At 72.3% G+C, this 49258-nt stretch carries 47 protein-coding genes and 1 riboswitch; of the genes, 14 read left to right on the top strand and 33 right to left on the bottom strand.

All coding sequences use genetic code 11. The features are described from left to right. Positions 1-1224, bottom strand: a 1224-nt coding sequence (locus JKV81_RS30265) for a glycosyltransferase (RefSeq protein WP_202078857.1), incomplete at its 3' end; no start/stop codon positions are given. A 166-nt stretch (positions 1225-1390) separates the two neighbouring features. On the opposite strand from JKV81_RS30265, the gene JKV81_RS30260 reads away from it, so the two are divergent. Beyond that, positions 1391-1840, top strand: coding sequence for an FAD synthase family protein (locus JKV81_RS30260; protein WP_099176651.1), 450 nt, complete (start codon positions 1391-1393; stop codon positions 1838-1840). On the opposite strand, the gene JKV81_RS30255 is transcribed toward JKV81_RS30260, so the two are convergent. The 7 genes from JKV81_RS30255 to JKV81_RS30225 form a co-directional block, all read right to left on the bottom strand. Beyond that, complete coding sequence (locus tag JKV81_RS30255; RefSeq protein WP_202078855.1) at positions 1809-2540, bottom strand: CDP-alcohol phosphatidyltransferase family protein; 732 nt, start codon at positions 2538-2540, stop codon at positions 1809-1811. The genes JKV81_RS30260 and JKV81_RS30255 overlap by 32 nt on opposite strands. An 82-nt stretch (positions 2541-2622) precedes the next feature. Next, positions 2623-3036, bottom strand: coding sequence for a monovalent cation/H(+) antiporter subunit G (gene mnhG, locus JKV81_RS30250; protein WP_129266056.1), 414 nt, complete (start codon positions 3034-3036; stop codon positions 2623-2625). Further along, positions 3033-3356 carry an MrpF/PhaF family protein gene (locus tag JKV81_RS30245; protein ID WP_129266055.1) on the bottom strand — a complete coding sequence of 108 codons (324 nt, stop codon included), beginning with the start codon at positions 3354-3356 and terminating at the stop codon, positions 3033-3035. Before JKV81_RS30245 ends, mnhG begins: the two co-directional genes overlap by 4 nt. Then, complete coding sequence (locus JKV81_RS30240; protein WP_129266054.1) at positions 3353-4033, bottom strand: Na+/H+ antiporter subunit E; 681 nt, start codon at positions 4031-4033, stop codon at positions 3353-3355. Before JKV81_RS30240 ends, JKV81_RS30245 begins: the two co-directional genes overlap by 4 nt. Further along, the gene (locus JKV81_RS30235) at positions 4030-5679 is read right to left on the bottom strand and encodes a Na+/H+ antiporter subunit D (protein ID WP_202078853.1); all 1650 of its coding nucleotides are present in this window, start codon (positions 5677-5679) and stop codon (positions 4030-4032) included. The genes JKV81_RS30240 and JKV81_RS30235 overlap by 4 nt, the downstream gene beginning before the upstream one ends. Continuing rightward, a complete protein-coding gene (locus JKV81_RS30230) occupies positions 5676-6269 on the bottom strand; it encodes a Na(+)/H(+) antiporter subunit C (protein WP_202078851.1) in 594 nt (197 codons plus the stop codon). Before JKV81_RS30230 ends, JKV81_RS30235 begins: the two co-directional genes overlap by 4 nt. After that, positions 6266-9169 (bottom strand): Na+/H+ antiporter subunit A, encoded by a 2904-nt coding sequence (locus tag JKV81_RS30225; protein WP_202078849.1) that lies wholly within the window; start codon positions 9167-9169, stop codon positions 6266-6268. Before JKV81_RS30225 ends, JKV81_RS30230 begins: the two co-directional genes overlap by 4 nt. Before the next feature lie 183 nt (positions 9170-9352). On the opposite strand from JKV81_RS30225, the gene JKV81_RS30220 reads away from it, so the two are divergent. The 6 genes from JKV81_RS30220 (at position 9353) to JKV81_RS30195 (ending at position 15306) form a co-directional block, all read left to right on the top strand. Further along, positions 9353-9532 (top strand): hypothetical protein, encoded by a 180-nt coding sequence (locus tag JKV81_RS30220; protein ID WP_202078846.1) that lies wholly within the window; start codon positions 9353-9355, stop codon positions 9530-9532. 331 nt (positions 9533-9863) lie between these two features. Then, positions 9864-12683: a sensor histidine kinase gene (locus JKV81_RS30215; protein ID WP_202078845.1), complete on the top strand. Its 2820-nt coding sequence runs from the start codon at positions 9864-9866 to the stop codon at positions 12681-12683. Continuing rightward, positions 12680-13117 (top strand): roadblock/LC7 domain-containing protein, encoded by a 438-nt coding sequence (locus tag JKV81_RS30210; protein WP_202078843.1) that lies wholly within the window; start codon positions 12680-12682, stop codon positions 13115-13117. Before JKV81_RS30215 ends, JKV81_RS30210 begins: the two co-directional genes overlap by 4 nt. A gap of 56 nt (positions 13118-13173) precedes the next feature. Next, positions 13174-13530 (top strand): DUF742 domain-containing protein, encoded by a 357-nt coding sequence (locus JKV81_RS30205; RefSeq protein ID WP_202078861.1) that lies wholly within the window; start codon positions 13174-13176, stop codon positions 13528-13530. Between the two features lie 6 nt (positions 13531-13536). Continuing rightward, positions 13537-14106: a GTP-binding protein gene (locus tag JKV81_RS30200; RefSeq protein WP_202078841.1), complete on the top strand. Its 570-nt coding sequence runs from the start codon at positions 13537-13539 to the stop codon at positions 14104-14106. A gap of 66 nt (positions 14107-14172) precedes the next feature. Next, on the top strand, positions 14173-15306 hold the full coding sequence (locus JKV81_RS30195) for an FAD-dependent monooxygenase (protein WP_202078839.1): 1134 nt from the start codon (positions 14173-14175) through the stop codon (positions 15304-15306). Positions 15307-15366: 60 nt separating this feature from the next. Here the strand turns inward: JKV81_RS30195 and JKV81_RS30190 are convergent, their stop codons facing one another. Then, a complete protein-coding gene (locus tag JKV81_RS30190; RefSeq protein ID WP_202078837.1) occupies positions 15367-15768 on the bottom strand; it encodes a RidA family protein in 402 nt (133 codons plus the stop codon). Further along, positions 15765-16895: an acyl-CoA dehydrogenase family protein gene (locus JKV81_RS30185; RefSeq protein ID WP_202078835.1), complete on the bottom strand. Its 1131-nt coding sequence runs from the start codon at positions 16893-16895 to the stop codon at positions 15765-15767. The genes JKV81_RS30190 and JKV81_RS30185 overlap by 4 nt, the downstream gene beginning before the upstream one ends. A 128-nt stretch (positions 16896-17023) precedes the next feature. Here JKV81_RS30185 and JKV81_RS30180 point away from each other — a divergent pair, with 128 nt between their 5' ends. From JKV81_RS30180 to JKV81_RS30170, 3 genes are read left to right on the top strand one after another with little or no spacing between them, the layout of a single operon-like run. Then, positions 17024-18643 (top strand): AMP-binding protein, encoded by a 1620-nt coding sequence (locus JKV81_RS30180; RefSeq protein WP_202078833.1) that lies wholly within the window; start codon positions 17024-17026, stop codon positions 18641-18643. 4 nt (positions 18644-18647) lie between these two features. After that, entirely contained in the window at positions 18648-19469 is an 822-nt protein-coding gene (locus JKV81_RS30175; protein WP_202078831.1) for a PaaX family transcriptional regulator, read from the top strand. Positions 19470-19523: 54 nt separating this feature from the next. Beyond that, positions 19524-20345, top strand: a complete 822-nt coding sequence (locus JKV81_RS30170) for a GNAT family N-acetyltransferase (protein ID WP_202078829.1) — start codon at positions 19524-19526, stop codon at positions 20343-20345. A 24-nt stretch (positions 20346-20369) separates the two neighbouring features. Here the strand turns inward: JKV81_RS30170 and JKV81_RS30165 are convergent, their stop codons facing one another. Both JKV81_RS30165 and JKV81_RS30160 read right to left on the bottom strand, forming a co-directional pair. Continuing rightward, a complete protein-coding gene (locus JKV81_RS30165) occupies positions 20370-22709 on the bottom strand; it encodes a bifunctional salicylyl-CoA 5-hydroxylase/oxidoreductase (RefSeq protein WP_202078827.1) in 2340 nt (779 codons plus the stop codon). A 4-nt stretch (positions 22710-22713) separates the two neighbouring features. Next, the gene (locus tag JKV81_RS30160; RefSeq protein ID WP_129266044.1) at positions 22714-23541 is read right to left on the bottom strand and encodes an enoyl-CoA hydratase family protein; all 828 of its coding nucleotides are present in this window, start codon (positions 23539-23541) and stop codon (positions 22714-22716) included. A gap of 287 nt (positions 23542-23828) precedes the next feature. Here JKV81_RS30160 and JKV81_RS30155 point away from each other — a divergent pair, with 287 nt between their 5' ends. Next, complete coding sequence (locus JKV81_RS30155) at positions 23829-24290, top strand: ATP-binding protein (RefSeq protein WP_129266043.1); 462 nt, start codon at positions 23829-23831, stop codon at positions 24288-24290. On the opposite strand, the gene JKV81_RS30150 is transcribed toward JKV81_RS30155, so the two are convergent. The 17 genes from JKV81_RS30150 to JKV81_RS30070 form a co-directional block, all read right to left on the bottom strand. Beyond that, positions 24238-25716, bottom strand: a complete 1479-nt coding sequence (locus JKV81_RS30150) for an amino acid permease (RefSeq protein ID WP_129266042.1) — start codon at positions 25714-25716, stop codon at positions 24238-24240. The genes JKV81_RS30155 and JKV81_RS30150 overlap by 53 nt on opposite strands. Before the next feature lie 203 nt (positions 25717-25919). Next, positions 25920-26936 carry an ornithine carbamoyltransferase gene (argF, locus tag JKV81_RS30145; protein WP_202078825.1) on the bottom strand — a complete coding sequence of 339 codons (1017 nt, stop codon included), beginning with the start codon at positions 26934-26936 and terminating at the stop codon, positions 25920-25922. 98 nt (positions 26937-27034) lie between these two features. Then, a complete protein-coding gene (locus tag JKV81_RS30140) occupies positions 27035-28267 on the bottom strand; it encodes an arginine deiminase (RefSeq protein ID WP_202078823.1) in 1233 nt (410 codons plus the stop codon). Between the two features lie 94 nt (positions 28268-28361). After that, on the bottom strand, positions 28362-30935 hold the full coding sequence (locus tag JKV81_RS30135; protein WP_129266039.1) for a polynucleotide kinase-phosphatase: 2574 nt from the start codon (positions 30933-30935) through the stop codon (positions 28362-28364). Further along, positions 30932-32407, bottom strand: coding sequence for a 3' terminal RNA ribose 2'-O-methyltransferase Hen1 (locus JKV81_RS30130; RefSeq protein WP_202078821.1), 1476 nt, complete (start codon positions 32405-32407; stop codon positions 30932-30934). The genes JKV81_RS30135 and JKV81_RS30130 overlap by 4 nt, the downstream gene beginning before the upstream one ends. Positions 32408-32450: 43 nt before the next feature. Continuing rightward, positions 32451-33383: a homocysteine S-methyltransferase gene (mmuM, locus tag JKV81_RS30125; RefSeq protein ID WP_129266037.1), complete on the bottom strand. Its 933-nt coding sequence runs from the start codon at positions 33381-33383 to the stop codon at positions 32451-32453. 96 nt (positions 33384-33479) lie between these two features. Then, positions 33480-34403 (bottom strand): LLM class F420-dependent oxidoreductase, encoded by a 924-nt coding sequence (locus JKV81_RS30120; RefSeq protein ID WP_124275227.1) that lies wholly within the window; start codon positions 34401-34403, stop codon positions 33480-33482. Positions 34404-34483: 80 nt separating this feature from the next. Further along, complete coding sequence (locus JKV81_RS30115) at positions 34484-35008, bottom strand: DUF6099 family protein (protein WP_124275226.1); 525 nt, start codon at positions 35006-35008, stop codon at positions 34484-34486. 177 nt (positions 35009-35185) lie between these two features. Then, the gene (locus tag JKV81_RS30110; RefSeq protein ID WP_202078819.1) at positions 35186-35545 is read right to left on the bottom strand and encodes a nucleotide pyrophosphohydrolase; all 360 of its coding nucleotides are present in this window, start codon (positions 35543-35545) and stop codon (positions 35186-35188) included. Next, positions 35542-36771, bottom strand: a complete 1230-nt coding sequence (locus JKV81_RS30105) for an AAA family ATPase (protein WP_202078859.1) — start codon at positions 36769-36771, stop codon at positions 35542-35544. The genes JKV81_RS30110 and JKV81_RS30105 overlap by 4 nt, the downstream gene beginning before the upstream one ends. Before the next feature lie 7 nt (positions 36772-36778). Then, positions 36779-37186: a cell division protein SepF gene (locus tag JKV81_RS30100; protein ID WP_124275224.1), complete on the bottom strand. Its 408-nt coding sequence runs from the start codon at positions 37184-37186 to the stop codon at positions 36779-36781. A 75-nt stretch (positions 37187-37261) separates the two neighbouring features. Then, positions 37262-38569 carry a cytochrome P450 family protein gene (locus JKV81_RS30095; protein ID WP_202078817.1) on the bottom strand — a complete coding sequence of 436 codons (1308 nt, stop codon included), beginning with the start codon at positions 38567-38569 and terminating at the stop codon, positions 37262-37264. After that, complete coding sequence (locus JKV81_RS30090) at positions 38566-39180, bottom strand: GTP-binding protein (protein WP_129266034.1); 615 nt, start codon at positions 39178-39180, stop codon at positions 38566-38568. Before JKV81_RS30090 ends, JKV81_RS30095 begins: the two co-directional genes overlap by 4 nt. Further along, positions 39158-39511 (bottom strand): DUF742 domain-containing protein, encoded by a 354-nt coding sequence (locus JKV81_RS30085; protein WP_124275221.1) that lies wholly within the window; start codon positions 39509-39511, stop codon positions 39158-39160. Before JKV81_RS30085 ends, JKV81_RS30090 begins: the two co-directional genes overlap by 23 nt. After that, on the bottom strand, positions 39508-39930 hold the full coding sequence (locus JKV81_RS30080) for a roadblock/LC7 domain-containing protein (RefSeq protein WP_124275220.1): 423 nt from the start codon (positions 39928-39930) through the stop codon (positions 39508-39510). The genes JKV81_RS30085 and JKV81_RS30080 overlap by 4 nt, the downstream gene beginning before the upstream one ends. After that, on the bottom strand, positions 39927-41387 hold the full coding sequence (locus JKV81_RS30075; RefSeq protein ID WP_129266033.1) for an ATP-binding protein: 1461 nt from the start codon (positions 41385-41387) through the stop codon (positions 39927-39929). Before JKV81_RS30075 ends, JKV81_RS30080 begins: the two co-directional genes overlap by 4 nt. 60 nt (positions 41388-41447) lie before the next feature. Next, positions 41448-42440, bottom strand: a complete 993-nt coding sequence (locus JKV81_RS30070) for an MBL fold metallo-hydrolase (RefSeq protein WP_129266032.1) — start codon at positions 42438-42440, stop codon at positions 41448-41450. Positions 42441-42845: 405 nt separating this feature from the next. Here JKV81_RS30070 and JKV81_RS30065 point away from each other — a divergent pair, with 405 nt between their 5' ends. Beyond that, positions 42846-43739, top strand: coding sequence for an SIS domain-containing protein (locus tag JKV81_RS30065; RefSeq protein WP_129266031.1), 894 nt, complete (start codon positions 42846-42848; stop codon positions 43737-43739). Between the two features lie 63 nt (positions 43740-43802). Here JKV81_RS30065 and JKV81_RS30060 read toward each other — a convergent pair whose 3' ends face one another. Next, positions 43803-44390 (bottom strand): hypothetical protein, encoded by a 588-nt coding sequence (locus JKV81_RS30060; RefSeq protein ID WP_129266030.1) that lies wholly within the window; start codon positions 44388-44390, stop codon positions 43803-43805. A gap of 261 nt (positions 44391-44651) precedes the next feature. Next, the gene (locus tag JKV81_RS30055) at positions 44652-45500 is read right to left on the bottom strand and encodes a transglycosylase SLT domain-containing protein (RefSeq protein ID WP_129266029.1); all 849 of its coding nucleotides are present in this window, start codon (positions 45498-45500) and stop codon (positions 44652-44654) included. Positions 45501-45502: 2 nt separating this feature from the next. Further along, positions 45503-45662: riboswitch (cyclic di-AMP (ydaO/yuaA leader) on the bottom strand. 389 nt (positions 45663-46051) lie between these two features. Here JKV81_RS30055 and JKV81_RS30050 point away from each other — a divergent pair. Both JKV81_RS30050 and JKV81_RS30045 read left to right on the top strand, forming a co-directional pair. Continuing rightward, positions 46052-46282 carry a hypothetical protein gene (locus JKV81_RS30050; protein ID WP_124275215.1) on the top strand — a complete coding sequence of 77 codons (231 nt, stop codon included), beginning with the start codon at positions 46052-46054 and terminating at the stop codon, positions 46280-46282. A gap of 148 nt (positions 46283-46430) precedes the next feature. Next, positions 46431-46826 (top strand): TOBE domain-containing protein, encoded by a 396-nt coding sequence (locus JKV81_RS30045; RefSeq protein WP_129266028.1) that lies wholly within the window; start codon positions 46431-46433, stop codon positions 46824-46826. A gap of 142 nt (positions 46827-46968) precedes the next feature. Here the strand turns inward: JKV81_RS30045 and JKV81_RS30040 are convergent, their stop codons facing one another. Together JKV81_RS30040 and JKV81_RS30035 are read right to left on the bottom strand one after the other, a co-directional pair. After that, positions 46969-47421 (bottom strand): flavodoxin family protein, encoded by a 453-nt coding sequence (locus tag JKV81_RS30040; protein WP_202078815.1) that lies wholly within the window; start codon positions 47419-47421, stop codon positions 46969-46971. A 98-nt stretch (positions 47422-47519) separates the two neighbouring features. Next, a partial coding sequence (locus JKV81_RS30035; RefSeq protein ID WP_202078813.1) for a copper-translocating P-type ATPase occupies positions 47520-49258 on the bottom strand: 1739 nt, incomplete at its 5' end.

The following is a 49258-nucleotide window of genomic DNA, read 5'->3' as shown; positions in this document are numbered from 1 at the left end:
CCCGGATGCCCCGGCGTCCCCGGATGCCCCGGCGTCCCCGAGTGCCTCGGCGAGCAGGGCGTCGAAGCGGGCGAGCCCCGCCTCCCTGCTCAGGTGCTGTGCGACGTACCGCGGACCGTGCGCCCCCAGCGCGTCCGCCGCCGGCGGATCGGCGGCCAGCCGGCGTACGGCGGCGAGGAGCGCGGCCGGGTCCTCGGGCGCCACCAGGACACCGGCTCCCGAGCGGCGCACCTCGTCGGCCGTACCGCCCTCGTCGGCCACCGAGGCGACGACGGGGCGCCCCGAGACGAAGTACGAGGTGAGCTTGGACGGCACGCTCATGTCGAGCACGGAGGCCCGCTGGGTCACCGCGAGGACATCGGCGGCGGCCAGCACATCGGTGAAGTCGTCCGCGCCCGCAGGCGGGAGGAAGTCGAGGTTGGGCAGGCCCGCGGCCCGCTCGCGCAGTCCGTCGCGCTGGTTCCCGTCGCCCATCAGGACGACCCGGATGTCCGGGGCCAGCCGCGCCAGGCCGACCAGGACGTCGAGCCCCTGCTTGAGGCCCATGTTCCCCGAGTGCAGCAGTACGGGCGTGTCCCCGGTCCAGCCCAGGCGCGCCCGGGTGGCGGCACGGTCCGCCGAAGGGGCGTGCACATGCGTCCAGTTGGGGACGACCCTGATCCGCCCGGGGTCCACCCCGAGGGCGGTCACGCCCTCCCTGAAGCTCTCGTGGATGACGCCGACGAGGGCCGCACCGCGCAGCGCGTAACGCTCGGCCTTCGCGGCGACCTCCGCCGCCCTGCCTCCCCCGCGGATGCCGCTCTGCGCGGCTGCGGCGCCCATCAGGTCCTGGACGACGGGTATGTGGGGCACCCGCAGACGGCGCGCCAGCCGGGCGGCGAGCACACCGCCCGCGAGGCTCGGCATCTGGGAGACCACCGCGTCGAAGCGGCCGGGTGGCGGTGCGAGCATCCCGTGGAGGAGCACGGACGCCTCGAACGCCCCGCGTCTGAGGGCGGTCTGACGGGGCGGAACGTAGTGGCGGCGGCGGTGCACCCGCACCCCCTCGCGGTTCTCCTCCCTCCGCCAGGCACCCCGGTACCGCTCGTCCACGCGCCAGGCGGGGTAGTGCGGCATACCGGCCAGCACCTCGGTCGTGGCCCCGGACGCCGCCCAGTGCTCGGCGAGCTGCGTGGCGTACGGGCCGATGCCCGTCAGCTCGGGGGCGTAGTTGGTGGAGACCACGAGAAGTCTGCGGTTTTTGAACGGTCTCAGATGCTCAGCAGCGGACAACGGATGATCGCCTTCCCCCCGGAACAGCCCTTCCTCCGAGCTTATCCGTTCACGGGATGCACAAGTGTTCTTCACAGTAAGGTCGTTGAACCAGTTCCACCGTGGGGGGAGAGAACGGATGGTGCAGCACAGAGTCGGTTACGCGCCGGGGGTGTACGACCTGTTCCACGTCGGCCACCTCAACATCCTGCGGCACGCCCGCAGCCAGTGCGACTACCTGGTGGCCGGAGTCGTCTCCGACGAGATGGCGGAGCTGGCCAAGGGCCACAGACCGGTGATCCCGCTGCCCGAGCGGCTGGAGATCGTGCGCAGTGTGCGCCATGTGGACGCGGCGTTCGTGGAGACCGTCCCGGACAAGGTCGAGACCTGGCAGCAGGTCCGCTTCGACGTCATCTTCAAGGGCGACGACTGGCGCGGTACGGAGAAGGGCGAGCGTCTGGAGCGCGACTTCGCCGAGGTCGGGGTGGAGGTCGTCTACTTCCCGTACACGGTGCACACGTCCAGCACCCAGCTGCGCCGCGCACTGGACGTGCTCGTCAGCCGGCCCGGAGCGCTTTCAGCTCCCTGAACCACTTGACCAGGAACGCCACCAGGAACAGCGCGTGCACGGCCGCGAGGACGGCGTACCCGGCCCGGAACGCGCCGGGTACGCCGAGCAGCAGGAAGACCAGGCAGAAGACCCCGTAGTCCGCGGGCAGCAGCGCCACGGCCCGGATCCGGGACACCGGGGCACCGGCGGCCGCGGGTGCCGGTGCGGTGCCGACCGCGGCCCTGCCGAGCTGTTCCCGCAGCAGTCCCGCGCAGAAGGTGAGCACGGCGGTGAAGAGGAAGCCGAGCGGCAGCAGGAGCCAGCCCTCACCGGGCAGGGAGCCGGAGCGGTGGAACGCGATCAGTACGGCGCTGTGGACGAGGATCATCTTCGCGCAGTCCACGACATGGTCGAGCCACTCGCCGTCCGGCCCGCCCCGCCCGGTCAGACGGGCGAGCTGACCGTCGGCCGAGTCGAAGGCGAAGCCCACGGCCAGCCCCGCGTAGACGAGGATCCCGAGCCACCAGGACGGTTCCACGAGCGCCACGGCCGCGATGGCGGTGAAGGTGAACGCCGCACTGATCAAAGTGACTTGATTGGGCGTCAGGTGCGCCCGGAAAGCGCCGGCGGCGAGCAGCCGCCCGGCCGGGCGGTTCACGTACCGCGAATAGAGCGAGACACCCTTGGACGACTTCTGTGCGCCGCGCAATTCGCGCAGCACCGTACCCGTGCTTCCCATACGCCCCCCAGCGCCCGGTGATTGCCGCCGCATCATCGCAGAAAACGTGTGCGAGGCGTGGGGATACCGGGAGGCCGGGCGTCTATCCCTGGTCGCGCTCGGGACCGGTGCCGGGCTCCGGTTCGGTGCCGGGTTCGGTCTCCGGCTCCGGCTCGGTCAGCTGCGCGTCCAGGTCGTCGAACAGGAGCTCTCCACGCTCGATCTGCCCCGTCCGGTACGCCGACCGCGCCACCAGGTGCGCGGCCACCGGTCCTGTCATCAGCTGGAAGAAGCCGATGAGGGCCAGCGTCGCCAGGTCCATCCCGCTGTGCAGCCGCAGCCCGACCCCGGCCAGCACGAGCAACAGGCCGAGGGTCTGCGGCTTGGTCGCCGCATGGCTGCGGGAGAGGACGTCGGGCAGCTTGACCATGCCGACGACGCCGAGGAGCGAGATCGCCGCTCCGAGGAACACGAGCACCGCCCCGGCCGTGTCCGCGACCTGCGACCAGACGTTCACCGCTGCCCCTCCTTCCCGCCGGCCCTGCGGCGTGACAGCGGTTTGTCGCGTACGGCGATGAAGCGGGCGATGCCCACCGAGCCGGTGAAGCCGAGGAACGCGAGCACCAGCATGATCGGGAAGTAGAACGAGTCACGGGCGAACGCGGACTTGGCGCCCAGGCCCGCGATGACCACCGCGGCGAAGACGTCGAGGGCGATAGCCCGGTCGAGCATGGAGGGCCCCCGGCTGATCCGGAACAGCAGCAGCGCGCCCGCCACGACGACGAACACGACGGCGCAGGTCATCAGCACACGGTCGAAGGTCTCGGGGCCGCTCATGAGGTCTCCTCCCCGGTGTCCGAGCCGCTGTCCGAGCCGGAGCCGGGGTCCGAGCCGGAGCCGCTGTCCGATCCGGAGACCGGCGGCGGGGGCTCGGACACCCGCTCGATCTCGTCGGAGGTGCCGAAGGCCCGGACCGTCAGCTCCTCCAGCTTCCAGACGGAGCGCCGGGCTGTCTCCAGCCCGGCCGGGTCGTCCGCGTCCAGCACATGCAGGAAGAGCGTGGCTGTGGCCCTGCGCACCTCGACGACGGAGCCGCCCGGCGTGTTCGACACGGAGACGGCGGTCGCGGCGAGCATCAGGTCGCTGCGGCACCGCAGCGGTACGCCGATGACGGCGGGCCGGTGCGGGCGGCCGGCGAAGATCTGCCGGGTCACCTTCACCCCCGAGGTGTACATGTCGTAGAGCAGATAGGCGGCGAGCCGGATGATGCCCCAGGGGTGCAGACGGAGCCCCAGGTCGACCTGGGGCAGCGGGAACGCCAGACAGACGGCCACCGCGACGACCGCGCCGGTGACGACGTTGGCCCAGGTCAGGGTGGACCAGAGCAGGACCCAGATCAGGGTGAGCCAGGCGATCAGCGGAAGGTCGAGCACCCGGCGCCGGCGGCCGGCGAACTCGATGCTGAACGGGGGCAGATCGGGGTTGTGGTACGACAGGGTGATCAGGCGCCTCACCGGCCGAGCACCTCCTCCACATAGGGACTGCGCGCGATGAGTTCGGCCGCCGAGCGGTCGGTGAAGGCGGCCAGCGGACCGGCCAGGACGGTGAAGGCGAGGCCGAGCAGGACGGCCCCGGCGGTGGCCGCCGTCATGGCCCTCGGCGGGCGGATCGTGGTGGTGACGGCCCGTCCCTGGAGGGTGGCAGCCAGGGTCTGGCCGGCCGGCACGGGACCGATCCCCTCGTCGCCGGTGCCGGGGATGCGGTCCGGCCCGGTGTCGGGATCGTCGTCGTCGCTGTCGTCGGCGGCCTCCAGGACGGTGCCGTAGGCGGCCTGGCCCGGAGGCTCGGTGCGCCAGAAGGCCAGGTTCCAGATCTTGGCCATCACGTACAGGGTGAGCAGGCTCGTCACGGTGGCGCCCGCGACGAGGATCCAGGCCCAGACACTGCCGTCCGACACCCCGGCGCGCATCAGTCCGAGCTTCCCGATGAATCCGGAGAACGGCGGGATCCCGGCGAAGTTCATCGCCGGGACGAAGAAGAGGGCCGCCAGGAGCGGAGCGGAGCGGGCCATTCCGCCGAGGCGGGTGAGTTCGTTGGTGCCGCCCCGGCGTTCGATGAGTCCCGCCACGAGGAAGAGCGAGGTCTGGACGGTGATGTGGTGGGCGACGTAGAAGATCGCGCCCCCGTACGCCTCGCGGGTGGCGAGGCCGATCCCGAAGACCATGTAACCGATGTGGCTGATCAGGGTGAAGGAGAACAGCCGCTTGAGGTCGGTCTGGGCGACCGCCCCGAGGATGCCCACGATCATCGAGGCCAGGGCGAGGGCCATCAGCAGGTCGCCGAGCCGGTTGCCGGGGAAGAGCAGGGTCTCGGTCCGCAGCATGCAGTAGATGCCGACCTTCGTCAGCAGGCCCGCGAAGACGGCGGTGACGGGCGCGGGCGCCGTCGGGTAGGAGTCGGGCAGCCAGGCGGCGAGGGGGAAGACGGCGGCCTTGATGGCGAAGACGGTGAGCAGCATGGCCTGGACGAGGGTCTGCACACCGAGGGGGAGTTCGGGCAGCCGGACGGCGAGCTGGGCCAGGTTGGCGGTGCCGGTGGCGGCGTACGTCATGGCGATGGCCGTGAGGAACAGCATCGAGGAGAACAGCGAGATGATCACGTACGTGGAGCCGGCCCGGATCCGGGGGCCGGTGCCGCCGAGCGTGAGCAGGACGAAGCTGGCGACCAGCATGATCTCGAAGCCGACGTAGAGGTTGACGAGGTCGCCCGCGATGAACGTGAGGGAGACCCCGGCTACCAGGATGAGATAGGCGGGGTGGAAGACGGCGACCGGCGTCTCCTTGTCCCGGTCCGCCATGCCCTGGCCGAGCGAGTAGACCAGGACGGCGAGGGTGACCGCCGAGGAGACGGTCAGCATCAGCCCGGCCAGCCGGTCGGCGACCAGGGTGATGCCGAGCGGCGGGGCGAAGTCGCCGAGGTGGACCGAGAGGGGGCCCTGGCGGTCGGCGGCGACCATCAGCACCACGGAGAGCCCGAGGACGGCGGTGAGGACGGCGACGCTGATGAAGCGCTGGAAGCGCGCGAGCCTCGTACCGAAGGCGAGGCTCACGCCGGTGGCGCAGAGGGGCAGCAGGACCGGCAGCGGGACGAGTTGGTTCATCCGGTGGCTCCTCGGTCGTCGTCCTTGTCGTTCACGTAGTCCTCCGGGTCGGCTCCCAGCACGTCGTTCCACAGGTCTCCGCCGGCGTCCCTGCCGCGCGCCTGGAGGGCGCGGTCGGCGCGGAGGCGGGCGCGCAGCCGGCGGTGTTCCTGGCGGTAGTGGGCGCGTTCCTCCCGTGTGGGTCTGGGCCCCGCCCGGTACTCCTCCCGGAGCTCGGCCCGCTCCCCCAGCACCTCGGCGCGCAGGAAGATGCGCCGGTCCTCCAGGTCGTCGTGGACCTCGTCCGTGCCGGTCAGCTGGTAGCTGCGGTAGGCCATGGCGAGGAGGAAGGCCGTGGTCGCAAGGGTGATGACGATCGCGGTGAGGGCGATGGCCTGGGGCAGCGGGTCGGTGACCCGGCGCAGCGGCACACCGTAGAGCAGGGGTGCGGCGCCCGCCGAGCCGGTCGACGAGAGGACCAGCAGGTTGATGCCGTTGCTGGCGATCACCGCGCCGAGCAGGATCCGGGTGAGGGGCCGGGTGAGCATGAGGATGCCGCCGACCGCGCAGAGGACGACCGCTGTGGCGAGGAGTGAGGCGCTCATGATCATTGCTGGGGCTCCCCCTTCCCGGTGTCCGCCGCGGGGGTCAGTGCGCCCGCCGCCCGTTCGATCTGCCGGTCGACCTTGGCGCCCAGCGCCCGCACGATGTCGAGGACCACGCCGAGCACCAGCAGATAGACACCGAAGTCGAAGAGGACCGAGGTGCTCAGGTGGAAGTCGCCGAACAGGGGCAGATGGCCGTGGTAGGTCCAGGCGTGCAGCACGGTTCCCTCGGCGAGGCCGCCCAGGGCGACCCCGGTGGACACGAAGAGTCCGAGTCCGGTGAAGAGTCCGGGCTGGAGCGGCGCGGCCTCCGCGAGTTCGAATCTGCCGCCCGCCAGATAGCGGGTGATGAGCCCGAGCCCCGCGACGAGTCCCGCGACGAAGCCGCCGCCCGGCATGTTCTCGGCGCAGAACAGCAGGTACAGGGAGAGCACCAGGATGGGGTGGAAGAGCAGCCGGGCCACCACCTCGAAGACGATGGACCGGTGTTCGGGCGCGAGGGTGGAGCCGGCCGCCAGCCAGCTGCGTTCGGGCGCGGTGTCGTCGCCCTGCGGCAGACCGGTCAGCCGCCGTCCGGAGAGCGCCCAGGCGGTCTCCCCCTGGAGTTCCTCCCTGCTCATCGTCGCCTCGCCGCGGCGGTGCAGATAGATGAGGCTGGTCACGCCGATCGCCGCAGCGGCGAGGACGGCGGACTCCCCCATCGTGTCCCAGGCCCGCAGGTCGACCAGGATGGTGGCGACCACGTCCTTGAGTCCGTGGTGTTCGACCTCCCTCACCATGGCCGCGCCCGCGGGCTCGGCGACCCGTGCGGCGCCCGCCACCCAGACGGCCGTGCCGACGGTCGCCGCCGCGCCCAGGGCCACCGGGATCCGCAGCGCCCGCCGCCAGGTGCCGATCGACTCCTCGAAGCGCACCGGCAGCCGGCGCAGGACCAGGACGAACACGATCATCGAGACGGTCTCGACGCAGAACTGGGTGAGCGCCAGGTCGGGCGCGCCCTGGACGACGAAGAGGAGCGCGGCGCCGTAACCGGTCAGTCCGGCCAGCACGACGGCCTTCATGCGGCGGCTGACGGTCAGGCAGGAGAGGGCGGCCGCACAGGTCAGCACGGCCACCGCGCCCTGGAGCGGGGCGTCCCACACCCGGGGGGCGACCGCCCCCTCCCAGGGCTGGTCCGTGACCAGGACCGCGAGCTGGCCGGAGAGCATCACCATCAGGGTGATCGCCAGGTAGCCGGAGAGGGAGCCGCGCTGGACGAAGCCGGTGACCTGGAGGGCGACCCGTTCCAGGCCGAGGAGGATGTGCCCGAAGACGCTGTCGGCGGTCGGCCAGGCGACGCGCCGGGAGATCCGGGTGACCGTCGTACGTCCCGCGAAGAGCACGGCGCCGCCCGCCCAGCTGACGGCGGAGAGCAGCAGGGCCGTCCCGAAGCCGTGCCAGAGCGCGAGGTGGTACGGGTGCGCGGGAGCGGGGAAGGTGTCGGCGTACGCGGCGAACAGCCGGTCCGTCCATCCGACGCCGGGGCCGAGCACCAGCCCGGCGACGGCGAGGACGGCGGGCGGGGCCAGGAGCGCGGCGCCGACGTGGTGGGCGGGGGTGTCGGCGACACCGGGCTTACGGGCGAAGGCCCCCCAGACGAAGCGCAGGGTGTACGCGACGGTCAGCACCGAGCCGGCCACGGCGACGGCCAGCAGCCAGCGGTCGACGGTGTCCCCGTGCTGCAACGCGTCGAAGGCGGCCTCCTTGGCGGCGAATCCGAGGAGGGGCGGCAGGGCGGCCATGGAGGCGGCGGCGAGCACCGCGGCCCCGCAGACGTACGGCATGGTGCGGGCGAGGCCGGAGAGCTTGCGCAGGTCGCGGGTGCCGGTGGCGTGGTCCACGATGCCGATGACGAGGAACAGCGCCGCCTTGAACAGGGCGTGACCGAGGATCAGCGCGGCGGCGGCGAGCGCGGCGTTGCGGTTGCCCGCCCCGGCGAGCACGGTGAGGAAGCCGAGCTGGCTGACGGTCCCGTAGGCGAGGACGAGCTTGAGGTCGTGCAGGCGCAGGGCACGCCAGCCGCCCAGGAGCATCGTCGCCCCGCCGAGCACCAGGACGACGGGCCGCCAGACGGGGACGTCGGCGAAGGCGGGGGCGAGCCGGGCCACCAGGTAGACACCGGCCTTGACCATGGCCGCGGCGTGCAGGTAGGCGCTGACGGGGGTGGGCGCGGCCATCGCGTTCGGCAGCCAGAGGCTGAACGGCCAGATCGCCGACTTGGACAGGGCCCCGCACAGCACGAGGACGACGGCCACGGACACGGCGAGGGTCGCCTCGGGCGGGTCGGCGACGATCTCGGAGATCCGGTAGGTGCCCGCCGCCTCGCCGAGGATCAGGAAGCCGACCAGCATGGCCAGGCCGCCCAGTGTGGTGACCGTCAGTGCCTGGAGGGCGGAGCGGCGGTTCTGCTTGCGTTCGCTGGTGTGGCCGATCAGCAGGTACGAGAAGACGGTGGTCAGTTCCCAGAACACGTACAGGGTGATGAGGTCGTCCGCGAGGACGAGGCCGAGCATCGCGCCGGCGAAGGCCAGCAGGTTCCCTGCGAAGGGCGCCAGTTGGGGGGAGCGGTCGGTGAAGTAGGACGCGCAGTACAGCAGGACGAGGGCGCCCACCCCGGCCGCGAGCAGCACCATCAGCTCGGCGAGCGCGTCCAGGCGCAGGGCGAGCGACACGTCGTACGTACCGATCCACTCCCACGACCAGGTGACCGCCCGGCCCGCTTCGGTGCCGCCCCATTCGGTGGCCGCCCACACCGTGGTGGCGGCGGGGGGCAGTGCGAGCACGACGAAGGCGTACCTGCCGAGCCGTCGCACGAGCGGCGGCGCGCATGCCGCCAGCGCGAAGTGGCAGAGGATGAGTGCGATCACGACGGGTGGTCCGGAACAAAGGGCACCGAATACAGATATATCCCCTGGCCCCGTTCACCCGTCCGGCGCGCCGCGCGGCGTCCGGCCCGCTGCTTACGGTCGGCGTCGGTGGTGGTCGGTCCTCGTCCCGCTGTGCTCACAGGACGGCGTCTGCCCTGTTCGCCCACCGTCACACGGCATGACGTGGGCTTCTTCCGCCGCACCCGGCCCGGATCGCGTGTCCGGCCGGAGCACCCGGTCGGCATCCAGGGGCAGATGCAGCGGCACGTCGGGGACTTCGTCGGGCATCCCGTGGACCCGGCCGGCGAGGCGCAGATGGCCGGGCGGTCCGTCACGGACCGTGAGGCCGTCGCCGTCGGGTGACCGGTTCACGGTGTGCGGAGAGGGTCCAACGGTCATGGCCCTCACCTCCCGGGGTGCCGCCGAACGTCTGTGCCGCACCTTCAGCCTCACTCCGGAGCGCATGCGCCGCTACCTGGGCACGGCAGGCATCTCCGACACTTCGACGGAGAGACGTGAACAGAGCGTGCGCATGCCGTGTTGCACATGTGAGGCCACTTTTTCTTCTCTTTTGCACTGTGGCTAATATCCATGTGTCCAAGTTCTCAACGTATTTGACCAGTCACCGGCTGGCATCATCGTCAAGGAGCATCCCCTGCGCACGCGCGCGTCACGGCGGACCGACTCGGCACCCATGTCGTTGCGGACGGCCCTTCTCGTCCTGGCGATCGTCCCCGGAGTCGCACTGGCAGCCCTGTGGGCCGTGACCAGTGGTCAGACATTCCTGGACTTCCAACGCCAGGCAGCCCAGGGACTCTTGGCCGAGAAGGCAGGCCAACCGTCCAACATCGTGTACTACAACCTGCAGGAGGAGCGCCGGCTCAGCGCGGAGGCGCTGGCCCGCCCCGACGCCTCCCGTACGGCGCTGAAGCAGCAGCGCACGCGCACCGACGAGGCGGTCACGACCTTCGAGACCCTCTCGGACGTGAGCGCGGACGACGCGCCCGACGAGGTCCTGGACGCCGTCGGCAGGGCCCGGGCGGCCATCAACCAGCTGCCCGCCCAGCGCACCCTGGTCGACGAGGGCGACAGCGGCCGGCAGGCGGTCGTCTACGGCTACTACACCGACCTGATCGCCGTGGACCTGGAGCTGTTCTCGGCCCTCAGCCATGTGGACAACGGCGAGGTGACCACCCTGGGCCAGCCCCTCGTGGACCTCTTCTGGGCCAAGGAGATGATCTCCCGCTCGGACGCGATCCTGGCCCGCGCCTGGCCCTCGGGCAAGCTCACGGCCGAGGACCTCCAGGAGCTCAGGGGCGCCGTCTCCGGCCAGTCGTTCCAGGCCGACACCAAGGTGCTCCCGTACCTCCCGGACGACGAACGGACCAGGTGGCAGGCGCTGACGGAGAGCTCCGCCTGGAAGGCCAAGACGGAGGTGGAGGCGCAGATCCTGCGTCCCGCGCCTGCCGACCGGTCCGGTCTCGTCGAGCTGGAGGCCGACGAGAAGACCTGGCGCAAGGCCATGGACGGGGTGACCCCGCAGCTGGTCGAGCTGCTGGAGAAGCGCACCGACGCGGTGATGGTGACCGGCAAGGACACGGTCATGTCCCTGCTCCTCAAGATGGTCCTCACCTCGGTGATCGGTCTGCTCGCGGTCGTCGCGGTCGTCTGGACCACCTGGCGTCTCACCCGTAACCTCCGCCGGCGCATCTCCGGGCTCCAGGAGCGGGCCGAGGAGCTGGAGAAGGCCCTGCCGGACGTCGTCGAACGGCTGGCCCAGGGCGAGAAGATCGATGTCGAGGCCGAGGCCCGCGCGATCGACGAGCCCGGTGAGGGCGGCGACGAGCTGACCCGGCTGGGCGGCGCGCTCAACCAGGCCCGCACCAGCGCCCTCCAGGCCGCCGTCCGGCAGGCGGACCAGCACCGCGGCTTCGAGCGGCTGCTCCAGCGCATCGCGCGCCGTACCCAGCAGCTGATCGGCCAGCAGCTCAAGAAGCTGGACGAGCTGGAGCGCAGGCACGAGGACCCCGAGGTGCTCGACGGCCTCTTCGACCTCGACCATCTGACGGCACGTCTGCGCCGGTACGAGGAGAACCTCGTGATCCTCGCGGGCGGCTCGCCGCACCGGCGCTGGCGCAAGCCCGTACCGCTGCTGGACGTCATGCGTTCCGCCCAGGGCGAGGTGCAGGACTACCGCCGCGTGGTGCTGGATCTCGACGGTGCCCCGTGGCTGGCCGAGCGGGCCGTCGGCCCGGTCTCCCATGTCCTGGCGGAGCTGATCGAGAACGCGCTGACCTTCTCCCGGCCGCCGAGCCCCGTCGAGGTCCGCGCGGCGAAGGTGAGCCGGGGCCTGGCCATCGAGGTCGAGGACCGCGGCCTGGGCATGGACGAGGACCAGCTCGGCGAGGCCAACGAACTGATGAGCCGTCCGCCCCGGATGGACGTGCTGGCCCACGCGGAGGACATCCGCCTCGGCCTCTACGTGATCTCGCGCCTCGCCGACCAGCACGGGCTGCGGGTGGAGTTCCGCCCCTCCGCCTTCGGTGGCACCCGCGTGGTCGTCCTGGTCCCCGACGAGCTGACCGTCCCCGAACCGGGCTCCGGCCCCGTCGGTGTGCCTCAGGCCGCCGCCGCGCCCCCGGTGACGGAGACGGCGGTCCCGCCCAGGGCTCCGGGCGCGCTGCCGACCCGGGTGCAGGGCCGGGCCATGGCCGGCGTCACGGCCCTGACCGACCGCACCGCCAGGCCGCGGCCCGCCGGGGAGGACACGCACGCCCCCGAGCAGCCGTACGCCGGATCCGGGGACCCGTTCCCGGTGCCGGGACAGCCCTTCCCGGCCGAGGGGCAGCCCTACGCCCCGTACGCCGGAGCGGACCAGCCGTACACCACCGGCGACCCCGCGTACCAGGACCCCGGACAGCCGTACGCCGACGAGCCGTACGCCGAGGGCTCGTACCCCGAGTCCGGGCGGACGCCGTACGCCGAGGCCGACGACGGCCCGTACGCAGGCGCGGACCAGCCCTACCCGGGCCAGGAACAGCCGTACATGACGGCCGCCGGCCAGTACCCCGTGCCCGGTCACGCGTACGCGGATCCCGCCGACGACCCGTATCCGGCGGCCGAACCGTCCTACCCGCAGCACCGTCCGGCGGGCGAGGGCAGCGCCGCCCCGCACACCTACGGTGCACCCGCCGGCCTCCCTGAGCCCCCGGCCCTTCCGGCCCAGGCTCCTCCCGCCGCCGGGGCGGAGCTGCCCACGGACGGGGAGCCCCCGCTCCCCCGCCGTGTCCGCCAGGCCAGCCTGGTGGACGAGCTCCGGGTGGACCCGGCCGCCCGGACGGCCACGCCCAGGCCCCCGAGCTGGGACGAGAACCCGTTGCTCCGCCCCGTCCCCCGGCGGGCCGGTGCCGCCATCGGGGCATTCCAGCGGCGCTCGCGCGCGGCACGTGCGGCGGAGGAGCCGCCGGGCCCCGCCCCCGCCGCACCCTCCCCTACGAGAGAAGAACGGTCATGACACGCACAACGGCCACCCTCCAGGATCTGGACTGGCTGCTCGACGGTCTGGTGGACTCGGTCGCCGAGACACTGAACGCCGTGCTGCTGTCCGACGACGGACTGGTGGTGAGCCACTCCCGGAGCATCGAGCGCGCCGACGCCGAGCGCCTCGCCGCGATATGCACGGGCCAGCAGAGCCTCGCCCGCGGGGTCGGCCAGCTGTTCGACGGCGGTTCGGTCCATCAGGTGATCGTCGAGCTCGCCGACCTCTGGCTCTTCATCATCGCCGCCGGCCAGGGCACCCACCTCGCGGTCGTCGCCTCCCAGGAGGTGGACGCCGAGGTGATGTCGCTGGCGATGCACAACCTGGTGCAGCAGGTCGGCCAGAAGCTCACCGCACCGGTCCGCGGCGACTTCGACGCCTTCGGCACCGGGGACGGGCAGCGGGTGTGACCTCCTACCGCTACGAGGAGGAGGACGAGCAGGAGACCGAGGACGGCGCGCACACCATGGTGCGCCCCTACACGATCACCCGTGGCCGGACCGCCCCCGAACGGGACGACTTCAGCCTCATCACCGTGCTCACCACCGCCGAGCAGGCGGTGGACGAGCACGGTGTGCCCCTGCGGGTGGGCCGGCTCCAGCCGGAGCACCGCATGATCCTGGACCGCTGCCGCCGGCCGGCGGCGGTCGCCGAGGTCGCCGCCGGCCTCGATCTGCCGGTCTCGGTGACCAAGATCCTGCTGGCCGATCTGGTCGCCCAGGACCTGCTGCTGGCCCGCGCCCCGCTGACGGTGGCGCGGGCGTCCGGCGGCGCCGACATGGGCCTGCTCGCCGCCGTACGAGACGGACTCCGGAGACTCTGAACCGATATGACAACCAGTCCGACGGCGCCTTCCGCCGTCAAGATCCTCATAGCCGGTGGCTTCGGCGTCGGAAAGACCACCCTGGTGGGCGCCGTGAGCGAGGTGGCGCCGCTGCGCACCGAGGAGTACCTCACCCAGGCGAGCGTCGGCGTCGACAGCCTCACCGGGGTCGGCCGGAAGAACACCACCACCGTGGCGCTGGACTTCGGCCGCATCACGGTCAGCCCGGAGCTGGTGGTGTACCTCTTCGGCACGCCGGGCCAGGAACGCTTCTGGTTCATGTGGAACGACCTGGTCAACGGCGCGCTCGGCGGCGTCGTGATCGCCGATACCCGCCGGCTCGAGACGAGTTTCGCCTCGATCGACTTCTTCGAGAGCAGGGACATCCCGTTCGTGGTGGCGATCAACTGCTTCCACGGGCACAACACCCGGACCACCGAGGAGATCCGGGCCGCCCTGGACCTGGATCCCCATGTCCCGCTGCTGGTCGGTGACGTCCGGGAGCGGACCTTCGGCCGCGATGTGCTGCTCGCCCTGGTCGACCACCTGATGAGCCTGCCCGCGGCCGTCGGCTGACCGGCGCCCACCTCTTCGACCTCTTCTCCTCCCTTCCCCTCCCTTTCCCGCCTGGAGAGATCCGATATGACAACACCCCTGCGTGTACTGGTCCATGGTGGCGGCATCGGCGGGCTCACCCTCGCCGTGGCACTCGCCCGGAGCGGGCACACCGCCGAGGTCGTCGAACTCCGTGACGAGCTGGACGCGCTCGGCGTCGGCATCATCCAGCCGTCGAACGCCCTGCACGTGATGCGTGAGATCGGCGTCCTCGACGCGTGCGTGGCGGCCGGCTTCCCGTGGGAGGTGCTGACCATCTGCGACCCGGCCGGCACCACGCTCGCCAAGATCCCGCAGACCCGCATGGACGGCGCCCCCGCGAGCAGCGGCATACCGCGCCCCGCCCTGGCGAAGGTGCTGGGCGACGCCACGGCCGCCGCGGGCGTCCCGATCCGCTTCGGTACGACGATCAGCGAGCTGAGCGACGACGGCTCCGGTGTCGAGGTGACCCTGTCCGACGGCTCCTCGGCCCGCTGGGACCTCGTCGTCGGCTTCGACGGCATCGGCTCCCCGCTGCGCAGCCGGCTGTACGGCGACCGCTTCACCCCCGAGTACACCGGCTTCGCCAACTGGCGTGTCACCGTGCCCCGTCTGCCCGAGATCCAGGGCGTCGTGGTGAGCGCCGGCCGTACGTCGACGAAGGCCCTGCTCACCCCGATCACGGACGAGCTGATGTACCTGGCCGCCGTGACGGCCGAGGAGCCGGACTTCCGCCCGGACCCGGCGCGGGCGCACGAGCAGCTCGGTGAGCGTCTCGCCGCGTTCGGCGGGCCCGTCGCGGAGGCGCTGGCCACGGTCACCACGGCGGAGGGCGTCGTCTACTCGCGCATCTCGCAGGTCACGGTGGACGCCCCCTGGCACGTGGGCCGGGTCGTCATCGCCGGTGACGCCGCGCACGCGAGCACCCCGAACCTCGCGCAGGGCGCGGCGATGGCGGTGGAGGACGCGCTGGTGCTGGCCCGGTCCCTGGACGCGGAGGACGACGTCACGGCGGCGCTCGCCGCGTGGGAGGACCGTCGCCGTCCCCGCGCGATGTTCGTGCAGAACCTCTCGCGCGCACTCCTGAAGGAGGAGACGGGCAGCGCGACGACGCCCGAGGAGGACGAGCTCCTGAAGGTCGGGATGCCGGGCGCCGCCCATGTCCTGGTCAAGCCGTACTGACCGGCGGGCAGCAGGCGTTGCGGGGGCGGTGCGGCCTGCCGCACCGCCCCCGGTGCCTTCTCAGTCCAGCACGGCGATGCCGTCGATCTCGACCCTCGCCTGCTCGTCCCAGAGCCTGACCGCCCCGATGACGGCCATCGCCGGGTACTCACGCCCCGCCAGCCGCCGCCAGATCTCGCCCAGTTCGGGTACGTGGGCGCGGTAGTCGGCCACATCGGTGGCGTACACGGTGACCCTGGCCAGGGCGGACGGGGCCCCGCCCGCCGCGCGCAGGGCGGTGAGCAGATTGCCCAGGGCCGTCTCGAACTGCTCCGGCAGGGTGGCCCCGACGACCTTCCCGTCGCCGTCCAGCGCCGTCTGGCCGGCGAGGAAGACCAGCCGGCCTCCGGTGGCGGTGACGGCGTGCGAGAAGCCGGTGGGCGGGGCGAGTTCGGCGGGGTTGATCCGGGTGATCGGATTCATGCGGGGGTCTCCTGGATTGCGTACAACTCCTTGGCGATGATGGTGCGCTGTACCTCGGTGGCGCCCTCGTAGATCCGGGGCGCGCGGACCTCCCGGTAGAGGTGTTCGAGCAGATGGCCGCGGCGCAGGGCGCGGGCGCCGTGCAGCTGGACGGCCGCGTCGACGACGTACTGCGCGGTCTCGGTGGCGTACAGCTTGGCCATGGCGGCGCGCCGGGGCACGCCCGGCTCCCCCGCGTCGTGGGCGGCGGCGGCCGCGTAGACCAGGAGGCGGGCGGCCTCGGTGCGGGTGGCCATCTCGGCGACCTGGTGCGAGACCGCCTGGAGGTCCTTGAGCGGGGCCCCGAAGGCGGTGCGGTCGGCGGTGTGCTCCAGGGTCGCGTCGAGCGCGGCACGGGCCATGCCCACGGCGAACGCTCCGACGCTGGGCCGGAAGAGGTTCAGGGTGTCCATGGCGACCCGGAACCCCCGGCCTGGCTCACCGAGCACGTCGTCGGCGCTCACCGGTACGCCGTCGAAGTCCAGCGCGCCGATGGGGTGCGGGGAGAGCATCTCCAGGGGCGTCCCGGTGAGCCCGGGGCGGTCGGCGGGGACGAGGAACGCGGTGACGCCACGGGCTCCGGCGCCCTCGCCCGTCCGGGCGAAGACGGTGTAGAAGTCGGCCTCGGGGGCGTTGGAGATCCAGCACTTCTCGCCGGTGAGCCGCCAGCCGCCGTCCGGGGCGGGCCGTGCGGCGAGGGCGAGCGCCGCCGCGTCGGATCCGGCGCCCGGCTCGCTGAGCGCGAAGGCGGCGACGGCGCGGCCCGCGCTGACCTCGGGGAGCCACCGTGCGCGCTGGGCCTCGGTGCCGGCCAGGCGGACCGGGCCGGATCCGAGGCCCTGGAGGGCGAGTGCGGTCTCCGCCTCGGTGCAGCCGCGCGCCAGCGACTCGCGCATCAGGCAGAGGTCGAGCGCGCCCGAGCCGAGGAGCCGCTCCAGGAGCCCCAGCCCGCCGAGGGCGGCGACGAGCGGGCGGTTGACATGGCCGGGCTCACCCTTCTCCGCGAGGGGGCGCAGCTCATCGCGGGCGAGGGTGTACAGCTCGTCGCACCAGGCGGTTCGACCGGGATCGAGGGAGAATGCCGTCATACCGGCGCCTCTCTTGTCACGACTTATCGCGGACCGTTGACTACCGTCACCCAAACGATACGCTCCAAGAGCGACCAGGGTCTTCGTTTGGATCAGGCCGGATCAGCCGGATCAGGGAGCGATGCTTCATGAAGCCGTCAGGTACCGCGAGCGCGCACACGGACACCTTCGCGCGCGACCACCTCCCGCCCGCCGAGGACTGGCCGGAGCTGGTCTTCGACCTTCCCGAACTGGCCTACCCGGACCGGCTGAACTGCGGGTACGAGCTGCTCGACCGCACCGCCGCCCGCTTCGGCCCCGGCCGACCCGCCTTCCGGACCGCCGACGGCGGAATCTGGAGCTACGGGGAGCTGCGGGACCGGGTGGACCGGATCGCCCAGGTGCTGACACACGATCTGGGCGTCGTTCCCGGCAACCGGGTGCTGCTGCGCGGACCCACCACACCCTGGCTCGCGGCCTGCTGGCTCGCCGTGATGAAGGCCGGTGCGGTCGCGGTGACGGTGCTGGCCCAGCAGCGGGCGTCGGAGCTCGCCACCATCTGCTCCCTCGCGCGCGTCGGCCACGCCCTGTGCGACGCCCGGTCGGTCGACGACCTGGCCGCGGCACAGGTACCCGGGCTGCGCGTCACGGCGTACGGGGGTGACGCGCCGGACGACCTGACGGCGCTCGCGGCGGGCCGGCCGGGGCCCTGCAGGGCGGTGGACACCGCCGCCGACGACATCGCGCTCATCGCCTTCACCTCCGGCACCACCGGGCGGCCCAAGGGCTGTATGCACACCCACCGCGATGTGCTGGCCGTCGCCGACACGTTCGCCCGGCACGTCCTTCGGCCCGGCCCCGACGACGTGTTCACCGGCAGCCCGCCGCTCGGCTTCACCTTCGGGCTCGGCGGGCTGGTCATCTTCCCGCTGCGGTCCGGCGCCTCGGCCCTGCTGCTCGAACAGGCGGGCCCCAAACAGCTGCTGCCGGCGCTCGCCGCCCACCGGGTCTCGGTGCTGTTCACCGCGCCGACCGCGTACCGCGTGATGCTCGACGCGCTCGACGGCCACGACCTGTCCGCGCTGCGCCGCTGCGTCTCGGCCGGGGAGAACCTCCCCGCCGCGACCTGGCGGGCCTGGTACGAGCGGACGGGGCTGCGCATCATCAACGGCATCGGGGCGACCGAGCTGCTGCACATCTTCATCTCCGCCGCCGACGGGGCGATCCGCCCCGGCACCACCGGTGTTCCCGTGCCCGGCTGGCAGGCGCGTGTGGTGGACGAGGACGGCGAGGAGCTGCCCGACGGCGAGCCCGGCCTGCTGGCCGTACGCGGACCGGTCGGCTGCCGGTATCTCGCCGACGAGCGCCAGCGGGTGTACGTACGCCACGGCTGGAACATCACCGGCGACACCTATGTCCGCGAGCCCGACGGCTACTTCCGCTACGTCGCCCGCGCCGACGACATGATCATCTCCGCCGGGTACAACATCGCGGGCCCCGAGGTCGAGGAGGCGCTCCTGCGCCATCCCGACGTCGCCGAGGCGGCGGTGGTGGGGCGCGTGGACGAGCTGCGCGGCCAGATCGTCGCGGCGTACGTCGTGCCGCGCGAGGGTGCGGTGCTGTCGGACGACGAGCTGCGGGCGCACATGAAGGCCGAGCTGGCACCGCACAAGTGCCCGCGCGCCTTCGTGTTCCTGCCCGAACTCCCCAGGACCGCCACGGGAAAGCTCCAGCGCTTCCTGCTGCGGGACGGCGCCCCTCTAGAGTGATCGCGTGGCCGAGCACACTCCGCGTTCCCTGATCGTCAGCCTCTACGGCGCCTACGGCCGTCGCCCCGGCAACGCGCCGCTGGCCGTGTCCGAGCTGATCCGGCTCCTGCACGCGGTCGGTGTCGACGCCCCGTCGGTGCGCTCGTCCGTCTCCCGCCTCAAGCGCCGCGGGCTGCTCACCCCGGCCCGTACGGCGGACGGGGCGGCCGGATACGCCTTGTCGGAGGACGCCCGCCAGCTGCTGGACGACGGCGACCGTCGGATCTACCGGGGTACGGCGCCGCTGCCGGGGGACGGCTGGGTGCTCGCCGTCTTCTCCGTACCGGAGGCCGAACGCCACAAGCGCCATCTGCTGCGCTCCCGCCTCGGCAGGCTCGGCTTCGGCACGGCGGCGCCCGGGGTGTGGATCGCGCCCGCCGGACTGTACGAGGAGACGCGGCACACGCTGGAGCGCCTCGGACTCGCCCCGTACGTCGATCTGTTCCGCGGGGAGCACCTCGGCTTCGCCGCGACCGAGGAGGCCGTGGCGCGCTGGTGGGACCTGGACGCGATCGCCGGGCTGCACCGGGAGTTCCTGGAACAGCAGGAGCCGGTGCTGCGGTCCTGGGAGGCGCGCGCCGGCGAGGGCGCACCGGATCCGGAGCAGGCCTACCGGGACTACCTCCGCGCGCTGGACTCCTGGCGGCAGCTCCCGTACGCGGATCCCGGACTGCCCGGGGAACTGCTGCCGAAGGACTGGCCGGGCGGGCGCTCGGCGGAGGTGTTCGGGCTGCTGCACGGCCGGCTGCGGGACGCGGGCGCCCGGTTCGTGCGGGACAGCGCCTGATTCCTCCCCCGTAAATCGGGTGCCCCGGGGCCGGGCGAACCGCCAGGATGAAGCATGACCTGGACCTTCACCGACGATGTCGGCCGCTTCCTGGACGCGGCCGGGGCGTCCCTGGCCGCCCGGCCCGCGGAGAACACCCTGCTGCTGACGGTCACCGCCACCCTGCGGGAGAGCGGTCCGCACGCCTACGGCACGGAGCCGCCGGTGCTGGGCTGGTGGCGCGGGGCGGACGGCGAGGTGGCCGGCGCGCTGGTGCGGACACCGCCCTTCGTGCCGATCCTGGGCACGGTGGATCCGGAGGCGCTCGGACCGCTGACGGAGGCGCTGGCGCTGCCCGGGGTCAACGCGGACCGGGACACCGCCCGTGCCCTGGCCGCCCGTTGGCCGCGCCACCGGGTCGACGAGGAGCACCGGCTGTACCGGCTGGGCACGTTGGTGCCGCCCTCCCCCGCGCCTGCGGGTGCGCCCCGGACCGCGACCGCCGCCGACCGGACTCTGCTCGTCGAGTGGATCCGGGCCTTCGGCGAGCAGACGGGCCAGTCGGGCGACCGCGCGGAACGGATCGTGGACGAGCGCACCGCGCACGGCGGGCTGACGCTCTGGGAGACGGGCGGGGTTCCGGTGTCGCTGGCGGGCGTGTCGCGCAGGGTCGCCGGGACGGTCCGGGTGGCGAACGTCTACACGCCTCCGGAACACCGGGGCCGGGGGTACGCGGCGGCGGTGACGGCGGAGGTCAGCCGGGTGGCGCTGGAGGACGGCGCCCGGGAGGTGCTGCTCTTCACCGACCTCGCGAACCCGACGAGCAACGGTGTGTACCGGCGCATCGGTTACGAGGCCGTCTCCGACCGTCTGCTGATCACCGCGGAGCCGGAATGAGGCGGACGCGGCCGGCCGGCGCGGTCAGTCGAGCGTGAGCCGGGGCTTGGGGCCGTCGGTGCGGCCCGTCGGCGGGGTGCGGCTGCCCGCGCGGTACGGGAGCGGCCAGGAGACGCCCGGCCCCGTGTAGCCCTGCTCGGCCGCCGCGTGCAGGGTCCAGTGCGGGTCGTACAGATGGGGGCGGGCCAGGGCGCAGAGGTCGGCCCGGCCGGCGAGCAGCAGGGAGTTGACGTCGTCCCAGGAGGAGATGGCGCCCACCGCGATGACGGGCACGTCCAGGGCGTTGCGGATCCGGTCGGCGTACGGGGTCTGGTAGGAGCGGCCGTACTCGGGGCGCTCCTCCGGGACGACCTGGCCGGTGGAGACGTCGATGGCGTCCGCGCCGTGGGCGGCGAAGGCGCGGGCGGCAGCAACGGCGTCCTCGTCGCTCGTACCGCCCTGTGCCCAGTCCGTGGCGGAGATCCGGACCGTCATGGGCCTGTCCTCCGGCCACACGGCGCGGACCGCGTCGAAGACCTCCAGGGGGAAACGGAGGCGGTTCTCCAGGGAGCCGCCGTAGGCGTCGGTGCGCAGGTTGGTGAGCGGGGAGAGGAAGCCGGAGAGCAGATAGCCGTGGGCGCAGTGCAGTTCGAGGAGGTCGAATCCGCAACGGGCGGCCCGCCGGGCGGCCTCGGCGAACCGGTCCCTGACCGTGTCCATCCCCGCGCGGTCCAGCTCCTGCGGGATCTGGCTGACGCCGTGCGCGTACGGCAGGGGTGAGGCGGCGCTGACCGGCCAGTTGCCGTACTCCAGCGGCTGGTCGATGCCCTCCCACATCAGCCGGGTGGAGCCCTTGCGGCCGGAGTGGCCCAGCTGGACGCCGATCGCGGTGCCGGGGGCGGAGTCGTGGACGAAGCGCGTGATCCGGGTCCAGGCCTCGGCCTGTTCATCGGTCCAGAGGCCGGCGCAGCCGGGCGTGATGCGGCCCTCGGGGCTCACGCAGACCATCTCGGTCATGACGAGGCCGGCGCCGCCGAGCGCACGGGCGCCGAGGTGGACGAGGTGGAAGTCCCCGGGCAGTCCGTCGGCGGCGGAGTACATGTCCATGGGGGAGACGACGACGCGGTTACGGAGTTCGAGGCCGCGCAGCCGCAGCGGGGTGAACATCGGCGGGGTGCCTGGCGGGCAGCCGAACTCCTCCTCGACGGCCTCCGTGAAGCCCGGGTCGCGCAGCCGCAGGTTGTCGTGGGTGACGCGGCGGCTGCGGGTCAGGAGGTTGAAGGCGAACCGCAGGGGCGGCTGGTCGACGTACTGCGGGAGTTCCTCGAACCAGCGCAGGCTGGCCGCGGCGGCGCGCTGGGTGGAGAGCACGACGGGCCGGCGCTCGGCCTCGTACGCGGCGAGGGCGGTGGGCAGGTCGGGCTGTTCCTCGACGCAGGCGGCCAGGGCGAGGGCGTCCTCGACGGCGAGCTTGGTGCCGGAGCCGATGGAGAAGTGGGCGGTGTGGGCGGCGTCGCCGATGAGGACCGTGTTGCCGTGCGACCAGTGCGCGTTGGTGACGGTGGCGAAGGTGAGCCAGGACGACTTGTTGGAGCGCAGCGGCCTCCCGCCGAGCGCTTCGGCGAAGACCTTGGCGCAGAGTTCGGCCGACCGGGCGGTGTCGCAGGTGTCGAGGCCGGCGGCGCGCCAGACCTCCTCGCGCATCTCGACGATGACGGTGGAGGCGCCGGATTCACGCGGCGGCCCGAAGGGCCTCGTCGAGGGGTGGTGGTCGGGCGACGGGCGGGCAAAAGGATAGGCGTGCAGCTGCATCACGCCGTACTCGGTCTCGGCGATCTCGAAGCGGAAGGCGTCGAACGCGAAGTCGGCGGCGAGCCAGATGTAGCGGTTGCGGTGGTGGGTGACCGTGGGGCGGAAGTGGCGGGCGTGGGCCTCGCGGGTGGCGCTGTGCACCCCGTCGGCGGCGATGACGAGGTCGTGGTGGGCGGCGAGCTCGGCGGCGGGCGGCGCCTCGGTCCGGAAACGGAGCCGTACGCCGAGGGAGGCGCACCGCTCGTGCAGGATCCGCAGCAGCGTACGGCGGCCCAGTGCGGCGAAACCGTGGCCGTCCGAGGTCCGGGTGCCGCCCCGGTGCACGACGTCGATGGTGTCCCAGCGGACGAACGCGTCGCTGAGCGCGCGGTACACGACGGGGTCGGCGTGCTCGATGCCGCCGAGGGTCTCGTCGGAGAGGACCACCCCGAAGCCGAAGGTGTCGTCGGGGGCGTTGCGCTCCCATACGGTGATCTCGCGGCCGGGGTCCAGCCGCTTCAGGAGGGCGGCGGCGTAGAGCCCGCCGGGTCCGCCGCCGATGACCGCGATGCGTCCCGTGCCGGAGGTGGGCATCGCGCTACCTGCCCCGCCACTTCGGCGGCCGCTTCTCGGTGAAGGCGGCGTGGAACTCGGCGTAGTCCTCGCCGTTCATCAGGAGGGCCTGGGTGGCGGCGTCCATCTCCACCGAGGCGGCGAGCGGCATGTCGAGCTCGGCGGTGAGCAGCGCCTTCGTCTGGGCGAGGGCGAGGGCGGGCCCGTCGGCGAGTCTCCTGGCCAGGGCGGCGGCGCGGGTGTCGGCCTCCCCCTCGCCGGTCAGCTCGCTGATCAGCCCGATGCGCTCGGCCTCGGGGGCGCGGACGGGTTCGCCGAGCATGAGGATCCGGGTGGCGTGGCCGAGGCCGACGACGCGGGGCAGGAGGTAGGCGGCGCCCATGTCGCCGCCGGACAGGCCGACGGCGGTGAAGAGGAACGCGAAGCGCGCGGACGGGGCGGCGATCCGGAAGTCGGCGGCCAGGGCGAGGACCGCTCCGGCTCCGGCGGCCACCCCGTGGACGGCGGCGATGACCGGGAAGGGGCACTCGCGCAGGGCCCGGACGACCTGTCCCGTCATCCGGTTGAAGTCGAGGAGCTGCGCGGTGTCCATGGCGAGGGTGGCGCCGATGATCTCGTCGACGTCACCGCCCGAGCAGAATCCGCGACCCTCCCCGGCGAGCACGAGGGCCCGCACGGAGCGTTCGCGGGAGAGCTCGGCGAGCAGGTCGCGCAGGTCGGCGTAGGCGCCGAAGGTGAGGGCGTTGAGCTTCTCGGGGCGGGCGAGTGTCACGGTCGCCACACCGTCGTCCGTCGTCAGGCGCAGATGCTTCCAGCGCTCCGTGCGTGGGGCGGAGCCGGTGAACGGGCTCATGGAAGGGTCCCCTCCAGCCGTCGGGCCGATGCTGATGCGCTTCGAAGTTATCACTCATCCGTGACTTCCGTCAGGAGTGCGCGATAGCGCGCCGGCTGTGGCGAAGGTCCCCTTTGCGCCGGTCGACCGCCTCTATGTCTGCGGCGTCGCGCTTCGTATGGTTGAACGCAGGAAGTCCTGGTACAGACCCCGTACCCTCCGGTGGCGGAGGACGCCGTCCCGGAACCAGCAGCCCCGGAACGGAGGTCCCTCTCCGGATGTCCCGCTCCCGAACGGAAACTCCCGCCTTGCCGCCCGACGTCCCCGCGCCGCCCCCGCCGCCCTCCTGGCGCATCGCCCTGCCGCACTCCACGGCCGCCGTACCGATCGCCCGCGCCCTGATCCGTACGGCGCTGGCGGACCTCGACGCGCCCGCGGACAGCGACACCGCCGAGCTGCTGACCGCCGAGCTGGTCGCCAACGCCGTGGAGCACACCGACGGCTCGGGGCCCATCGAGCTGGTGGTCGAGCTCCTGGCGTCCGGCTGCCAGGTGGAGGTCCACGACCACGACCCGGGGCCGCCGGGGAACCTGTCCCGTCTGCTGCCCGGCAGCACGCCGGACCCGTGGCAGGAGCACGGCCGGGGGCTGCTCCTGATCCGCGCCCTCAGCTCCGCCTGCGGTCACCGCCCCACCGAGCACGGCAAGGCGGTCTGGTTCACCCTTCCGCGAAGCCCGCGGCCGCCCGGTCCCGCGGCTCCCCGGGGCTGACGAGCCGGGAGCGGCTACGGCCGTACGCCGCGTACACGAGGGCGCCCACCGCGAGGAAGACCACGAACTGCACCCAGGTCGTCCAGCCCGTCCCGTACATCAGGTACAGGCAGAAGCCGACGCCCAGGACGGGGCTGACGGGGTAGAGCGGCACCCGGAAGGAGCGCTTCAGCTCCGGGTTGCGACGGCGCAGCGCGATGACGGCGACATTGACGACCGCCATGGTCGCGAGCGTGCCGATGGTGGTCAGGTTCACGACGACGTCGAGGGACGAGAACGCGGCGGGGACCGCGAAGACGAACGCCACGATCCAGGTGTTGGCGACCGGCGTGTGGGTCTTCGGCGACACCCGCTCGAAGACCCGGGGGATCAGCCCGTCGCGGGACATCGACATCAGGATCCGGGTCTGGCCGTACATCACCGCGAGGACGACGGAGGCGATGGCGACGACCGCGCCGAAGGCGATGATCCCGCCGCCGACGCTCGATCCGGTGACCTGGTCGACGACCAGCGAGAGCGCGGCCGGCTTGTCGCCCACGGCGTCCGCGCCCAGCGCGCCGATGGCCCCGAGGGCGACCGCGCAGTAGAGCAGTGTGACCACGCCGATGCAGATCATGATCGCGATCGGGATGTTCCGGCGGGGGTTCCTGACCTCTTCCCCGGCGGTGGTGATGGCGTCGAAGCCGATGTACGAGAAGAACGCCACCGAGGCGCCGGCGGTGATCCCGGCCATGCCGTGGGAGGCGAACGGCGAGAGGTGCCCGTCCTCGAACGCGGTGAAGGCGATCGCGCAGAAGGCGATGAGGATGCCGATCTTCAGCACCGCCATCGCCGCGGTGGCGCCCGCGCTCTCCCGGATGCCGCGCACCAGCAGGGTCGCCGCCATCATGACCACGACGACCGCCGGCAGGTTGACCACGCCGCCGTCGCCGGGGCCGGAGGAGAGCGCTTCGGGAAGGTTCCAGCCGATGAGGCTGTCCAGCAGCTCGTTGACGTACTGGCTCCATCCGACCGCGACGGCGGAGACCGAGACGCCGTACTCCAGCAGCAGGCACCAGCCGACGAGGAACGCGACCCGCTCGCCGAGCGTGGCGTACGCGAAGGAGTAGGAGCTGCCGGAGACCGGGATGGCGCCGCCGAGCTCGGCGAAGGAGAAGGCGGTGAAGATGCAGGTGACGGCGGCGAGGAGGAAGGAGATCACCACGGCGGGGCCCGCCTCGGCGACGCTGTCGGACAGTCCGACGAAGATCCCGGTGCCGACGATCGCCCCGACACCGAAGCACACGAGCTGGAACAGCCCCATCGTGCGGCGCAGGCCGTGCCCTTCCAGGTCGGCTCCGGACTCGGCGAGCAGCAGCTCGGGGCTCTTGACGCGCGCCCCCGTCCTGCGCGAGGGACTGGGTGGGGTGGGGGAAGCGGGACTCATGGGGGGACGGTCTCTTCTCTGGTGGTGCGGGGGACGGAGCCGTGGGGGGCTCGCACCTGGCCGTGCGCTCCGGGCCGGACGCTTCGAAGGCCTCGTACTCCGGGCCGGGCACATGAAAAGGGGCTCGGGCGTGCGAGCCCGAACCCCACCAAGTGGCACCATCGTAGCCACTTGCACGCATGTTCACCCAATCGGGTGCATGTTCATGCGGGCCGCGCGCCGCCTGCCAGCGTCGCGACCAGCACCGCCTTGATCGTGTGCATCCGGTTCTCGGCCTCGTCGAAGACGACCGAGTGCGAGGACTCGAAGACCTCGTCGGTGACCTCCAGCTCGGTCAGCCCGTGCCGCTCGTTCACCTCCCTGGCGACCTTCGTACCGAGGTCGTGGTAGGCGGGGAGGCAGTGCATGAACTTCACGTCGGCGTTGCCCGTGGCGCGCAGGACGTCCATGGTCACGGAGTACGGCGCGAGGGCGGCGATCCGCTCGTCCCAGACCTCCTTGGGCTCACCCATGGAGACCCAGACGTCGGTGACGACGAAGTCGGCGCCGCGGACCCCCTCGGTCACGTCCTCGGTGAGGGTGATGCGGGCGCCGCTGGTCTCCGCGAGCTCGTGGGCGCGGTCCACGATCTCCTGCACCGGCCAGTAGGCGGCGGGCGCGACGATCCGGACGTCCATGCCGAGCAGGGCTCCGGTGATCAGGTAGGAGTTGCCCATGTTGAAGCGGGCGTCGCCCAGGTAGGCGAAGGCGATCTCCTCCAGGGGCTTCGCGCTGTGCTCGGTCATCGTGAGGACGTCGGCGAGCATCTGCGTGGGGTGCCAGTCGTCGGTGAGCCCGTTGAAGACGGGCACCCCGCCGTGCGCCGCCAGCTCCTCGACGGCCTCCTGGCTGTCGCCCCGGTACTCGATGCCGTCGAACATCCGGCCGAGCACCCGGGCGGTGTCCTTGACGGACTCCTTGTGGCCCATCTGCGAACCGGACGGATCCAGGTACGTCGTGGACGCCCCCTGGTCGGCGGCGGCCACCTCGAAGGCGCAGCGGGTGCGCGTGGAGGTCTTCTCGAAGATCAGCGCGATGTTCCTGCCGCGCAGCCGCTGCACCTCGGCGCCCGCCTTCTTGGCGGCCTTGAGCTCGGCGGACAGGGCGATCAGGCCGCGGAACTCCTCGGCCGTGAAGTCCAGCTCCTTGAGGAAATGGCGGCCTGTGAGGTCTATGGCCATGGTGACTGCTCCTGGGTCGGGCTGAGGGCGTGCGGATGCTTCACCTGGAAGTCTATACGAGAGACCGTATTGCTATACAGGAGCCGCCGGGTCCCGCCTCACACGGGGTCGCGCACCACCGGGCAGCTCATGCAGCGGGGCCCTCCCCGGCCCCGGCCCAGCTCACTGCCCCGGATCTCGATGACCTCGATGCCCTCCTTGCGCAGAAACGTGTTGGTGGTGGCGTTGCGCTCGTACGCGACGACGACGCCGGGCTCCACGGCCAGCACGTTGCAGCCGTCGTCCCACTGCTCCCGCTCGGCGGCGTGCACGTCCTGGGTGGCGGTGAGCACCCGGATCGCATCCAGGCCGAGCGCGGCGGCGATGGCCCGGTGCATGTGCTCGGGCGGGTGGTCGGTGACCTTCAGCTCACGCGGGCCGAGGCCGGGCTCGATCGTGTAGGAGCGCAGCATGCCGAGTCCGGCGTACTTGGTGAACGTGTCGCCGTCGACCATCGTCATCACCGTGTCCAGGTGCATGAACGCCCGGCGCTTGGGCATGTCCAGCGCCACGATCGTCCGGGCCGACCCGGCGTCGAAGAGCCCTCTGGCCAGCATCTCCACGGCCTGGGGGGTGGTGCGTTCACTCATCCCGATCAGGACGGCGCCCTGGCCGATGACGAGGACATCGCCGCCCTCGATGGTGGACGGGTAGTCGTCCTGGCCCTCCGACCAGTGGTGGAAGACGCCCGCCTCGGGCCCGGTGAAGAGGGGGTGGTGCCGGTAGATCGCCTCGAAGTGCACGGTCTCGCGCTGTCTGGCCGGCCAGCGCATGGCGTTGATGGAGACCCCGTCGTAGATCCAGGCGGAGGTGTCGCGGGTGAAGATGTGGTTGGGCAGCGGGCTGAGCAGGAAGTCGTCCAGATCCATCACGTGGAAGCGGACGGACGTCGGCTCGTTGTGCCGTTCCAGGAACTCCCGCTTCGTCATCCCGCCGACCAGGGCCTCGGCCAGCTCGGCGGCGGGCAGCTCCTCGAAGGCCGCGCGCAGATGCTCGGTGGCGAGCGGGCCGTACTCCTTCTCGGCGAAGACCCGGTCGAGGACGAGCCGCCTCGCCACCGGGATGTCGAGGGACTCCCGCAGCAGCTCACCGAAGAAGTGCACCTCCACGCCCCGGTCCCGCAGCACGTCGGCGAAGCCGTCGTGCTCCTCCCTGGCGCGCCGCACCCACAGCACGTCGTCGAAGAGCAGCGCGTCCTTGTTGCTGGGGGTGAGACGCTTCAGCTCCAGATCGGGGCGGTGCAGGATGACGCGGCGCAGCCGCCCGGCCTCGGAATCGACATGGAATCCCATGCCCTCATCCTCACCGCGCGGAGCGCCGTTCACCCTGCGAACCGCCACCCGATTCCGGACGGGCTCCCCGGGGCCCCGGCCGCGGGCCGACGTCCTACAGCCGCGGGTCGACGGGCTCGGACTCCAGGGCCAGCACCGCGAAGACCGCCTCGTGGATCCGCCACAGCGGCTCCCCCTCGGCCAGCCGGTCGAGCGCCTCCAGACCGAGGGCGTACTCCCGCAGGGCCAGCGACCGCTTGTGGCCGAGGAAGCGGGAGCGCAGCCGCTCCAGATTCTCCGGCCGCGTGTACTCGGGGCCGTAGATGATCCGCAGGTACTCGCGGCCGCGCACCTTGATGCCCGGCTGGACGAGCCTGTCCTTCGCGTCCCGGACGAGGGCGCCGAGCGGCTTGACCACCATGCCCTCGCCGCCACGGCCGGTCATCTCCAGCCACCAGTCGATGCCGGAGCGCACGGAGGCCTCGTCCCCCGTGTCGACGACGAGGCGCCGGGTGACCTGGAGCAGACCGGTCGGGTCGTGCTCGACGAGCCGGTCCAGCCACGCCAGCTGCTCGTCGTGCGGCACGGAGGCGAGTGAGCGGCCCTGCACCGCGAGGATCTGGAACGGTGCGAGCCGGACCCCGTCGAGCCCTTCGGTGCTCCAGCAGTAGCGGCGGTACGCCTCGGTGAAGGCGGCGGCGTCCGCGGCGCGCTCCCGCTGGCGGCGGGCCGGGCCGTCGACGTCGACGCCGCGGGCGGCTGCCGCGGCCAGGGCCTCGCCGGCCACCGGCAGGGCCGCGCCCGCGGCGGCGCCCACCGCGGCGTACTGCGAGCGGAGCAGCCCTGCCGCCTTGAGGGACCAGGGCATCAGCTCGGCGTCCAGCACCACCCAGTCGGTGTTCCACTCCTCCCAGAGCCCGGCGGCGGTGACGGCGGTGCGCAGCCGCCCGAGGACGACCTCGGTGAGCGCCGTGTCGTCCAGGAACGGGCGGCCGGTGCGGGTGTACAGCGCGCCGGTGGGACCTCCCCCGGCGCCCGAGGCGTCCGAGGGGTCCCCCGTGCCGAAGCGCTCGCGGGCGGTCTCGGCGTCGCGGCAGACCAGCGCCACGGCGCGCGACCCCATGTGCTTCTCCTCGCAGACGACCTTGGTGACACCGTCCGCGCGGTACTGCGCGAACGCCTCGGCCGGGTGCTCCAGGAAGCCCTCCTCACGGGAGGTAGCGGTCGGGGCCATGGTCGGCGGGAGGTACGTCAGCAGCCTGGGGTCCACGGCGAAGCGGCTCATGACCTCGAGCGCTGCCGCCGCGTTCTCCTCGCGGACCGCGACCCGGCCCATGTGCCGGGTCTCCACGACGCGCCGGCCCTGCACGTCGGCGAGGTCGAGCGGCCGGCCCTCCCGGCCCCCGGGGGCCTCGGTGGTCAGCGGCTTCACCGGCTCGTACCAGACACGCTCGGCCGGTACGTCGACGATCTCCCGCTCCGGCCAGCGCAGTGCGGTCATCTTCCCGCCGAAGACCGCCCCGGTGTCCAGGCAGAGCGTGTTGTTCACCCAGGAGGCGGTCGGCACCGGGGTGTGGCCGTAGACCACGGCGGCGCTGCCCCGGTAGTCCTCGGCCCACGGGTAGCGCACGGGCAGACCGAACTCGTCCGTCTCGCCCGTCGTCTCCCCGTACAGCGCGTGCGAGCGCACCCGCCCCGACGTACGCCCGTGGTACTTCTCGGGCAGCCCCGCGTGGCAGACGACCAGCTTGCCTCCGTCCAGGACGTAGTGGCTGACCAGCCCGTCGATGAACTGCGCGACCTGCTCGCGGAACTCGGGGTGCTCGACGTCCTCCCGCTCCAGCTGCTCGACCGTCTCGGCCAGCCCGTGACTGTGCTGGACCTTACGGCCCTTGAGATAACGGCCCAGCTTGTTCTCGTGGTTGCCCGGCACGCACAGCGCGTCACCCGACGCCACCATCGACATCACGCGGCGCAGCACACCCGGGCTGTCGGGGCCCCGGTCGACGAGGTCGCCCACGAACACGGCGGTACGCCCCTCGGGGTGCGTGCCGTCCTTGTATCCCAGCTTGCCGAGCAGGGTGTCCAGCTCGGAGCTGCAGCCGTGGATGTCGCCGATGATGTCGAAGGGGCCGGTGAGGTGCCGGAGGTCGTTGTAGCGGCGCTCCAGGACGACTTCGGCGGTGTCGGCCTCCTCCTCGGTGCGCAGGACGTGCACCTTGCGGAAGCCCTCGCGCTCCAGGCCGCGCAGCGAGCGGCGCAGCTCACGGCGGTGGCGCTGCACGACGTGGCGGGGCATGCCCGCACGGTCGGGGCGGCCGGCGTTGCGGGCCTGGCAGACCTCCTCGGGCAGGTCGAGCACGATGGCGATGGGCAGCACGTCGTGCTGCCGGGCCAGCTGGACGAGCTGCTTACGGGCCTCCGGCTGCACGTTGGTCGCGTCGACGACGGTGAGCCGCCCGGCGGCGAGGCGCTTGCCCGCGATGTAGTGGAGCACGTCGAAGGCGTCGCGGCTGGCGCTCTGGTCGTTCTCGTCGTCGGCGACGAGGCCCCGGCAGAAGTCGGAGGAGACGATCTCGGTCGGCTTGAAGTGCTTACGGGCGAAGGTGGACTTGCCGGAACCGGTGGCGCCGACGAGGACGACGAGGGACAGGTCGGTCACCGGCAGCGTGCGAGAGGTACGGGTCATGCGGCCTTCGCCTCCTTCGTCGTCTCCTGGGCCGTGGTCATCGTGAACACGGCCATCTGTGTGGGCGGCCCCACCTCGGGGTCCTCCGGGCCCACGGGCACGAACTCCACCGTGTAGCCGTGGCGTGCGGCCACCTGCCCCGACCAGTCCCGGAACTCCTCCCGGGTCCACTCGAAGCGGTGGTCGCTGTGGCGCACATGTCCGGCGGGGAGCGTCTCCCAGCGGACGTTGTACTCGACGTTGGGCGTCGTCACCAGCACGGTCCGCGGCCGGGCGGAGCCGAACACCGCGTACTCCAGGGCGGGGAGCCTCGGCAGGTCCAGGTGCTCGACGACCTCGCTCAGCACGGCGGCGTCGTACCCCTTGAGCTGTTTGTCGGTGTAGGTGAGGGCGCCCTGGCGGAGGGTGATCCGCCCGGCCTGCCGCTCGCCCATGCGGTCCAGCTTCAGCCGGCGCGCGGCGACGGTCAGGGCGCGCATCGACACGTCGACCCCGACGATCTCCGTGAAGCGCACGTCCTTGAGCAGCGCCTGCACCAACTGGCCCTGACCGCAGCCCAGGTCGAGCACCCGGGCGGCCCCGGCGGCGCGCAGCGCCTCCAGGATCGCCTCGCGGCGCCGCTCGGCCAGCGGCACCGGCTTCTCCTCCGTGTCGGTGGTCTCGTCGACCGCGTTGTCTACGCTCTCCACCTCCAGGTCGTCCGACTCCGCCAGCCGCACCAGCTCGAGCCGCTCCATCGCCTGCCGCGTGAGCCCCCAGCGCCGGGAGAGATAGCGGCTGGTGATCAGCTTCTGCTCGGGGTGTCCGGCCAGCCAGCCCTCCCCGGCCCGGAGCAGCTTGTCCACCTCGTCGGGTGCGACCCAGTAGTGCTTGGCGTCGTCGAGCACCGGAAGGAGCACGTACAGCTGGCGCAGCGCGTCCGCGAGCCGCAACTCCCCCTCCAGCACCAGTCGTACGTAGCGCGAGTCGCCCCACTCCGGGAACTGCTCGTCCAGCGGTACGGCCACGGCGTCCACCCGTGTCCAGCCGAGCGGCGCGAAGAGCTTGTGCACCAGCTCGGCACCGCCGCGTGCGGGCAGCGCGGGCACCTCGATCCGCAACGGCAGCGGCTCCCCGGCCCGTTCGGGCATCGCCCGGCACACGCCGTTCAGCGCGGACTTGAACACCGTCGTCATCGCGACCGAGAGCAGCGACGACGCCGCGTACGGCCGGTCGTTGACGTACTGCGCGAGTGCCGCGTCGGGTGCTCCGCCCCGGCCCTTGCCCTTGCCGCGCCTCACCAGCGCCACCGGATCCACCTCGAGCAGCAGGGCGGCCGTGCAGCGCTCGGCGGACGCCTCGGGGTAGAAGACCTGGGCGGTCCCGTGCGAGGTGGAGAACGTCTGCGCCTTGTCGGGATGCTTGTGCAGCAGATAACCGAGATCGGTGGCGGGACGCTCAGGGGTGCCGGTCGTGCTGATAGTCAGGAACACGTGTCCGAGTATGGTCCGGTGGCCGGTCTCCCACCAGGCAATTTCACACCTCCGACGACGCCAGTCGGCCCGCCAGCGCCGCGATGTCGGACGGTCCGACGCGGCAGCACCCGCCGACCAGCCGGGCCCCCGCCCGCTGCCACTCCCGCACCCTCCCCGCTTCGAACGTCCCCTTCCCGGTCCAGCCCCGGCCGCCGGCGTCCCACTCCTCCCCGCTGTTCGGGTAGACGACCACCGGCTTGCCCGTGGCCGCCGCCGTCTCAACCGCGCGGCCGGCGTCGGCGGGGTTGCAGCAGTTGACCCCCACGGCCACCACCTGGTCCACACCGGAGACGAGCGCGAACGCCTCCTCCAGCGGCTGCCCGGCCCTGGTCCGGTCCCCGTCCACGCTGTACGAGAGCCAGACCGGCACCCCGAGCCCCTCGACCGCCCGCAGCAGGGCCTCGGCCTCGTCGATGTCGGGCACCGTCTCCAGCGCCATCACATCGGGGCCCGCCCCGGCCAGCGCCTCCGCCCGGGGCCGGTGGAAGCGCTCCAGCTCCCGGACGGTGAGCCCGTACCGGCCGCGGTACTCACTGCCGTCCGCGAGCATCGCCCCGTACGGTCCGACGGACGCGGCGACCCAGAGCTCCCGCCCCGTCTCCGCCCCCGCCCTGCGCGCCGACTCCACGCTGGCGGCCATCAGCTCCGCCGCCCGGGCCCGCCCGATCCCACGCCGCGCGAACCCTTCGAACGTCGCCTGGTAGCTGGCGGTGATGAGCACCTGCGCACCCGCCCGTGCGTAGGCCGCGTGGGCGGCCTCGATCTGCTGGGGCGCGTCGCTCAGCAGCCGGGCCGACCACAGGGCGTCGGACAGATCGCAGCCCTGCGCCTCCAACTGGTTGGAGAGGCCGCCGTCCAGCAGCACCGTCCCCTCGGCGAGCGCGTCGCCGAGCGTACGGCGGGGTGTGGAGTCCGGTGTCCGGGCGGAGTGCACAACTGCTCCTCGCTGTCGGCCGGTTCCTGTCGGTCCGGCGGTGTATGAGGGTCCCGCCCCTCGGCGGGCCGGGACCCTCCCGTCAGCCGCCGGCCGTCAGCCCAGCTGCGACTGGACCTGCGACGAGATCAGCTCCAGGTGGTCCAGGTCGTGCAGGTCCAGAACCTGGAGGTAGATCCGCGAGGAGCCGACGGCGGCGTACCGGCCGATCTTCTCGACCACCTCGTCGGGCGAGCCCGCCAGCCCGTTCGCCTTGAGCTCCTCGACGTCCCTTCCGATGACCGCCGCACGCCGGGCCACCTCCGCGTCGTTCTTCCCGACGCACACCACCAGGGCGTTGGAGTACACCAGGTCGTCGGGGGCCCGCCCGGCCGCCACGGCCGCGTCCTTGACCCTGCCGAACTGCTTCTCGGTGTCCTCGAGGGACGCGAAGGGAATGTTGAACTCGTCCGCGTACCGCGCGGCCAGCCGCGGGGTGCGGACCGCGCCGTGGCCACCGACCAGGACCGGCACCTTCGCCTGGGCGGGCTTCGGGAGGGCCGGCGAGTCGGTGAGCTGGTAGTACGTGCCGTCGTAGCTGAACGTCTTGCCGGTCTCGGTCTCCCACAGGCCGGTGATGATCGCCAGCTGCTCCTCCAGCCGGCCGAACTTCTCCTTGGGGAACGGGATGCCGTACGCCTTGTGCTCCTCCTCGAACCAGCCCGCGCCCAGGCCCAGCTCGACCCGGCCACCGGACATCTGGTCGACCTGGGCGACCTGGATGGCCAGCACGCCGGGAAGCCGGAAGGTGCCCGCGGTCATCAGCGTCCCGAGACGGATCCGCTTGGTCTCACGGGCCAGCCCGGCCAGGGTGATCCAGGCGTCGGTCGGGCCGGGCAGACCGTCCCCGGACCCCATGCGCAGATAGTGGTCCGACCGGTAGAAGGCATCGAAGCCGAGGTCCTCGGTGGCCTTGGCGACGGTGAGCAGGGTGTCGTAGCTCGCCCCTTGCTGGGGCTCGGTGAAGATTCGAAGATCCATGCCTCCATCCTGCACCTTCGAAACGGCTGCGCCCCCTCACTTCCGTCTTCCCCCGTGCCGGGCGCCCCGGGCACCCCGGCTCACTGCTGGCCCGCGACGAAGCCGGCCGGCCCGTGGATCACCCCGAAGGGTCCGTCGCGCTCCCGGGCCGCCTCCTGTTCGTGCTCCTGCTCGGCGAGCCGCCTCAGCATGCCCTGGACCCGGTCCACGGACTCGTCGACGGCGTCTATCGCCTCGATGCACTGCCAGTAGAGCCCCTCCTCCTCCGTGCCGCAGGCCACCCCCACCAGCGCGATGCCCGCCTCACCGAGGAGCAGCGCGAGAGCGGCCAGCGCCCTCGGCACGTGATCCACCTCGGTGAGCTGCGACGCCCGCACCGATCCCGCCGGGACCAACGGGTGGTCGAGCACCGCGCTGCCCAGGGCGCAGGTCTCGCTGAGCCCGCGCGCCTCCGTGCGTAACTCCGCCGGTCCCGACCTCGCCAGCTGTCCGCCGACCGCCCGGGCGAGTGCCTGCGCCTGCCAGGCCTCCGCCATGACGGCCGGCACCCCCCGGCTCCCCGCCAGCGCGCTCCGGCCCGCCGCGATCAACCGCTCCGCCTCCATGCCACTCCCCCGTCGCCGAGACCATCCGCGCACCCCGTACGGAAGAACAGACCGTCCGAGATCGCCCGTACAGAAGAACCCGCTCACCTCTTCATTACCCACAGTGAGGGTCACGGCACACGAAAGCCAGAGGAAATCGGAAATCTGTGGACAGGAAGTCGATTGTGGATAAGTCGATCACTCCGAAGAGTGACGCTCGGTCACCTCCACGCCGCCCGGCACCGGAAAACGCGCCTCGTTACGGTCGATCTTGGCCGCCAGCGCCGCCAGGGCGTCGATGCCCAGCACCTCGCAGAACTGCAGCAGATAGGCCAGGACATCCGCGACCTCGTCCTCCACACGGAACGCCGTACCGGGGTCCTCCATCACCTCCGCCGCCTGCTCGGGCGTCAGCCACTGGAAGATCTCCAGGAGTTCGGAGGCCTCCACGCTCAGCGCGGCGCTGAGATTCTTGGGGGTGTGGTACGGCCCCCAGGCCCGGGCCGCCGCGAAGTCGGCCAGTCGGCGCTGCAGTTGTGCTACATCAAGTTCCGTCACCGGCCCAGGTCTACCACTGTCGCTCCGGGCACCCTCCGGGCGGCTGCCGCGGCCGCCTCACCGACCGTCCCGAGCAGGCGCATGTGCCCGTCCGCGCAGATCGACGCGGCCAGGGCCAGCAGCTCCGCGGTCTGCCGCGCGTCCAGGCACCGGTCGAGGCCGTCGGCCACCACGGTGAGGGCCTGCATCGCCGACGGCACCTCCGCCGCCGGGTCCACCACCAGGACGTGGGGGCCCGTCAGCAGCACCAGCGCGTGGGCGAGATAGCGGAGTTCGCCGTCGCCGAGGCGGTCGAGCGGTGTGCTGCGCCCCGGGCCCCGCACGGCCAGGGCCCGCACGGTCCCGTCCTCCAGGCGCGCGGCGGTCAGCCCCGTCACCTCCCCCGCACACCCGGCGTCCGCGCAGGCGACCAGCCGCGCGTGCCGGTGCGCGCACTGGCCCTGGGTGCGGTGCAGCACGTCGGCGAGGTTGTCGCAGCACGAGGTCAGCCGCCCCTCCCCGGCCGGCACCGGCGCGCGCATCAGCCGCGGCTGGGGATCGCAGACGAAGGCCGACCTCAGGGCCACCACCACCTGCTCGGCGGCGGCCAGCACCCTGAGCTGCCCGTCCGTCGTCCCCGCGACCCGCAGCGGGAGCAGCGCCGTGCCCAGCCGGTCGTCGGGAAGGGGCGCGCGTGTCACGGGGACCGTCCCCGCCGTGTACCAGGCCGCCTGGACGAAGGAGCGCCCCGGATCCCGCAGCGCCGTGCTCAGCAGGACCTCCCCGCCGTCCGTCAGCCGCTCGCCGACGACGCGCAGCGTGGGCTCGGCCTGCACGGCGAGGTCCAGCCTCACCGGGCCGGCCGGGCCCTCCACCGTGCAGCCGAGCCTGAAGCCGCGCCGCCCCTGCCCGTCGGCGCCGACCGCTTCGGGCACCCAGGCCGCCGGGTCGGGGAAGACGTCCTCCAGCGGATCACCGGCGGCCAGCCGGGCGAGCGCCTCGTAGCCGCGCAGGGCCGCCGACTTCCCGCTGCCGCTGTCCCCGGCGAGCAGGGTGAACGGCCCGAGCGGGATGACGGTGCGGCGGTGCGAGGCGAAGGCGTCGAGCCGGAGTTCGCTGACGAAAGGGCGGGCGGGGCGGGCGGGGCGGCCCTCGCCGGACGGCGCGGAGGCCGTCGTCCCCGTGGAGATCACAGTCATGAGCGGACCGTACGCACGCCCGTGAGCGGCGAACCGTTCCGCCCGCACCACCTTCCTACGATTGAGGTACGCCCGCCGCGGTGACCCCCTCGACCTCCATGCCGACCGGCGCGAGCAGGAAGACATTGCGGTCCACCCGGTGCATCCCGCTGCCGAGCCCGAACACCACACCGCTGCTGAAGTCCAGGATGCGCTTGGCCACGTCGTTCTCGGCGCCGGTCAGGTCCAGCAGGACCGGGATCTGGGCCACCAGGTACTCGGCCACCTCGCGCGCGTCCGCGAACACCTGGACCCGGAGGACGACAAGCCGCCGCTGCTCCGCCGACTCCTGCTGTTCCGGGACCGTCCGGTGGTCGACCCGGGAGGGCCATTCGTTACGGCCCCTCAGGGGTACGACCTGGGCGAGCCCTTCCCACTGTTCGTCGGTGGCGTCGTACCTGTCGTACCTGTCGTACCTGCTCACAGAACCACCCCGTCCGTATGCCGGTTGGCTGTGCGCCGGCTGCGCTCGCTGTTCATCGGGCAATTCTCTCGTCCCTCACCCGTTCGGCGTACCACCGACACGGTTCGGAGCAGGATCGGAGACGTCCGGGCCGCTCGTGGCGCCGGGTTCGGGGAGCGTGTCGAGCGGGGTGAAACGGACCGGGAGGTGGGCCGGGGCGCGGTGGAAGGGGCCCGGCCGCCAGACGAGCGCGCCGGGTTCGACCGCAAGTTCCAGGTCGCAGAGCTGACTGGTGAGCTGTTCGATCGCCGTCATCGCCATCAGCAGGGCGGGCTGCTTGGCGGGGCAGCGGTGCGGCCCCGCCGACCAGGCCAGGTGGGCACCGTCGCCCGAGCGCCCCGCGGGGTCCGAACCGGTGGGCGGTGACTGGGTGTTGGCGGCGGCGAAGGAGACCAGCACCAGCTGCCCGGCACGCAACGGCACCCCGTGGAACTCGGTGTCGTGGCGCGGGAAGTGCGCGCCCATGTTGGCGATCGGCGGGTCGCGCCAGAGCACGTCGTCGACCGCCTCGCGCGCGGTCATGGCGCCGCCGTGCAGGGAGCCGCCGTACCCGGTGTCGCTGAGCATGCGCAGCAGCGCGTTGCCGATCAGATTGGTCGTGGGTTCGTGGCCCGAACTCATGATCAGCGTGATCTGCCGCACGGCCTCGTTGTCGTCGAGACCGGCCGGGTGCTCCAGCAGGTACGTGGTGAGATCGCGTCCGGGGCGGCGCCTGCGTGCGGCGACGAGATCGGTGACGACCCCGACGAGATCGTCGTACGCCGCCGGCGCGCCCTCGGCGGAGTCCATCATCCCGGCGGTGCCACGGACCACCCGCTCGGTGTCCCGGGGGTCCACGCCGAAGGAGGCGGTGAAGACGTGCAGGGGGAGCCCGCGGGCGTACTGGGCGATGAGGTCACCGGTGCCGGTCGCCGAGAACGCGGCGATGAGCCGCTGCGCGACCTTGGCGACCTCCGCGCGCAGCAGGTGGGGTTCGATCAGGGCGAGGGTGTCGTTGACGGCCCCGCGGTAGCGGGCGTGGACGGCTCCGTCGGTGAAGAGCGCGGTGGGGCGGTGGCCGAGGACAGGCAGGACCGGCGAGTCGGCGGGTACGCCCGCCTGCCAGGCACGCGGGTCCTTGGTGAAGGTCTCGGTGTCCCGCAGCAGGTCGACGGCCGCGTGGTAGTCGGTGACCAGCAGCGCGTCGACGTCCGGCGCGATGCGCACCCTGGCCAGCGGTCCCTGCTCGCGCAGTCTGCGGTAGTGGCCGTGCGGATCGGCGGCGAAGCCGGCCCCGTACAGCGCGAGGGGTTCGAGGAGCGAGGGGCCGGTGCCGGGTGAAGCGCCGGTCGCGGGAGGGGTCATGACGATTCCTGGGGCGCGGGCAGGCAGGTCAGGGCGTGCTCGGCGAGGGCGATCAGGGCGTCGATGCTGCCCCGGCGCTCGCGGGCGTCGCACTGCACCAGCGGGGTGCGGGGGTCGAGGTCGAGGTGCTTGCGCAGGACCTCGTCCGCGTGGGCGGGGGCGTCGGGGAAGCGGTTCACGGCGACGGCGTACGGGAGTCCCTGCTCCTCCACCATGTCCATGACGGCGAAGGAGTCCTCGAGCCGGCGGGTGTCGACGATGACGAGGGCGCCGAGCGCGCCGCGTGCGATGTCCTCCCACAGGGGGAAGAAGCGCTCCTGGCCCGGTGTGCCGAACATGTAGAGCACCAGGTCGTCCTGGACGGTCAGCCGGCCGAAGTCCACGGCGACCGTGGTCGTGGTCTTCTCCGGAAGCCCGGCGGTGTCGTCGAGTCCCGTGCTGGACTGCGTCATCGCCTCTTCCGTGTGCAGGGTCGGAATCTCCGACAGCGTACGGATCAGGGTCGTCTTGCCCACGCCGAAGGGACCCGTGACGACGAGTTTCATCAGGGTCTCGGCGGCGCTCGGCAGATAGCCGATGCCGCCCCGGTCAGTGGAGGGAACGGAGTCCAACGAGCAGCCTCTCGACGAGCGACCGGTCGATCTCACCGGCGCTGGGGATCGGTGGTCGAGCGTGCAGATGTCCTGCGGCCACGAGGTCCGTGGCGAGGAAGACCGTGGCGCTGACCGGCAGTTCCAGATGGGCGGCGCACTCGACGACGGTGAGCGCTCCCGGCTCCAGGAGCTCGCACAGCCTGCGCTGCTCCGAACCGGTCTCCGGCCCCAGGGCCGAGTCCGTACGGAGGAGCACGGCGAGCCGGTCGAGCGCGGGACCGGTGGGTGCGGAGCGGCCACCGGTGACCAGGTAGGCGGGTATCAGGCGGCGGCCCGGGCCGGGGGTCATGGCCGGGTGGCAGCGTCCGGTTGGCGGGTGGGGGCGTGCATGGCCCTGGTCAGCGCGGTGACCTGCACCTGCATCTGGTACGCGATGTTCCCCAGGTGTGCGTCGGGGGCCGCGAACAGGGCCAGGGTGGTGTTCCGCCCGGCCGGTACGACGACGGCGAAGCCCAGGTCGGACTCCACGACCGTCTGGGCCAGGCGCGGCGACTCGGCCTCGGTGAAGGCGGTGGTGAAGGCGCGGGCGGCGGCGTGCAGGGTGGCCGTCATCGCGGCGACGCGCTCGGCGGACGCACGGTCCAGGCCGGGCGAGGCGCCCTCGACGAGTCCGTCGCCGGTGGCGACGACGGCGTGCTGCACTCCGGGCAGCTCCAGCAGGGGGGTCAGCACCCAGGCGAGATCACCGGCGGTGGGGGTGGTGCTCACGTCTCGTCGTCTCCTTGATCGTCCGATGGGGATTCCTGGGGTGCCTGCGGCGGGGTGGCGGGCGCGTTCCGGCCGCTGAGTGTGCCTTGCTGGAGTGCGGCCCAGGCGGCTCCGGCCCGCTCGGGCGTACGGAGTCCGGGCTCCTCCTCGGCCGTCCGCCGCCGGTCGGCCGGTGCCTCGGGGGAGGCCGCCCGGCGGGACCGGCGTCGCCGGGTGGGCAGCCCTGCCGGCGGCGCCGCTTCCCCGGAGGCGGAGTCCGAGGCGCCCGCGGTCCCGGCCGGTCCGGGTACGGCGGGTTCCACGGCTTCGGGCGCGGGTGCAGCGGGTTCCACGGCTTCGGGCGCGGGTGCGGCGGGTTCCACGGCGGCCCCGGGGGCCGCGTCGGCCGCCTCGGTGGGCAGCGCCCGTACGGGCTTCGGCGCGAGCACGGACAGGGTGCGGTCGTCGTCGATCACGGTCAGCAGATGCGCCGGGATGCGCAGCATCGCGCGCATCCCCCCGTACGGCGAGGACTCGATGTGGCAGCTGAAGCCGTACCGCGCGATGAGCCGTCCCACCACGGCGAAGCCGGTCTGCGGCGGGTCGCCCAGTTCGGTGAGCAGCACCTCGGAGGGGCCCGCCAGCAGCGTACGGGCCCGCTCCAGCGCGTCGTCGTCCATGCCGATCCCGGCGTCGTCGACGAGGATCAGGGCGCCGCGCCCCGCGGTCTGCTGGACCGTCACCGGCACCTCGGTGTCCGGGTGCGAGTACGCCGTCGCGTTGGCCAGCAGCTCGGCGAGCGCGATCGCGAGGGGTTCGGCGGCGCGGGCGACCAGCGCGAGCCGTTCCTGGCGCAGATGGTTGGCGACCTTGATCCGCTCGTAGCCGGGGACCCGGGACTGGGCGCCGAGCACGACCTCGACGAGGGAGGAGTTCTGCCGGGCGAGTCCGGGCCAGGCGTCGCAGAGCACGGCCGTGGCCTGGGTGCGGCGGAGCGCCAGCTCGTTACGGAAGTCGAGCTGCAGGATCCGCGGGTCGTCGTACTCGTGCTGGAGTTCGTGCAGCAGGTGCTGGGACTGGTTGAGCAGCGACTGGATCTTGGCGGAGGTGCCGCGCATGGCCGACCGGGCCGCCGCGTCGACGCGTCCGCGCTCCTCCAGGACCGCCGTGCGCGCGGCCTGTACGGCCTCGGTCAGCAGCCGTGCGGCGTCGCCCTCGATACCGGAGGCCTCGCGGAGGCCGGGGACGGGAGCGGACCGGTGGGAGAGGGCGGTGGCCGCGGCGGGTATCCGCTTCCGGGCCAGCTGGCGGATCTCCTCGGTGAGGGCGAGGGTGCGGGCCTCGGCCGCCTTGGCCTGACGCTCCGTGAGCTCGACGCGCGCCGAGGCGCCGTAGGCCTCGCGTCGCGCCTGGTAGGTGCGTGTCGCCGACCATATCGCCACGGCGACGGCGATCAGTGCCACGATCCATGCCACCACGGCTTCACCGCGTCTCTGTTGTCGGGGACGGTCGACAGCCCGCGCGGCACCGGCCGGCGGTCACGCGGTGCCTCCGGCCGAGGCCGCCTCGGTCGCGTGGGCGACGGCGGCCACGTCCGCCATCACCTCGAGGACGCCGGGCAGTCCGGAGCCGTCCAGGTGGCGGTACTCGCTTCCGATGGTCACCACGAGCCGCTCGGACAGGCCTAGCTCCGGGTAGCGGCCCTCCGCGATCACCCGGCGGGCCGCCTCGACCGAGGGGACCCCCGCCGCGTGGAGGGCGTGCGCGCGTTCCCGTACGTACGCGAGATAGGCCATGTGTTCCCGCACCCCGGCGGGGTCGAGCACCGGGCCGTGTCCCGGGACGATCACCTCGGCGCCGGTGGCCAGGACGCGTTCGCAGGCGTCGATCACGTTGCTGAGGGGTCCCGCCCAGTGCACCGGGTGGTCGCCGGGCTGCTGCGGGGTGGAGGAGAAGATGACGTCCCCGCTGAACACCGTGCGCTGCGTGGGCAGATACACGATGAGGTCGCCCGTCGTGTGCGCGGGCGGCAGGGAGGAGATCTGGACGGCGTACTCCCCCAGGGTCAGTTCGAGTTCCCCGGTGAAGTACGTCGTCGGCCGCACCGTTTCGGTGTCCGACCAGTCGAAGACTCCGAAATGGCGGCCGAGGTACGCGCCGAGGGGAGTGGAGGGATCACTTCCGGCCACCAGTGCGTGCTGCTGCTGCGGGGTGGGGTCGTAGTGGAGGTGCTCCCGGGCCTCGCGGGTGGCGATGATCTCCGCGTCGGGCAGCACCCCGGCGCCCCAGAAGTGGTCCCCGTTGGCGTGGGTGACGATCACACGGTCGATGCCGGCCCCGTCGGGCAGCCGCTTCTGGCTCTCCACCAGGAACTGCCCGGCGAGGATCGTGTCGTACGGGGTGTCGATCCACAGCGCGCCGCGCGGCGACACGAGCAGGCCGCAGTTGGCCAGTCCCCAGCCGCGCTTCGGCGGCAGCCAGGCATGCAGCCCCCTGCCGAGGTCGACGATGTCCCCACCCGTGATCGACATGCGCTGATTATGCCGACCACGGTCCGGTCGTGCGTTCGAACTCGGCCAATATGCGCTCCTGGTGACTTGAAATCACCCCTTGCGCGGGCTGCCTGTCGTCGGCCGGTGACCGTGCGGGGTTGCCGCGGAGGGGAACCACGGGGGATTTTCCGCCTGATGTACGGGATATCGGTTGCCGAGTCCGCACGGCGCGACGGATACCCACACAGGTGCGGGGGAACCGGATCGAGTCGACTACCCACCGAGCATGGCCGAAAACCGATGCCGCATGAATGACGGGCGCGTTAACACTTTGCTTGTTCTTGCTCGATTGACCCCGCTAACATGCAGAATTGAACAAGAAGGCGTCGGTTCCATCCCCCGCGCCTCACCGGACACGAGCAGCAGCGGAAGCGGAGTGCGGACATGTCGCATGTCGAGACAGAGACAGCCGGGCAGCCCGAGTGCTGGCGCCGCGCCGCAGAGGTGGCCGTCGACCGGAGTGCGGCCCTGCCCGCCGCCGGTGAGCGCGTCGCCGTCGTCGGCTGCGGCACGTCGTACTACATGGCCCAGGCCTACGCCTCGCTCCGCGAGGAGTCCGGCCAGGGCGAGTCGGACGCGTACGCCGCCTCGGAGTTCCCCTTCGGGCGCTCCTACGACCGGGTCGTCGCGCTGACCCGGTCGGGCACGACGACGGAGGTCCTCGCACTGCTGTCCCGGCTGCGGGGCACCACCCGGACCGTCGCCGTGACCGCCGACCCGGAGACCCCGGTGAGGGAGGCGGCCGACGACCTGGTCGTCCTGGACTTCGCCGACGAACGGTCCGTGGTCCAGACGAGGTTCGCGACCACCGCCCTGACCCTGTTCCGCGCCCATCTCGGGCTGCACACCGAGGACGTCGTACGGGACGCGGAGACCGCCCTGGCGGAACCGCTGCCCGAAGGGCTGCTGGACTGCACCCAGTTCAGCTTCCTGGGGCGCGGCTGGACGGTCGGGCTCGCCAACGAGGCGGCGCTGAAGATGAAGGAGGCGTCCCTCTCCTGGACCGAGTCGTATCCGGCGATGGAGTACCGCCACGGCCCCATCAGCATCGCCACGGCCGGGACGGCGACCTGGATGTTCGGCGCCGCTCCGGAGGGGCTGCGGGAGCAGGTGCTGGCGACCGGGGCGCGCTGGGTGGAGAGCGGACTGGACCCGCTGGCCGATCTGGTGCGGGTGCAGCGGCTGGCGATCGCCCGGGCGGCGGCCCGGGGGCTGGACCCGGACCGGCCGCGCCATCTGACGCGGTCGGTGGTGCTCGGTACGGCTGCCGGGGCCTGAGGCCTCACGGCATGCCGCGCACCGGGCCGGCGGACGGCCCGGTGCGCGGCTGCGGCCGTGGGGTCAGGCCTCTTCGAAGTGGGCGTCCAGCGCCTCGTCGAGCTCGGCCGTCCATGTCTTGAGGTCTCCGCGGGACCCGGCCTCGACCTCGGCGTTGAACCACCGGCGGCTGGACAGGTGGACGGTCACGGTGAACCGGCGGCCGAAGCGGCCGGTCTTGACCTCGACCGCGCCGATCTCGGCCCAGTCGAACTCGGCCTCCTGGTCGTCGAGCCGGAAGCGGACACCTTCGGCGTCCACCCGGATGGACCCGCGCCGGTCGCTGACCTCGAAGACGGGACCGTCCTCGGCGCCCGCGCCCTCGCGGGCGGCTTCGGGGGCGGCCTCGCCGGCCGGGACAGCGTCCTCGGGGGCCTCGTCGTCGGCCGGGACCGCGTCCTCGGGCTCCTCGGCCGTCTCCGGGGCGAGCACGTCCGCGGCATCGACCTCCGGGGCCTCGTCGGCCTGCCCGGCCTTCCGGGACGCCGCCTTCTCCGCTTCCGCTTCCGCCTCCGTCCGCGCGGGGGCAGGGGCCGTCAGGCCGGGGATGTACGCCGGGTCTGTCCCCGCGGCGAACTCGGGCTTGGTGTTCGAATCTATGCGCTGCTCCACGGCGGGCAGTATGGACGACGAACCTGTACGAGACCAGTCAACCGGGTTCCGCCCGGCCTGTCGGCGGGCGTGACGGCGTGGCGGGAAGCCCCGGGCGCGCGGGAGGCGGTGAGCACGGCTCCGGGAGCGCCACTCCGTACGACCGCAGGGCGCCGTGAAAACGGACGACGGGTGGTGCGGGTTCCGCCGAACCCGCACCACCCGTCACTGCTGTGCCTCTGTCACACGCCCGTGCGTCAGTGGTCCCGTCTCCGCGAGGACTCAGTAGGCCCCGAAGACGTTGTCGATGGAGCCGTACTTGTCAGCCGCGTAGTTGCACGCGGCCGTGATGTTGGCGACCGGGTCGTAGCTGTCCATCGACGTACCGGGCACGTGGTAGGCCTGGAAGGTCGGGTCGATGACCTGCAGGAGGCCCTTCGACGGGACGCCGTTGATCGCGTTGATGTCCCAGTTGTTGATGGCCTGGGGGTTGCCCGCGGACTCGCGGATGATGTTGCGGTGGATGCCCTCGTAGCTGCCGGGGATGCCGTGCTCGGCCATGACGGCGAGCGACTCCTTGATCCAGCCGTCGAGGTCGTTCGTGTACGCGACCGGCTCGGCGGCAGGAGCGGCTTCGGCGGCGGGCGCGCCCTCCGCGGCGAGGGAGGTGCTCGTGCGCTCCGAGCGGTCGGCGCGGTCGGCGCTCTGCTCGGCGCGGTCGGAGGACTTGGACTCGGCCTTGTCCGCGGACTTGTTCTCGGCCTTGCCGCCGAGGGTCAGCTTGAGACCGGGGTGAATCAGGTCGGGGTTTCCGCCGACGGCCTTCTCGTTGGCCTCGTACAGGGCCTTCCAGCCACCGTTCACGGAATGCTCCCGAGCGATCTTCGCAAGGGTGTCACCCACGACCACGGAATACGAGCCGGACTTGGACTTCTGCGCGGCAATTCCCTTGCCGGTCGCGGCAGTCGAGGTCGCGGCCTTTTCGACGGCGACCGGCTGGGCCGGGGCCGCGAAGGCACTGGTCGCGCCGATCACGGGGAGGGCCAGGGCGGCTCCACCCGTGGTCACGGCGATGATGCCGCGAGTCAGCGAACTGGTCCTGAAACGACGGTGCTTACCATTTTCGGGCATGCTGAATTCCTCTCCGTCGCCTGCGAAGTGAGCTGTCGGGTTCGGGCTGGAGATGCCCGGCCGCATGCGAATGCGACTTCACCCCGAGCCGCTCCGGAAACCGGATCGGCGCTTACTTGGGTCCCCCGCTCCTGCCGTACGAGAAGTGGTCGGTCGGGTAACCGGACGGCGGCAGGATTCGGCGTTCCGCCCGGAGTGATGGTGACCGTAGGCGAGAAATAGGGAAAGGAACAAGCCTGGTTCGTTGATCACAATTCATTTGCAAGATCAATTCTCGTGAATTCATGTAATCCACCCCACATCGCATCCGTCACATCTCTTGGCACAGAAGGGAACCGACTGCCGCACCCGGGCGTCGGGGGCGCATAAGGTGACGCTGGTCACTGAGTCCGATTCAGGCGATTTGCTCCCGCGCGAAGGCCTCAGGTCACACGAAATGGCCTTTTATGGATTACGGGATTAATTTAAGAAAACCACCGCAAACCGGGCATACGACTCACAGTTGATGCCGTCGGGCATACCGGGAGCGTCCGCGTGGAACCGATTCGCCTATGACTGAAAGCCCCCACCCCGCAGCGCCCCGGATCACCGTCCTGCCCGTTCAGCCCGGGGATCCGCCCTTCCGCATCGTGGAGATCGACGGAGAGGTGATCGGAAGCGCGACCGACATGACGGATGTCCTCATCGCCGCCTCCGCGGCCGGAATTCGGATCCATGACCTCGACGACCCGGCGGTCGTCCGCTGGGTGGGCGGCGGCAAGCTCACCTGGAAGCCGCGCTGAGCGGGCTCCGCGGGCAGTCGACACGCCACCGGCGCCCGCCCTGCCCGGATACCGCGTCGGAGATTCCCACTCTCGTCAAGGCCTGCAAATGCAAGGAATTACACGAATAAAGCTTGCAGATGCGGGAGAATCCCCTAGCATGTCACGCATGCAGACCTACACCATCGGGCAGGCCGCGCGCCTCCTCGGCGTCAGCCCGGACACCGCACGACGCTGGGCGGACGCCGGCCGGGTGGCGACCCATCGGGACGAGAGCGGGCGCCGCCTCATCGACGGCCGTGATCTGGCGGCGTTCTCGATCGAGGTCGGCCAGAGCGGCGGCGGCGACGAGGAGGCCTCCTACACCTCGGCCCGCAACGCCTTCCCGGGCATCGTCACGGCCGTGAAGCTCGGTGACGTGGCGGCCCAGGTCGAGATCCAGGCCGGCCCGCACCGCCTCGTCTCGCTGCTGACCCGGGAAGCCGTGGAGGAGCTGGGGCTGGAGGTCGGCATCCAGGCCACGGCCCGGGTGAAGTCGACCAGCGTGCACATCGACCGAGCCTGACGCGGCACCCGCCGCCGGGGACCTTCGTACGGCTGTCGGGAAAGGCGGCCGGGGCCGTCGTACGGCTGTCGTGGAAGCGGCCGGGGATGTCCGGCTCCCCCGTACGGGCGCCCCGTGCACACGGGCGACCCGTCCAGGGGTGTCACTCCATCAGGCCGGCGGCGAGGGTCGCCCCCAGTTCCCAGCACGCCTCGGTGTCGGCCTTGCCCGGCTCACCCGTGACGGTCACGGCGTCGGCCGCGCGTCGCCATCCGAGGCCCGTCGTGATCGCCTCGATGCCCCGTACGGCGCCGGTGACGTCGTTGCCGCCGTGCACGTAGTAGCCGAAGGGCCGCCCCTTCGTGGCGTCCAGGCACGGGTAGTAGACCTGGTCGAAGAAGTGCTTCAGGGCGCCGGACATGTATCCCAGGTTCGCCGGGGTGCCGAGCAGGAAGCCGTCGGCCTCCAGCACGTCGGACGCCGTGGCGGAGAGGGCTGCCCGCCGCACGACCCGTACGCCTTCGATGTCCTCCGTCGTCGCGCCGGAGACCACCGCTTCGAACAGTGCCTGGCAGTTGGGCGACGGGGTGTGATGCACGATCAGCAGAGTGGCCACGCCACCGAACCTACCCTTTGACCGGGCCCCCGCCCTGCTGGGGGGGGACCCGGTCCGAGGGAAGCGGCGGGCCCGGATCCGTGGGCACGGGCGCCGCCTCAGCCGGCGGCGCGGAAGCCGCGCAGGCGGAGGCTGTTGCCGACGACGAAGACCGACGAGAAGGCCATGGCCGCCCCCGCGATCATGGGGTTGAGCAGGCCGGCTGCCGCGAGCGGCAGGGCGGCCACGTTGTAGGCGAAGGCCCAGAAGAGGTTCGACCGGATCGTGCCCAGCGTCCGGCGGGAGAGCCGGATCGCGTCGGCGGCCACCCTCAGGTCCCCCCGTACGAGCGTCAGGTCGCCGGCCTCGATCGCGGCGTCCGTGCCCGTCCCCATGGACAGGCCCAGGTCGGCCTGGGCGAGCGCCGCGGCGTCGTTGACCCCGTCGCCGACCATCGCGACGGTGCGCCCTTCCGCCTGGAGCTTGCGGACGACCTCGGCCTTGTCCTGCGGCATGACCTCGGCGATGACCTGGTCGATGCCGACCTCGGCCGCGACGGACTCGGCGACCGCCTTGTTGTCGCCGGTCAGCAGGACGGGCGTCAGTCCGAGGGCGCGCAGCCGCCGGACCGCATCGGCGCTGGTGTCCTTGACCGCGTCGGCGACCTCCAGGACCGCGCGCGCCTCGCCGTCCCAGGCGACCGCGATCACGGTGCGCCCGTTCCTCTCGGCCAGGTCCTTCGCCTCCCCGAGCTCCTCGGGGAGTCCGATGGCCCACTCGGCCAGCAGCTTCTCGCGGCCGACGAGCACCGCGTGGCCCTCGACCACGCCCTGGACACCGAGCCCGGGGACGTTGGCGAAGTCCTCGGGCGTGGGCAGCGCGCCCACCCTCGCGGCGGCCCCCTCGGCGACGGCCCGGGCGATCGGGTGTTCGGACGAGTGCTCCAACGCACCGGCCAGGCGCAGCACTTCGGCCTCGTCCGTGGTCCCGGCGGCGTGGACCTTCAGCAGGGTCATCCGGCCCGTGGTGACGGTGCCCGTCTTGTCGAGGAGGATCGTGTCGGCCCTGCGGGTGTTCTCCAGGACCTCAGGACCCTTGATCAGGATGCCGAGCTGGGCACCGCGTCCCGTGCCGACCAGCAGGGCGGTGGGCGTCGCCAGCCCCAGGGCGCAGGGGCAGGCGATGATCAGCACGGCGACGGCGGCGGTGAAGGCCGCGGTGAGCCCGGCGCCCGAACCGAGCCAGAAGCCGAGGGTGGCGAGCGCCAGCCCGATGACGACCGGCACGAACACCGCGGAGATCCTGTCGGCCAGGCGCTGCGCGGCGGCCTTGCCGCTCTGGGCCTCCTCCACGAGCGTGGCCATCCGGGCCAGCTGGGTGTCGGAGCCGACCCTGGTCGCCTCGACGACCAGGCGGCCGCCCGCGTTGAGGGTCGCCCCGGTGACGGGGTCACCGGCGGAGACCTCGACGGGAACCGACTCACCGCTGAGCATCGACACGTCGACGGCGGAGGAGCCCTCGACCACGGTCCCGTCCGTGGCGATCTTCTCGCCGGGGCGGACCAGGAAGCGGTCGCCCACCCGGAGGGCGGAGGTGGGCAGGGTGACCTCACGGCCCTCGCGCACCACGGTGACCTCCTTGGCCCCCAGCTCCATGAGCGCCTTGAGGGCCGCGCCCGCCTTGCGCTTGGAGCGGGCCTCGAAGTACCGGCCGGCCAGGATGAAGGCCGTGACTCCGGCGGCGGCCTCCAGATAGATGTTCCCCGCCCCGTCGCCCCGGCTGATCGTGAACTCGAAGGGGTGCGTCATGCCCGGCATCCCGGCCGTCCCGAAGAACAGCGCCCACAGCGACCACAGGA

The organism is Streptomyces silvae, assembly GCF_016745505.1.
Classification (GTDB): domain Bacteria; phylum Actinomycetota; class Actinomycetes; order Streptomycetales; family Streptomycetaceae; genus Streptomyces; species Streptomyces silvae.
This window is presented reverse-complemented; position numbering and strand designations above follow the sequence as displayed.

Excerpts from the sequence above, each read along its gene's own strand:
- JKV81_RS30095 (WP_202078817.1), bottom strand. The coding sequence starts at position 38,569 with ATGACCCCTCCCGCGACCGGCGCTTCACCCGGCACCGGCCCCTCGCTC.
- JKV81_RS30050 (WP_124275215.1), top strand. The coding sequence starts at position 46,052 with ATGACTGAAAGCCCCCACCCCGCAGCGCCCCGGATCACCGTCCTGCCC.
- JKV81_RS30230 (WP_202078851.1), bottom strand. The coding sequence starts at position 6,269 with ATGATCATGAGCGCCTCACTCCTCGCCACAGCGGTCGTCCTCTGCGCG.
- JKV81_RS30205 (WP_202078861.1), top strand. The coding sequence starts at position 13,174 with ATGGTGCGCCCCTACACGATCACCCGTGGCCGGACCGCCCCCGAACGG.
- argF (WP_202078825.1), bottom strand. The coding sequence starts at position 26,936 with ATGGCCATAGACCTCACAGGCCGCCATTTCCTCAAGGAGCTGGACTTC.
- JKV81_RS30255 (WP_202078855.1), bottom strand. The coding sequence starts at position 2,540 with ATGGGAAGCACGGGTACGGTGCTGCGCGAATTGCGCGGCGCACAGAAG.
- JKV81_RS30195 (WP_202078839.1), top strand. The coding sequence starts at position 14,173 with ATGACAACACCCCTGCGTGTACTGGTCCATGGTGGCGGCATCGGCGGG.
- JKV81_RS30190 (WP_202078837.1), bottom strand. The coding sequence starts at position 15,768 with ATGAATCCGATCACCCGGATCAACCCCGCCGAACTCGCCCCGCCCACC.
- JKV81_RS30215 (WP_202078845.1), top strand. The coding sequence starts at position 9,864 with ATGTCGTTGCGGACGGCCCTTCTCGTCCTGGCGATCGTCCCCGGAGTC.
- JKV81_RS30065 (WP_129266031.1), top strand. The coding sequence starts at position 42,846 with ATGTCGCATGTCGAGACAGAGACAGCCGGGCAGCCCGAGTGCTGGCGC.
- JKV81_RS30135 (WP_129266039.1), bottom strand. The coding sequence starts at position 30,935 with ATGACCCGTACCTCTCGCACGCTGCCGGTGACCGACCTGTCCCTCGTC.
- JKV81_RS30160 (WP_129266044.1), bottom strand. The coding sequence starts at position 23,541 with ATGAGCCCGTTCACCGGCTCCGCCCCACGCACGGAGCGCTGGAAGCAT.
- JKV81_RS30210 (WP_202078843.1), top strand. The coding sequence starts at position 12,680 with ATGACACGCACAACGGCCACCCTCCAGGATCTGGACTGGCTGCTCGAC.
- JKV81_RS30260 (WP_099176651.1), top strand. The coding sequence starts at position 1,391 with ATGGTGCAGCACAGAGTCGGTTACGCGCCGGGGGTGTACGACCTGTTC.
- JKV81_RS30045 (WP_129266028.1), top strand. The coding sequence starts at position 46,431 with ATGCAGACCTACACCATCGGGCAGGCCGCGCGCCTCCTCGGCGTCAGC.
- JKV81_RS30170 (WP_202078829.1), top strand. The coding sequence starts at position 19,524 with ATGACCTGGACCTTCACCGACGATGTCGGCCGCTTCCTGGACGCGGCC.
- JKV81_RS30185 (WP_202078835.1), bottom strand. The coding sequence starts at position 16,895 with ATGACGGCATTCTCCCTCGATCCCGGTCGAACCGCCTGGTGCGACGAG.
- JKV81_RS30115 (WP_124275226.1), bottom strand. The coding sequence starts at position 35,008 with ATGGAGGCGGAGCGGTTGATCGCGGCGGGCCGGAGCGCGCTGGCGGGG.
- JKV81_RS30070 (WP_129266032.1), bottom strand. The coding sequence starts at position 42,440 with ATGTCGATCACGGGTGGGGACATCGTCGACCTCGGCAGGGGGCTGCAT.
- JKV81_RS30165 (WP_202078827.1), bottom strand. The coding sequence starts at position 22,709 with ATGCCCACCTCCGGCACGGGACGCATCGCGGTCATCGGCGGCGGACCC.
- JKV81_RS30150 (WP_129266042.1), bottom strand. The coding sequence starts at position 25,716 with ATGAGTCCCGCTTCCCCCACCCCACCCAGTCCCTCGCGCAGGACGGGG.
- JKV81_RS30120 (WP_124275227.1), bottom strand. The coding sequence starts at position 34,403 with ATGGATCTTCGAATCTTCACCGAGCCCCAGCAAGGGGCGAGCTACGAC.
- JKV81_RS30180 (WP_202078833.1), top strand. The coding sequence starts at position 17,024 with ATGAAGCCGTCAGGTACCGCGAGCGCGCACACGGACACCTTCGCGCGC.
- JKV81_RS30200 (WP_202078841.1), top strand. The coding sequence starts at position 13,537 with ATGACAACCAGTCCGACGGCGCCTTCCGCCGTCAAGATCCTCATAGCC.
- JKV81_RS30085 (WP_124275221.1), bottom strand. The coding sequence starts at position 39,511 with ATGACCCCCGGCCCGGGCCGCCGCCTGATACCCGCCTACCTGGTCACC.
- JKV81_RS30245 (WP_129266055.1), bottom strand. The coding sequence starts at position 3,356 with ATGAGCGGCCCCGAGACCTTCGACCGTGTGCTGATGACCTGCGCCGTC.
- JKV81_RS30140 (WP_202078823.1), bottom strand. The coding sequence starts at position 28,267 with ATGGGATTCCATGTCGATTCCGAGGCCGGGCGGCTGCGCCGCGTCATC.
- JKV81_RS30235 (WP_202078853.1), bottom strand. The coding sequence starts at position 5,679 with ATGAACCAACTCGTCCCGCTGCCGGTCCTGCTGCCCCTCTGCGCCACC.
- JKV81_RS30055 (WP_129266029.1), bottom strand. The coding sequence starts at position 45,500 with ATGCCCGAAAATGGTAAGCACCGTCGTTTCAGGACCAGTTCGCTGACT.